Annotated in this window: 45 protein-coding genes and 1 pseudogene; 25 read left to right on the forward strand and 21 right to left on the reverse strand. The window is 68.0% G+C overall.

Features of this window, described 5'->3' with window-relative positions; all coding sequences use genetic code 11:
* Positions 1-106 precede the first annotated feature (106 nt).
* Positions 107-1,420 carry a glycosyltransferase gene (locus ACFQEY_RS10305; protein WP_379768176.1) on the reverse strand — a complete coding sequence of 438 codons (1,314 nt, stop codon included), beginning with the start codon at positions 1,418-1,420 and terminating at the stop codon, positions 107-109.
* Positions 1,421-1,639: 219 nt separating this feature from the next.
* On the opposite strand from ACFQEY_RS10305, the gene ACFQEY_RS10310 reads away from it, so the two are divergent.
* Positions 1,640-3,667, forward strand: coding sequence for a hypothetical protein (locus ACFQEY_RS10310; RefSeq protein WP_379768178.1), 2,028 nt, complete (start codon positions 1,640-1,642; stop codon positions 3,665-3,667).
* 72 nt (positions 3,668-3,739) lie between these two features.
* Entirely contained in the window at positions 3,740-4,258 is a 519-nt protein-coding gene (locus ACFQEY_RS10315; protein WP_379768180.1) for an acyltransferase, read from the forward strand.
* Between the two features lie 26 nt (positions 4,259-4,284).
* On the opposite strand, the gene ACFQEY_RS10320 is transcribed toward ACFQEY_RS10315, so the two are convergent.
* Positions 4,285-5,391, reverse strand: coding sequence for a Gfo/Idh/MocA family protein (locus ACFQEY_RS10320; protein ID WP_379768182.1), 1,107 nt, complete (start codon positions 5,389-5,391; stop codon positions 4,285-4,287).
* Positions 5,388-6,653 (reverse strand): DegT/DnrJ/EryC1/StrS family aminotransferase, encoded by a 1,266-nt coding sequence (locus ACFQEY_RS10325; RefSeq protein ID WP_379768184.1) that lies wholly within the window; start codon positions 6,651-6,653, stop codon positions 5,388-5,390. The genes ACFQEY_RS10320 and ACFQEY_RS10325 overlap by 4 nt, the downstream gene beginning before the upstream one ends.
* A 200-nt stretch (positions 6,654-6,853) precedes the next feature.
* On the opposite strand from ACFQEY_RS10325, the gene aglF reads away from it, so the two are divergent.
* From aglF to ACFQEY_RS10340, 3 genes are all read left to right on the forward strand, one after another.
* Positions 6,854-7,615: a UTP--glucose-1-phosphate uridylyltransferase AglF gene (aglF, locus tag ACFQEY_RS10330; protein WP_379768270.1), complete on the forward strand. Its 762-nt coding sequence runs from the start codon at positions 6,854-6,856 to the stop codon at positions 7,613-7,615.
* 127 nt (positions 7,616-7,742) lie between these two features.
* Positions 7,743-8,054 carry a HalOD1 output domain-containing protein gene (locus tag ACFQEY_RS10335; protein WP_379768186.1) on the forward strand — a complete coding sequence of 104 codons (312 nt, stop codon included), beginning with the start codon at positions 7,743-7,745 and terminating at the stop codon, positions 8,052-8,054.
* Between the two features lie 36 nt (positions 8,055-8,090).
* A complete protein-coding gene (locus ACFQEY_RS10340) occupies positions 8,091-8,312 on the forward strand; it encodes a hypothetical protein (protein WP_379768188.1) in 222 nt (73 codons plus the stop codon).
* 8 nt (positions 8,313-8,320) lie between these two features.
* Here the strand turns inward: ACFQEY_RS10340 and ACFQEY_RS10345 are convergent, their stop codons facing one another.
* Positions 8,321-8,614, reverse strand: coding sequence for an ArsR family transcriptional regulator (locus tag ACFQEY_RS10345; RefSeq protein WP_379768190.1), 294 nt, complete (start codon positions 8,612-8,614; stop codon positions 8,321-8,323).
* A gap of 5 nt (positions 8,615-8,619) precedes the next feature.
* Entirely contained in the window at positions 8,620-9,165 is a 546-nt protein-coding gene (locus ACFQEY_RS10350; RefSeq protein WP_379768192.1) for a DUF7344 domain-containing protein, read from the reverse strand.
* 155 nt (positions 9,166-9,320) lie between these two features.
* Here ACFQEY_RS10350 and ACFQEY_RS10355 point away from each other — a divergent pair, with 155 nt between their 5' ends.
* The 6 genes from ACFQEY_RS10355 to ACFQEY_RS10380 all read left to right on the forward strand — a co-directional run bounded on the left by ACFQEY_RS10355 (position 9,321) and on the right by ACFQEY_RS10380 (position 14,289).
* Positions 9,321-9,530, forward strand: a complete 210-nt coding sequence (locus tag ACFQEY_RS10355; RefSeq protein ID WP_379768194.1) for a hypothetical protein — start codon at positions 9,321-9,323, stop codon at positions 9,528-9,530.
* The gene (locus ACFQEY_RS10360; RefSeq protein ID WP_379768196.1) at positions 9,527-10,549 is read left to right on the forward strand and encodes a DUF1616 domain-containing protein; all 1,023 of its coding nucleotides are present in this window, start codon (positions 9,527-9,529) and stop codon (positions 10,547-10,549) included. Before ACFQEY_RS10355 ends, ACFQEY_RS10360 begins: the two co-directional genes overlap by 4 nt.
* A gap of 2 nt (positions 10,550-10,551) precedes the next feature.
* A complete protein-coding gene (locus ACFQEY_RS10365; protein WP_379768198.1) occupies positions 10,552-11,133 on the forward strand; it encodes a metal-dependent hydrolase in 582 nt (193 codons plus the stop codon).
* Between the two features lie 171 nt (positions 11,134-11,304).
* The gene (locus ACFQEY_RS10370) at positions 11,305-12,390 is read left to right on the forward strand and encodes a DegT/DnrJ/EryC1/StrS family aminotransferase (RefSeq protein ID WP_379768200.1); all 1,086 of its coding nucleotides are present in this window, start codon (positions 11,305-11,307) and stop codon (positions 12,388-12,390) included.
* Positions 12,387-13,370: a Gfo/Idh/MocA family oxidoreductase gene (locus tag ACFQEY_RS10375; protein ID WP_379768202.1), complete on the forward strand. Its 984-nt coding sequence runs from the start codon at positions 12,387-12,389 to the stop codon at positions 13,368-13,370. The genes ACFQEY_RS10370 and ACFQEY_RS10375 overlap by 4 nt, the downstream gene beginning before the upstream one ends.
* 55 nt (positions 13,371-13,425) lie before the next feature.
* Complete coding sequence (locus ACFQEY_RS10380) at positions 13,426-14,289, forward strand: class I SAM-dependent methyltransferase (protein ID WP_379768204.1); 864 nt, start codon at positions 13,426-13,428, stop codon at positions 14,287-14,289.
* 81 nt (positions 14,290-14,370) lie between these two features.
* Here ACFQEY_RS10380 and ACFQEY_RS10385 read toward each other — a convergent pair whose 3' ends face one another.
* The 5 genes from ACFQEY_RS10385 to ACFQEY_RS10405 form a co-directional block, all read right to left on the reverse strand.
* Positions 14,371-16,227 carry a hypothetical protein gene (locus ACFQEY_RS10385; RefSeq protein ID WP_379768206.1) on the reverse strand — a complete coding sequence of 619 codons (1,857 nt, stop codon included), beginning with the start codon at positions 16,225-16,227 and terminating at the stop codon, positions 14,371-14,373.
* Positions 16,224-17,339: a GNAT family N-acetyltransferase gene (locus tag ACFQEY_RS10390; RefSeq protein WP_379768208.1), complete on the reverse strand. Its 1,116-nt coding sequence runs from the start codon at positions 17,337-17,339 to the stop codon at positions 16,224-16,226. Before ACFQEY_RS10390 ends, ACFQEY_RS10385 begins: the two co-directional genes overlap by 4 nt.
* Positions 17,340-17,345: 6 nt before the next feature.
* Positions 17,346-18,341 carry a GNAT family N-acetyltransferase gene (locus ACFQEY_RS10395; protein WP_379768210.1) on the reverse strand — a complete coding sequence of 332 codons (996 nt, stop codon included), beginning with the start codon at positions 18,339-18,341 and terminating at the stop codon, positions 17,346-17,348.
* Positions 18,338-20,008, reverse strand: coding sequence for an alkaline phosphatase family protein (locus ACFQEY_RS10400; RefSeq protein ID WP_379768212.1), 1,671 nt, complete (start codon positions 20,006-20,008; stop codon positions 18,338-18,340). Before ACFQEY_RS10400 ends, ACFQEY_RS10395 begins: the two co-directional genes overlap by 4 nt.
* A 68-nt stretch (positions 20,009-20,076) precedes the next feature.
* Complete coding sequence (locus ACFQEY_RS10405; RefSeq protein ID WP_379768214.1) at positions 20,077-21,012, reverse strand: polysaccharide deacetylase family protein; 936 nt, start codon at positions 21,010-21,012, stop codon at positions 20,077-20,079.
* A 547-nt stretch (positions 21,013-21,559) separates the two neighbouring features.
* Here ACFQEY_RS10405 and ACFQEY_RS10410 point away from each other — a divergent pair.
* Genes ACFQEY_RS10410 through ACFQEY_RS10425 form a run of 4 tightly spaced genes read left to right on the forward strand, consistent with a single transcriptional unit; the run spans position 21,560 to position 25,731 of the window.
* The gene (locus tag ACFQEY_RS10410; RefSeq protein WP_379768272.1) at positions 21,560-22,111 is read left to right on the forward strand and encodes an acyltransferase; all 552 of its coding nucleotides are present in this window, start codon (positions 21,560-21,562) and stop codon (positions 22,109-22,111) included.
* 20 nt (positions 22,112-22,131) lie between these two features.
* Entirely contained in the window at positions 22,132-23,724 is a 1,593-nt protein-coding gene (locus tag ACFQEY_RS10415; protein WP_379768216.1) for a nucleotide sugar dehydrogenase, read from the forward strand.
* Complete coding sequence (locus ACFQEY_RS10420) at positions 23,721-24,761, forward strand: hypothetical protein (protein ID WP_379768218.1); 1,041 nt, start codon at positions 23,721-23,723, stop codon at positions 24,759-24,761. The genes ACFQEY_RS10415 and ACFQEY_RS10420 overlap by 4 nt, the downstream gene beginning before the upstream one ends.
* On the forward strand, positions 24,754-25,731 hold the full coding sequence (locus tag ACFQEY_RS10425; RefSeq protein ID WP_379768220.1) for a polysaccharide deacetylase family protein: 978 nt from the start codon (positions 24,754-24,756) through the stop codon (positions 25,729-25,731). Before ACFQEY_RS10420 ends, ACFQEY_RS10425 begins: the two co-directional genes overlap by 8 nt.
* Positions 25,732-25,737: 6 nt before the next feature.
* Here the strand turns inward: ACFQEY_RS10425 and ACFQEY_RS10430 are convergent, their stop codons facing one another.
* A complete protein-coding gene (locus ACFQEY_RS10430; RefSeq protein ID WP_379768222.1) occupies positions 25,738-26,655 on the reverse strand; it encodes a hypothetical protein in 918 nt (305 codons plus the stop codon).
* Between the two features lie 528 nt (positions 26,656-27,183).
* On the opposite strand from ACFQEY_RS10430, the gene ACFQEY_RS10435 reads away from it, so the two are divergent.
* Both ACFQEY_RS10435 and ACFQEY_RS10440 read left to right on the forward strand, forming a co-directional pair.
* On the forward strand, positions 27,184-29,214 hold the full coding sequence (locus ACFQEY_RS10435) for a right-handed parallel beta-helix repeat-containing protein (RefSeq protein WP_379768224.1): 2,031 nt from the start codon (positions 27,184-27,186) through the stop codon (positions 29,212-29,214).
* Between the two features lie 2 nt (positions 29,215-29,216).
* Entirely contained in the window at positions 29,217-29,435 is a 219-nt protein-coding gene (locus ACFQEY_RS10440) for a hypothetical protein (protein WP_379768226.1), read from the forward strand.
* 194 nt (positions 29,436-29,629) lie between these two features.
* Here the strand turns inward: ACFQEY_RS10440 and ACFQEY_RS10445 are convergent, their stop codons facing one another.
* On the reverse strand, positions 29,630-30,556 hold the full coding sequence (locus ACFQEY_RS10445; RefSeq protein WP_379768228.1) for a glycosyltransferase: 927 nt from the start codon (positions 30,554-30,556) through the stop codon (positions 29,630-29,632).
* Between the two features lie 130 nt (positions 30,557-30,686).
* Entirely contained in the window at positions 30,687-32,156 is a 1,470-nt protein-coding gene (locus tag ACFQEY_RS10450) for an oligosaccharide flippase family protein (protein WP_379768230.1), read from the reverse strand.
* Between the two features lie 180 nt (positions 32,157-32,336).
* Between ACFQEY_RS10450 and ACFQEY_RS10455 the strand changes: the two genes are divergently transcribed.
* From ACFQEY_RS10455 to ACFQEY_RS10465, 3 genes are all read left to right on the forward strand, one after another.
* Entirely contained in the window at positions 32,337-33,338 is a 1,002-nt protein-coding gene (locus ACFQEY_RS10455; protein ID WP_379768232.1) for a GNAT family N-acetyltransferase, read from the forward strand.
* A 219-nt stretch (positions 33,339-33,557) separates the two neighbouring features.
* The gene (locus ACFQEY_RS10460; RefSeq protein WP_379768234.1) at positions 33,558-34,604 is read left to right on the forward strand and encodes an NAD-dependent epimerase/dehydratase family protein; all 1,047 of its coding nucleotides are present in this window, start codon (positions 33,558-33,560) and stop codon (positions 34,602-34,604) included.
* Positions 34,597-35,727 carry a DegT/DnrJ/EryC1/StrS family aminotransferase gene (locus tag ACFQEY_RS10465; RefSeq protein WP_379768236.1) on the forward strand — a complete coding sequence of 377 codons (1,131 nt, stop codon included), beginning with the start codon at positions 34,597-34,599 and terminating at the stop codon, positions 35,725-35,727. The genes ACFQEY_RS10460 and ACFQEY_RS10465 overlap by 8 nt, the downstream gene beginning before the upstream one ends.
* A gap of 108 nt (positions 35,728-35,835) precedes the next feature.
* On the opposite strand, the gene ACFQEY_RS10470 is transcribed toward ACFQEY_RS10465, so the two are convergent.
* Positions 35,836-36,819 carry a ferritin-like domain-containing protein gene (locus tag ACFQEY_RS10470; RefSeq protein ID WP_379768238.1) on the reverse strand — a complete coding sequence of 328 codons (984 nt, stop codon included), beginning with the start codon at positions 36,817-36,819 and terminating at the stop codon, positions 35,836-35,838.
* 1,062 nt (positions 36,820-37,881) lie between these two features.
* On the opposite strand from ACFQEY_RS10470, the pseudogene ACFQEY_RS10475 reads away from it, so the two are divergent.
* Together ACFQEY_RS10475 and glmS are read left to right on the forward strand one after the other, a co-directional pair.
* Positions 37,882-38,268, forward strand: a pseudogene (locus ACFQEY_RS10475) (DUF7344 domain-containing protein); the annotation flags it as partial.
* An 891-nt stretch (positions 38,269-39,159) separates the two neighbouring features.
* Positions 39,160-41,106 (forward strand): glutamine--fructose-6-phosphate transaminase (isomerizing), encoded by a 1,947-nt coding sequence (gene glmS, locus ACFQEY_RS10480; RefSeq protein WP_379768242.1) that lies wholly within the window; start codon positions 39,160-39,162, stop codon positions 41,104-41,106.
* Positions 41,107-41,224: 118 nt separating this feature from the next.
* Here glmS and ACFQEY_RS10485 read toward each other — a convergent pair whose 3' ends face one another.
* The 3 genes from ACFQEY_RS10485 to ACFQEY_RS10495 all read right to left on the reverse strand — a co-directional run bounded on the left by ACFQEY_RS10485 (position 41,225) and on the right by ACFQEY_RS10495 (position 43,366).
* Positions 41,225-41,455 carry a DUF7563 family protein gene (locus ACFQEY_RS10485; protein ID WP_379768244.1) on the reverse strand — a complete coding sequence of 77 codons (231 nt, stop codon included), beginning with the start codon at positions 41,453-41,455 and terminating at the stop codon, positions 41,225-41,227.
* A gap of 262 nt (positions 41,456-41,717) precedes the next feature.
* Complete coding sequence (locus ACFQEY_RS10490) at positions 41,718-42,020, reverse strand: HalOD1 output domain-containing protein (RefSeq protein WP_379768246.1); 303 nt, start codon at positions 42,018-42,020, stop codon at positions 41,718-41,720.
* 158 nt (positions 42,021-42,178) lie between these two features.
* Positions 42,179-43,366, reverse strand: coding sequence for an alpha-D-ribose 1-methylphosphonate 5-triphosphate diphosphatase (locus ACFQEY_RS10495; RefSeq protein ID WP_379768248.1), 1,188 nt, complete (start codon positions 43,364-43,366; stop codon positions 42,179-42,181).
* Positions 43,367-43,759: 393 nt separating this feature from the next.
* Between ACFQEY_RS10495 and ACFQEY_RS10500 the strand changes: the two genes are divergently transcribed.
* Both ACFQEY_RS10500 and ACFQEY_RS10505 read left to right on the forward strand, forming a co-directional pair.
* Positions 43,760-44,125 (forward strand): DUF7344 domain-containing protein, encoded by a 366-nt coding sequence (locus tag ACFQEY_RS10500; RefSeq protein ID WP_379768250.1) that lies wholly within the window; start codon positions 43,760-43,762, stop codon positions 44,123-44,125.
* Positions 44,126-44,279: 154 nt separating this feature from the next.
* Positions 44,280-44,636 carry a DUF7344 domain-containing protein gene (locus tag ACFQEY_RS10505; RefSeq protein WP_379768252.1) on the forward strand — a complete coding sequence of 119 codons (357 nt, stop codon included), beginning with the start codon at positions 44,280-44,282 and terminating at the stop codon, positions 44,634-44,636.
* A gap of 43 nt (positions 44,637-44,679) precedes the next feature.
* Here the strand turns inward: ACFQEY_RS10505 and ACFQEY_RS10510 are convergent, their stop codons facing one another.
* Positions 44,680-45,471, reverse strand: coding sequence for a TrmB family transcriptional regulator (locus tag ACFQEY_RS10510; RefSeq protein ID WP_379768254.1), 792 nt, complete (start codon positions 45,469-45,471; stop codon positions 44,680-44,682).
* A 375-nt stretch (positions 45,472-45,846) separates the two neighbouring features.
* On the opposite strand from ACFQEY_RS10510, the gene ACFQEY_RS10515 reads away from it, so the two are divergent.
* Complete coding sequence (locus ACFQEY_RS10515; RefSeq protein ID WP_379768256.1) at positions 45,847-46,650, forward strand: TrmB family transcriptional regulator; 804 nt, start codon at positions 45,847-45,849, stop codon at positions 46,648-46,650.
* Positions 46,651-46,880: 230 nt separating this feature from the next.
* Here the strand turns inward: ACFQEY_RS10515 and ACFQEY_RS10520 are convergent, their stop codons facing one another.
* The 3 genes from ACFQEY_RS10520 to ACFQEY_RS10530 all read right to left on the reverse strand — a co-directional run.
* On the reverse strand, positions 46,881-48,272 hold the full coding sequence (locus tag ACFQEY_RS10520; RefSeq protein ID WP_379768258.1) for a glycerate kinase type-2 family protein: 1,392 nt from the start codon (positions 48,270-48,272) through the stop codon (positions 46,881-46,883).
* Positions 48,273-48,424: 152 nt separating this feature from the next.
* Complete coding sequence (locus ACFQEY_RS10525; protein ID WP_379768260.1) at positions 48,425-48,826, reverse strand: Hsp20/alpha crystallin family protein; 402 nt, start codon at positions 48,824-48,826, stop codon at positions 48,425-48,427.
* Positions 48,827-48,950: 124 nt separating this feature from the next.
* The coding region (locus tag ACFQEY_RS10530; RefSeq protein ID WP_379768262.1) for a hypothetical protein at positions 48,951-49,219 on the reverse strand (269 nt) is incomplete at its 5' end.

Raw genomic sequence — 49,219 nt, forward strand, 5'->3', positions numbered from 1 at the left:
TACTGCAGAAGTGACACGGTGACGTGGGGATCGATTCCGTCAATTATCTCTCACTCGTTTCGGTTGGCCGCCACCCCGACCGTCTCCCACCCGATCCGGCTGACCCCTACTCGATTCGATCGTTCAGATCCCGGTGGAGCATCGCGTCCGCGATCATCCCGCCGATCAGGAGCAGAGCGCCGACGGCGGCCGATCTCCTCCCTCGGCCGACCCGTTCTGTGCGACCGCCATCTGCGAGCGTCAGAACGCTGTCCGCCTCCGAACCTGCCGCGCCGCCCGTGACATCTGGATCGTCTGCGCCGCTCGCGCCGCCCGCGACATCTGTGCCGCTCGCGCCGCTCGCTGAATCCGCATCGGCCGACGGCACCGCCTCAGCATCCGATCGGAGGGGGTCGAGCGCGCCAACGGCCGCGCTGACCGCACCCCAGATCACGCCGACAGCGCCGGCGACGTACAGCCCCGAGCGAGCGGTCTGTGCAGGCGTCGTCCGCCGGACGGACAGTCGCCAGAGGAACGTCCGGAGGAGCATGAGCGAGACGAGCGGGACGTAGGTCCGGTAGTCGATGTGACTCTTCTCGTCGCGGTATCGCGCCGAGATGGGCACGTCGAGCACGCGGAACTCGTTGGCGCTGAGCCGCACGAGCAGGTCGTTGCAGTAGCCGTAGAACTCGTACATGTCCTCGATTTCAGCGCCATCGAGCGCGGCCGCGGAGATGGCGGTGTACCCGTTCTGCGGGTCGCCAATACGCCAGTACCCGCTGGCGATCCGCGTGAGCAGCGAGAGGACGACGTTGCCGACGTACCGGAGCCGCGGCATCTCCTCGCGGTCCGCCGACGTGAGCAGCCGATTGCCCTTGACGTAGTCGGCCCGTCCCTCGGCGACGGGCTCGATCACGGCCTCCAGCTTGTCCGGGTCCATCTGCCCGTCCCCGGCCATGACCGCGGTGACTCCGATGCCGTCGCGGCGGGCCCGAAGGTACCCGGTCTTGATCGCGCCGCCCACGCCGCGGTTCCGCTCGTGGCGGATCGGTACGACCCGCGGAACGAACGGCTCGCCGTCGGGACCACGGCCGCCGTCTCCGTGGAGGATCCCCTCGACCGGGTCGCGCTCGTCGCCAGGTCTGCCGCTGCCGTCGCCGTCGTCGCTAGGTCTGCCGCTGCCGTCGCCGCCGTGATCGCCGTCGTGATCATCGCCGCCGATATCGGTGCCCTCCCTCCGAACGAGGTCGTGGAGTTCCCGCGATCTGGCGTTGACGCGGTCGGCGACCCGTCGAATCTCGGCCCACGTCTCGTCGGTCGATCGGTCGTCGACGACGTAGACCCTGTCGACGTACGCCGGAAGGGTCTCGATCACCTCGCCGACGAGCCCCTCCTCGTTGTATGCCGGTACGACGACGCCGACCGTTGTCTCCTCGTACATGGGTATGTGCCCGTTCCGTCCCGGGCGTTCGTCCGTATCCGGGAAGCGTTCGCGCATTGTTATGGTCCGGTTGGTCGCCGTCCGTTCCGCTCCACCGGCGAACGGCCGAAACGTCATCGGTCCCCAGAATGGCCGCACTCAACCGCCGTCCCCGTCGTGCGACGGCGTCTCGAAGTAGCATCCGCATAACAACCACGATCGGAACGGTCGGCAGTCGACATGAGCCGCGTGAACGACCCGGACGCCGCGGGCCCGGCCCGCGGACGGTTCAGCGACCCGCCGGACGCCGTCAGGAACGGCGTTCCGAGCTGGACGACCGTCGACGATCCGCCGAGCGAAATCGACGACGACACGTTGTCCGCGCTGACGGAGGCGACCGCCGGCGGAACCCTCAGGGAGGCCCTCGCGAGGACGTTTCCCGGAGCGCAAAACGGCGGCCCGGCCGGCGTTGACGAGTGCGCCGCTCGCGACGCGCTGTTCGTCGATCCGGCCGATGTCTGGCGGATCCCCGTCGCCGACGCCATCGGCGGGCGCTGTCTCGACGTCAACGCCGGTGTCGGGACGCGGTCGCTGCTTCTGGCGGAGCTCGCGGACTCTGTCGATGCCGCCGACACGGAGCTCGAATCGCTGTCGTTCCTCGCCGCGCGCGACGACTACGCCGGCGGAGACCGCGTGATACCGATCCACGCCGAACCGACCGCGCTTCCGAAACCGTCGGACCCGTACGACACGGTCGTCGCCGACCTCGCGGGACCGAATCGACCGGTCTCGCTGTCGAAGACGGTGGAGGATCTGACCGAGCACCTCGCGCCGGACGGCGCGCTCCTGCTGCTGCTCGACGGATGGCCGCGCCTCGCCGGCCTCACCGACGCGGTCGGATTCGGTGCGCCGAATCGGCCGGGAGGCGGCCGGACGCTCTCGCGGGCGTACGGGGCGTTCGGGCCGGGGGGAACGGGCGTCCGCGGCTACGAGCGGCGTCTCTCGTCGCTCGGGTTCGAGGACGTGGATCTGTACGGGTTGGTTCCGGATTCCACCGATCCGTCGTACGTGATCCCTATCGACGACGCCGGTGCCGTCCGCCGACTGTTCGCCGCCGGAAACGCCGGAAACGCCGTCGATCGGCTGGCCGTCCGAGGGGCGGGATTCGCCCGGAGAACCGGCGTCCTCGACGGGTGCTGGCCGGCGTACCTCGCGGTCTGTCGTGGCGGTTCCGGGACGGACTCAAAGTCCGGTGGAGACGACGGAGAGCCGCTCGACGTACGGGAAGGCAACGGCCTGCCGACGCCCGAGATGCGCGGGCTGGTGACTCGCGGCGGCGGTCGATCGACGGTCCTGGTCGACGGAGACGACGGCTCGCTGGCCGGCGTCACGAAGGTGCCGCACAGACGGGCGCACGCGGAATTCGTGCTCGACGAGTGTCGGACGATGCGAGCGCTTCGAGAGCGGGACGGGGCCGGGCCCGATCGGCCGGGAATTCTCGGCGGCGACGAGTCGACGCCGGTCCCCGAAACGATCCCGTCAGGGACGGTGACGATGACGCGGTTCGGTCCCACGTACAGCGAGGAACCGGCACGCGGCGTGCCGCTCTCGGGATCCCTCTCGCGGGATCCGGAGCGGTTTCGACGGGTCCTCGAGCGAGGGCTCGACTGGTTGGCTCGAATGCAACTGCGCTACGGAGGCGACCCGTTCGAGCAGTCTCCTGTAGCCGTCGCAGCGGATCTCCGGTTCGAGGAATTCGGACTGGAGCCGCCGCCGGTCGACGAGCCGATCCGGCTGTTCGAGGCCCCGTGTCACGGCGACTTTCATCCGAAGAACGTCTTCGTCGAGCGGGGAGACGGTCACGGAAACGCTTCAGCGACGGGGGGAGACCCCGGATCGGTCACGGCCGTTATCGACTGGGAGCTCGGCGACGTCGCCGACAACCCGATCGTCGATCCGGCCTTCTTCGTACTTCAGACGGCACGGCTGGCGTTCGGCGGGTTGGAGGAGGGAATCGACGGCGCACTCGCGTCGCCCGGCCCGCACGCGGACGCGGTTCGAGACGCGGTCGGCGACTACTGCGACGCCGTGGGGCTCTCCCGCCGCGCGTTCACGACGTATCTCCCCATGGTGTGGATCCGGCGGCTCCGGCGTTGTTCGGCGCGCGGAGCCACCGCCAGTTACAGCGGTCGCGCGCTCCGTCGAGCGAGCGACGTGCGGACCGTCTGGGACCGCCGGTCGGAGATTTGGGCCATCCTCGACGAGTGATAGGAGCCGAGTGAATGCGGAAAGGCGTGGTATCCGGCCCATACCTTTGGCCGTCGTTCGAGTGTTCCCCGTATGGCCACCGCCAGCGACCCAACCGAACTTCCGCGCGTCGTCGACGACTGCGAGATCGGCGAGGGGACCGAGATCGCCCCCTTCGCCGTGCTCTCCGACTGCGAGTTCGGCCGCGACTGCCGCGTGTGGCGGTTCGTCAACTGCTACGGGGCGGCGTTCGGCGACGGGGTGATGATCGGTTCGTTCGCCGAGATCCAGTCCGACGTCGTCGTGGGCGACCGCACTCGGATCCAGTCGCACGCGTTCGTTCCCTCCCTCACGCGAATCGGTGACGACGTCTTCGTCAGCCACGGCGCGAAGTTCGTCAACGACCTGTACCCGCCGAGCGGCGACCCCGACGCCTGGGAGCCGACGGTCATCGGGAACGGTGCGTCGATCGGGACGAACGCGACGCTGCTCCCGGTAGAGATCGGCGAGAACGCGACCGTCGGTGCGGGTGCCGTCGTCGTCGACGACGTGCCGCCGAACGCGACCGTCGCCGGGAATCCCGCGCGGATCGTCGGCGACGGCGGAGAATAGACCGATCCCGATAACACGCGAGTTTGCTACGGGAGGTCGCCGGAAAGGCCCCCGTCCGTCTCCGACACGCCGTCGACCTTCGAGGTTCCGTCCGCATCCGACGCCCCACCTGCCTCCGAGACCGTCGGGGGCCCGGATCGCTCCGAGCGGTCGATTTCGACCGCGTTCCGCGTCTCGGCCGAGCGCGTCGCGTCCTCCAGCAACTCCACCGCGCGAGCGCCGACACGGCCCGGAGACCTGAGTGTCGCTTCTCCCCGGCTCGCGGCGACGAACTCTTCGATCTCGGCGCGGAGCGGCTCTCGATTCGGCGCTTCGTGGACCTGCTTTCCCTCGTCGCGGACGGTCAGCGACCCGTTATCCTCGACGACGCGACTGTCGTACAGTTCGACCACGTTGTCCTCGAGGTAGTCGACGTACGCCGCCTTCTCCGAACCGACGACGACGAGATCGCGCCGCTTTCCGAACACGGGGACCTGCCAGGACTCGTTGATGACGCTTGTCGCGCCGTCGTACTCCAACACGAGCGTGGCGGTCTCGTCGATGCCCTCGCGGACCGCGTCGTCGAGCGAGCAGTACACCCGCTCGGGGTCCTCGCCGAGCAGGTATCCGGAGACGTCGACGTCGTGGACGCCGAGCGAGTAGAGAGCACCGGCCGTCTCGCGCGGCGCGCGGAACGAGAATCGGGAGGTGGAGAGGTACTTGATCCGCCCGAGTTCCCCGCGATCGATCCGTCGCTTGAGGTCGATCAGCGCGGGGTGGTGGCGAAAGATGTGCCCGACCGCGAGCGTTCGATCGTGCTCCCGAGCGACGTCGACGATATCCCAGGCGTCGGCCGAGTCGATCGCCAGCGGCTTCTCGACGAGCACGTCGACGCCGGCCGCCAAGAGGTCGGTCGCGATCGCGTGGTGCGACGGTGACGGCGTCGACACCGTCACCGCTTCGACGCCGATCTCCGGCAGCCGCTCGTAGTCGGTCACGCCCCTGACGCCGTAGCTCTCCGTGAGATCGGCGAGGCGCTCCTCGTCGAGATCGCACAGCACCACGTCGTCGATGACGCCCTCCTCGGCTAGCTCGGCGGCGACCCGGACGTGGTTGCTCCCCCAGTAGCCGGTGCCGACGACGCCGTATATCATCGGTAGAACTCCGCGATCGTCCGGGCAACGTACTCTACGTCGGACTCCGAGATGGCGGGGTGCATCGGTAGCGACACGATCCGGTCGACGAGCCGCTCGCTCCGCGGAAGGTCGACGTCGCCGACGCGTTCTGCGATCGCTGGGTGTTCGTGAAGCGCCGTGTCGTAGTGGATCCCGGTCTCGATTCCACGTTCGGCGAGGTGCTCCCGGAGCGCGTCGCGTTCAGGGACCTCGATCACGTAGAGGTGATAGACGTGGTGGCCGTTCTCGGGCTCTGTCGGCGTCCGCACCTCGGAAATCCCGGCGAGTCGTTCGGTGTAGCGGCCGGCCGCGAGGTTGCGGTTCTCGTTCCACCGATCCACCTTCGCGAGTTGGCCGAGGCCGACGGCGGCGCTCGTCTCGTCGAGCCGGTAGTTGAGTCCGAGCGAGGCGTGGACGCCGTCGTCGCCGCGACCGTGGTTTCGGAACTCGCGCATCCGCTCCGCGAGGTCGGCGTCGTCGGTCGTCACCATCCCGCCGTCGCCGGCGACGGTCATGTTCTTCGACGGGTAGAAGCTGAACGCGCCGACGTCGCCGGCAGCGCCCGCCGTCTCGCCGTCTCGGCTGGCGAAGTGGGCCTGACACGCGTCCTCCAGCACGAACAGGTCGTGTTCGTCGGCGATGCCGCGGATCGCCCCCATGTCGGCCATTCCGCCGTAGATGTGGACCGGGATCACCGCAGCCGGGTTCGCGGCCCCGTCGACCGCCTCGGCGAGCGCGTCCGGGTCCATCGTGTACGTGTCGGGGTCGACGTCGACGAACCGAGGCTCGGCCCCGAGCGCGAGGACGGGGCTAGCGGTCGCGAAGAACGTGTGTCCCGGGACGAACACGTCGTCGCCGGCCTCCACCCCGCCGGCCCGGAGTGCGAGGAGAAGCGCCGCCGTGCCGCTGGAGACGCCGACCGCGTGGTCGACGCCCGCGCGCTCGGCGAACCGGTCCTCGAACCGTTCGAGCACGGGGCCTTTCACGTACCGTCCCCCTTCGAGGACGGACACGACGTCCGCGACGGTGTCGCCGTCGACACCGATCCGGGTGAAGTCGACGGTGGTTTCCTTTGGCGCGGCGGTCGAATCGGACGAGTCCGCGGCCGTCTCAGATACGTCCGCGGCCGTCTCGGATACGTCCGCGGCCATCTCGGTCGTGCCCGCGGTCGTTCCGGGTGAGTCCGCGGCGGACTCCGTCGCCTCGGCTATCGGTTCGGTCGGATCGGAGCTGTCTGTCATCGCTCGATACTGCCGGCCGGGGTGGTTTGTTATACGTCGGGTACCCGTCGAATTCCGCCGTGAAGACCGTCGAGCGCCGCGCTCGGCCGGCGGGTAGGAGCCGGGTACTCCGCGCTCGGCCAGGGCTCTGACGCGGGGAGCGGCAGCCGTCACCAGGTACGATCTTCATAACAAACACCCCGTACGGACAGGACCCGATGATGCAAGCAGTTGTACTCGCGGCCGGCAGGGGGACGCGCCTTCGACCGCTCACGGAGGAGACGCCGAAGGGGCTCGTCGAGGTCGACGGCCGACCCATTCTCACGCACTGTTTCGATCGGCTCGAGGCGCTCGACGCCGAGGAACTGATCGTCGTCATCGGCTACCGAGGGGACGACATCGTCGACCACTACGGCGACGAGTTCCGCGGGATACCGATCACGTACGCCACCCAGGCGGAACAGCTCGGACTGGCGGACGCGCTCAACACCGTCGAGGCGCACGTCGACGGGGAGTTCATGCTCATGCTCGGCGACAACGTGTTCGAGGCGAACCTCGAAGACGTGGTCCGGCGGCAGCGCGAGAGCCGGGTCGACGCCGCCTTCCTCGTCGAGGAGGTACCCTACGAGGAGGCGAGTCGCTACGGCGTCTGCGACACGAACGAGTACGGCGAGATCACGGACGTGGTGGAAAAGCCCGACGACCCGCCGTCGAATCTCGTCATGACCGGGTTCTACACGTTCTCGCCCGCGATCTTCCACGCGACGCGGCTCGTCGAACCCTCCGACCGCGGCGAGTACGAGCTCTCGGACGCCATCGACCTCCTCATCCGCTCGGGGCGGACCATCGACGCCATCGGACTGGACGGATGGCGGATCGACGTGGGGTACCCCGAGGATCGCGACGAGGCGGAACGGCTCCTTCGAGCGGCCGACGACCGCCGGACCGCCGCCGAACCGATCGAAGGGGCAACGGACGACTGATGACCGACACGAAGTTCCGCGACGACGGCGCGCGGCGCACCCCATTCAAGTCAAGCGAACCACACGAATTGGGAGGAGATGAAACAGCTATATACTCGGAGTCTTCACGTCTACGCAGTCGAGTAGCATGTATAGCGTATCCGAGCCGATCGGTGGTACACGAGGAGAGCCGCGCGAACGAACGACAGTCTTCGAGCACCCTGGAGACGATCCGATCGAGGTCGTGGTCACCGAGGCCGTCTCGACGGTCGCCGACGTGGACCCGGTACAGTTTGAGACGCGCCTGTACGACGCCGTCGATCCCGACTCGCTCCGGCGAGTCATTCGAAGCGGCGGCGCGGACGTCGAGGTCTCGTTCCGCTTCGGCGACTACCGCGTCACGCTCCTCGGTGACGAGCGAATCGCCATCACCGAGTCGTCGGAAACCGTCGACCGGTAAGCATCGATCGACCGACTCGGTCGACCGGAGGCGATCGTGAGCGAGTGGTTCTCCGACGAGGAGATGGATCGCATCGCTCGCTTCGCCGAGTCTCCCGGATACTCCCGGGATCCGACGATGCTGCTTCCCGAGGAGGATTCAGGCTCTGAGGAATCAGACTCAGAGGAGGAATCCGTCGAGGACGAAGCCGCAGCGGACGCCACGGACGGCGCTGGGTCGTCCAGCGCGCCGTCCGGGGGACCGCCGGCCGAGGAGTGACGAGCGTCTCAGGCGTCGTGTGAATCGTCTAACAGCCCCTGTGTCGTTATCTCGGTCCAGAGCTCCTCGCCGGATTCGGTGATCCCGTACACGCGGCCCTTCCGCCTGTCCTCCGAGACGAGCAGTTCGACGAGACCGCGTTCCCGGAGTCCGGACAGCGCGTGCGAGACGGCCGCGATCTCGACGTCCTCGTCCTCCGCGATCCCGGACGGCGTGGCCGGACTCTCGGCGAGGCGTTCGAGCACCGCCACGCGGTACTGCGAGCTTATGACGAATCCGATCCGGTCCCACTTGTCGGTCATCTCGCTCACTCACCCTCTTCGAAGGGGACGAGTCCGTCGGTCCCCCGTCCTCGGGTGACGTACTGGTAGTGAACGAGGCTCAACGCGGAAAACGCGACAAAAAAGAGCAGTCCGATCTGGATCGGATCGACGAAGTCGGGGTTCAAGAGCGCGACCAAGAGGTAAACGGCGATCCCGAACAGGGACAGCCCGCCGTACGCCACCGCCCACAGCGGCATTCGTGGCGGCGTGTGAAAGTACGAGGCCAGTTCGTCGACGCGCTCGGTGGCGGAGACCGTCCCCGCGTCGCGGTCGTACTCGATGACGCCGGCCTCGACCATCTTCGGGATGTGCGTCTGGTACAGCGAGACGTACGTCCGCTTCCGCTGTTGGGCAGTCAGCTCGTCGACGGGGACGCCGGTTTCCGCCGCCGCGAGATCGCCGGCGAGATCGCCGAGCTCGATGGGCTCGGACGCCTCCTGTAACCGGCGGAGAACGAAACGCCTTCGGGCGTTGCTCAGCAGGTCGAAGGCGATGTCTTGTGAGAGCGTGCGTGTGTCTATGTCAGGCATTCGAGGGTCCGTCTTCGGGCGGTCGTGATGGTTTCGGATCCCGGCAGTTACGCTTTGTTATCGAGACGCTACGTTCGGTATGCTCGTCGTGTCGCCGCGAGATGGACGGGTAAGTCCGTCATTACAATCCGACCGCTCCTCGGGGAGAGTGTCATATGCGCACGCGTTTCGTCTCCGACGGCGAGGGGAGATCCGTCAGCCGACTCGAACCCGCGACCGCAGGCTGTGCCGCCCCGTGGGACGAAGGGCACGGATTGGACGAACGGCACGGATTGGACGAACGGCACGGGTTGGACGCGGGCGGCGGATTGGACGCGAGGCGCGAATTGGACGCGGAACGCGAATGGCACACGAGGCGCGAATGAGACGCGAGTCGCGATTCCCGGCCGATCGACGCGAATCCGGACGCAACGGAATCGAGCGGGAAATTCCGCTCGATCTGGTCGGCGTCGGGGCGGTTCTCGCGGCGACGTTTCTGTCGCTGTCACTCGGTGCGGGCTCGTTTGTCCGGGTCGTTGCGAGCGTCGTCACCCTCTGTGTGCTTCCGGGATACGTCACGGTCGCGCTGTTGTTTCCGCACGTCGGCGGGGAGGGGACGAGCCGGGGGAGCGGGTCGAAGACGCGGATCTCGCTCCGCGAGCGCGGAGCGCTATCGTTCGGACTGAGTGTCGCGCTCGTTCCGCTCGTCGCCCTCCTCGGAAGCGCCGCCGGGTGGCTGTCACAGGGATTCACCGCGCGCGGTACTTTCGCGCTGATCGGCGCGTACGTCGCGGTCGTCGGGCTCCTCGCGGCGTATCGACGGCTTCGGCTCCCGGTCGCCGAGCGGTTCTTCCTCCCGATCGGCGCGTGGACGTCCGAGCTGCTCGACGGCGTCTCGACCGGATCGCGGGCCGAACGAGCGCTCACGATCGGGCTCGTCTGCAGCATCCTGCTTGCGATCGGCGCGTTCGGGTTTGCCGCGGCCACGCCCGTGCAGGGCGAGACGTACACCGACTTCCACCTGCTCACGACCGACGAGAGCGGCGAGTACGTCTCGTCGGGGTACCCGGACTCGCTCACGCGAGGGGAATCCACCGAGCTGTCGTGGGGGATACGGAGCTACGAGGCGGAGCCGGTCGACTACACCGTGGTGGCGACGCTCGAACGCGTCGTCGAGACGGACGGGTCTCTCACTCGAACCGAAACGGCGGAGCTGTACCGGGCGAACGCGACGCTCGCACCCGGGGACCACGAGATCGTCGACCACGAGATCGCGCCGCCGCTGGTCGGTGAGGACCTTCGGATCGCCTACTACCTCTACCGGGGCGACGCCCCCGAGACGCCGAGCGAAGAGACCGCGTACCGTCACCTCCGCGTCTGGGTCGACGTCGGGGTGAACGCGTAACCGTGTGGCCGTGGGAACACGCCGCGGTCGGATACCTGACGTACTCGGTCGCCGTCCACCTGCTCCGGCGACGGTCGCCGACCGGTCCGGAGGCGATCGCCGTCGTCAGCGCCTCCGTGCTCCCCGACGCGATCGACAAGCCGCTGGCGTGGGAGTTCGGCGTCTTCCCGTCCGGGTACGGGCTCGCCCACTCCGTGTTCTTCGCGGGGCCGCTCGCGGCGGTCGTCGTCGGAGTGGCCGCCGCGGCCGGCCGCTCGCGTGTCGGCGTCGCCTTCGCGACGGGGTACCTGCTCCACCTCGCGGGAGACGTGATGTCGCACCTCCTTCGCGACGGGACGCTTCCGGTCTCTCGCGTGCTCTGGCCGGTCGCGACGACCGAGTCCGCGTACCCGGACGGATTCGTCGGGACCCTCCGAGAATACGCCGGTGACGCCCTCTCCGACGTTCTCTCCGGACCGCCGTCACCCTACGTTCTCGTGGTCGTAGGGACTGTCGCCGGCTGCGTGCTTCTCTGGGTGTACGACGGCATGCCCGGCGTCAGCGGTCCAGCGCGGTATCTCCGCGAGCGCCTCGAAAAAAGATAGCCCGTTGCTACCGGCGACAACGGACTGCGTAACAATGGCCGATCCGCGGCGTTTCTCGGATACGATCCGAGTGCCATTCATGTTACCCAGATCCACCATCGGCGGCCGCGAACGAACCGCCACTGACGACTGCGAACGAACCGTCACCGACGACCGCGAACGGGGCGACAGATGACCGTTCAGATGGCTGACCCGCGGATCGGCGTGGCCGAGGTGGACCGCCTCGTCGACGTCGCCGTCGGCGGTCGGATCGCCGACGGACCGGAGGTCCGCGCGTTCGAATCGGCCTTCGCCGAGCGCTGCGGCGTCGGCCGCGGCGTCGCGACGTCCAACGGAACGACCGCGCTCCACGCGGCGCTCACGGGGCTGGGGATCGGTCCCGGCGACCGCGTCGTCACCACGCCGTTCTCGTTCGTCGCGACCGCGAACGCGGTTCGGCTCGTCGGAGGCACACCCGTGTTCGCCGACGTGGACGCCGAGACGCTGAACCTCGATCCTGCGGCCGTGCGGGACACGGTGGACGCGCTCGACGGCAACGTCGACGCGATCCTCGCGGTTCACCTGTACGGGCTGCCCGCGCCGATGACAGAACTGCGGACGATAGCCGACGAGCTTGGCGTCCCGCTCATCGAAGACGCCGCGCAGGCACACGGCGCGACCCTCGACGGCCGACCCGTCGGGTCGCTGGGGGACGCCGCCTGCTTCTCGTTTTACCCGACGAAGAACATGACGACGGGCGAGGGCGGGATGGTGCTCACGGACGACGACGCGCTCGCCGACCGTGTCGAGCGGTTCATCAACCACGGGCGGACGGCCGCGTACGAGCATGCCGACGTCGGACACAACTTCCGACTCACGAGCCTCGGCGCTGGAATCGGACGGGCGCAACTCGATCGGCTTCACGAGTTCGTCGAGACGCGGCGGCGGAACGCGGGGCGATACGACGACGCGCTCGCGGACCAGCCGGCGGTGACCGCGCCGCCGGATCCGTCGAACGGCCGGCACGCGTACCACCAGTACACGGTTCGGACCGAGCACCGCGACGCGCTTCGCTCGCACCTCGCGGATTCGGGGATCGACGCGGGGGTGTACTACCCGGTTCCGATCCACCGTCAGCCCGCCTACGACGGGGTCGACGCGCAGGCACCGGTTGCCGAGCGCGCCGCGGAAATCGTGCTGTCCGTTCCGGTCCACCCGGCCCTGCGACGGGACGAGGTGGAGTCGGTCGCGGACGCGCTCGCGGGGTTCGATCCATGACGATCCCCGTCGGCGTGCTCGGCGTCGGGAGCATGGGTCGTCACCACGCCCGGGTGTACCGGGAATCACCGAACGCGGAGCTGGTCGGCGTGAGCGACGTCGACGACGAGCGGGCCGCGTCGGTCGCGGCGGAGTACGGGACCAGGGCGCTCTCCACCGAGTCGCTGCTCGAGGCCGCGGACGCGGTCTCGGTCGCCGTCCCGAGCCGGTACCACCGTGCGGTCGGGGTGGCGGCGCTCGAGGCCGGCGTGCACGCGCTCGTCGAGAAGCCGATCGCGTCGACGATGGCGGACGCCGAGGCGCTGGTCTCGACCGCGACCGAGGCGGGCGTGACGCTGCAGGTCGGTCACGTCGAGCGGTTCAACCCCGCGATACGGACGGTGAGCGAGTTCGTCGACGACCTCGATCTCATCGCCGTCGACGCCCGGCGGCTCGGCCCGCCGGTCGACGACGGTCGCGACGTGGGCGACGGGGTCGTCCTCGACCTGATGATCCACGACCTCGACATCGTCCGATCCCTGGTCGGAGCGGACGTGGTCGACGTGACCGCGTCCGGGAGCCCGGACGGCCAGTACGTCGCGGCGACGCTCGGGTTCGAGAACGACGTCGTCGGGTCGCTGACCGCGAGCCGAGTCACCCAGCGGAAGGTCAGGGAGCTGACGCTGACGGCCGCCGACTGCCAGATAACCGTCGATTACATCGACCGATCGGTGCGGATCCACCGGCGGACGACCCCGGAGTTCCTCGTCGACGACGGGGATCTCAGGTACCGAAGCGAGCGGACCGTGGAGCGGCCGACCGTCGACAACGGTGAGCCGCTCAAAGCGGAGATCGACGCCTTCCTCGACGCGGTTCGCGACGGGACGGAGCCGGTCGTGACCGGCCGGGACGGTGCCGAGGCGCTCTCGCTCGCGCACCGCATCCGTGCGGCGCTGGCCCCGGTCGATCCGCCGCGTACGGAGATAGACGCCTTGCAGTGAGCCGGCGGGGCGGTAACGGTGATCTAACAATGTCCCGTCGCCACGGGAACCGGCCATGCGACCGAGTTCGCTGATCCCGTTCATCGACCGCGACGGCGAGAAACCGACCCGAGACGAAGAGCGAACGGTGTCCGAGGGGGAACGTGAACTCGACGCCGGGCGCGGAGAGCGAAGCGGACCCGACGGCCGCGGAGGGCAAAGCGGACCCGACGACGTGACCGCGAGGAACATTTCGGGGTTCGACAGCGATGTCGAGGTGGATCGGTACGACCGAAAGGTCCGAGACGGGCTCCTCGCGGCCGAGCGAGAAGTTGTCGATCGGTACTACGAGCCCGGAGACGCCGTTCTCGACGTCGGATGCGGGGTGGGGAGAACGACCGTCCAACTCGACGAGCGAGGGATGAACGTCGTCGGCGTCGACGTCAGTCGCGGGCAGATCGCGCGAGCGAGAGAACGGTTTCCGGAGCTCACCCTCGGCGTCGGCGACGCGGTCGATCTCGTGTTCCCGGACGACGCGTTCGATCACGTGTTGTTTTCGAATAACGGACTCGACTGTATCCACCCCGAATCGGCCCGACTCGACGCGCTCCGCGAACTCCGGCGCGTCCTCGACCCGAACGGGACCCTCGCGTTCTCCTCGCGGAACATGTGGTACCGGTTCCCCGCCCTGCTGTTCGACCGAGGATTCGTCTCCCGGTACTATCTGACGCCGACGAACCGGCGACGGCTGTTCGATCCGTACAAGCGGATTGAAGACGAGGGGGGCACGTTCGAACTCTACTCCACGACGCCGAGACGCCAGTTCACGCAGCTCCGCGAATGCGGGTTTCGACCGCTCGCCATCGTCGGGAAGCGGAGGGGGATCGCGCGGTTTTTCGAGAACCGGCCCTACTACGTCGCGACACCCGCGAGCGAGTGACCGACCGCGCCGCCGGCCCGGATCGCGTGAGCGACCGGTCCCCGGACCCGGAGGCGTGACCGACCGCGTCACCGGTCCCGATCACGACGTGGGCGGCGAGATTCGGTACAGTTCGAGTTCACCGTTGTCTTGAATCCGATCGACGGCCGGCGACGTTTCGACGGTCCGGTATCCCTCCCGCGTGTACCGGACCTCCTGGTACAGATCCACTTCGATGCGCTCGTACCCCTCCAACAGTACCAGGTAGCGGTCGGAGTCGTAGTGCGTCGTCAGCGATTCGGAGAACACCTCACCGGGAATCGCGTCGCGATAGCCGGAGAAGTCGGGGTCGTTTTGTGCGGTGTGGCTCCCGTAATGGGCGTCGGCGTATCGACCCGATCCCGAGCGGAATCCGAGCAGCGGCGTCTCCTCGTCGTGGAACACGAAGACCGTCTCGAAGCCGTCCAGCTCCCCGCCCGTCACCTGCTGGCTCGATTTGTACACGTACGGCGACTGGTGGACCGCGACGGCCTGCAGCGCGAGAAATCCGACGAGCACGACGACCAGCGCGACCCGGAGGTGCGTCCGAGTCACTCCGAGTCCGGACCGACGTGCGCGAGCCTCCAACCGGTCGACGACGCCGACGAGCGCGAGGGTACCGACGAGCGTCACCGGGACCATGATCGTTCCGAGAAACCGGAAGTAGTGATCGCCCTGATCGGCCGCGAAGATGACGAGCGCGCCGAGCGTCGGGGGGGCGAGTCCGACCGCGAGAGCGCTCACGACGGCGTCCCGATCGTCCGACGTCGAGCGAGCGACGCGGATCGAACTCGCCAGAAACAGGCCGGCCGCGAGCAGACAGAACGCCAGCGTGACGGCGAACAGCTTCGCGAACAACTCCTCGAAGCTCCCGCCGAGCAGCCCGAGCGTGCTCCCGCGCGCAGCCGTCTCGCTCAGGGGCTCGTGAGTCTGAAGCAGGAGGCTCTCGATGACGTACGCGACCCGGTCCCGCGCGCGGTCGTACCGCGCAACCCAGATCGCGAGAACGACGCCGAGGAGGATCGTGTGCACGGACAGCGAGCGCCCCGACGCGAGCTCTCCGGTCGGGCGGTATCGACGAGCGATCGTCCCGACGACCGCCATCGCCGCCAGCATCGAGAGCAGCGTCATCGCCTCCTGCGGATGAATGACGATCAGCCCGAGGCAGCCGAGCGCGAACGCCGACCCGAACGGATCGAACAACGGGAACGCGGTGCCGTCGGTCCGCTGGTACCGAATCAAGAGGAACAGAAGGACCGGAAGGAAGAGGATGGCCTGACTCGACGGGTGGGCCAAGGCGTGGACGCTCACCTTGTTGATCGGAACGAAACAGAGCGCGGCCATGGTGCCGATCCCGCGGGCGGACGCCGAGTTGGAGAGGGCGCTCACGAAACGCGTGGACCCCAGAACGAAGACGAGTGGGAAAAAGAAAAGCGGGAAAAGCAACAGCGCGTGCGTGAGTTCGATTCCGGATACCGCCGACAGCGAGGCGGACGCGGTGTGAATCCCCGGATACAACACCGCGTCCGGGTCGATGACGCCTGCTCGCATCTCCCGCGCCCACCCGAGGTGCGTCAGCGAGTCGCCGCCGCCGTAGTAGCGATACGACCGGAGCAGCGGGAGTGCGACTATCGACAGAACCGATAGCGTCCCGAGCAGCGAGGCGGCGTCGAGTTCCCGACGCGATCCGCGTCCGAACGCGGCGATCGCGACGGCGATCGTTCCGCCGACGGCGACGCCCACCCAGTAGCCGATCGGCGTCGACCGGTAGACGTCGATTTCGTACCCGTGGCCCGGCTGCCCGTGCGCGAACGCGACGCCGACCCCGAGCGCGAGGAACCCGGCGGTGAGTGCGGCCCTCCGCGCGGTGCCTGGGGGCGTCCGATCGCCCCCGCACGTCGTCTCCGATCGGTCCCTCACCGATCCCACCGCCGGAGCCGCCGTTCCGCTCGGGCACCGATTTCCTGTCCCAAGCGGTATCCCCGTTTCAGCAGATCGACGGCGGGACCGCTCCGTTCGAGCGAGTAATAGGACGCGAGAGCCGGGTTGAATTTGGCCTTGTACCCGCACAGCCGCGGGTCGTTCGCGCCGACGAGATCGTACCGTTCGATCCCCCGTTCTCGTGCGTCCTTGATGGCGGCCCAGTCGAGGAGGTCGTTGACCGGGAGGTCGTGCTCGTGATCGCCGACCCCCTGCCAAGCTACCATCGTCGTGTCGTTCTCCAGCGTTATCTGTCCGCCGAGGAACTCGCCGTCGGCCCGGCACACGGAGACGCGCACGTCGCCGTCCGGCAGCGCCTCGTACAGGTCCTCGGCGAACGCCGCGGGGAGCGGATACGACACGTCCTGAGCGTCGTGGCGAGCGCGAAGGCGTTCGACGATGCGCTCGATGTCACCGAAGTACCCCGCCGTCAGTTCGTAGTCCTCGTCGTCCGCCCCGCGGACGTTCTCCCGGAGATCGCCGCTGAACGAGGCGAACAGGTCATCGACCGATCGGGTCAGATCGACCACGTACGTGTACCGCGGGACCGGTCGGTAGCCGTTCCACACGAGCGGGCGCGGGTCGTCGTCGCTCGGAGCGGTCCGAACGTGGACGTACCGGGGGGAGACGCGATCGGCCAAGCGGTCGGTCACCGCGTCGAGAAACGCCGCGCGGAGCCGTTCCGACGGGGTATTCGACGCGGGTTCGTCGGGAAGATACGCCGGTCCGAGGTAGCTCACCTTCAGGTCGGGGGGCGGCGAGAACGCCACCGTCACCGGGCCGTAACGCCGAGAGAACACCGGGAACAGACCGATCGGACCGTACCGGGACCGGCCGACGAGGGGGTGCAGTTCGGCCGACGAGTGAGTCGCCATGGCTCTGAGCGCTTCGAATCTGTGGAACGGCGTCGCCGTCGAGGACGCGTCGACCAGCTCGTTCCAGCGGTCCGAGTCGGTGACGGCCTCGATCTCGATTCGGTCGGACGAGTCGGTGGGAGCGGTGTGGGTCACGGAAGGTGAGATGTCGGTCGAGAAAGGCGGGGTGTCGGTCATGGACCGTCACCGCACCCGCAGGTACAGGTTCGCAACGGCGTCCATCAGACGGCCGCTCCGTTGCAGTCGGTAGTGCGTCGCCACGTCCGGCGCGAACTTCGATTTGTATCCGCAGAGCCGCCGGTTGTTGGCACCGACGAGGTCGTAGGTCTCCAGCCCGCGGTCGATCGCGTCGCGGATGACGTGCCAATCGAGGAGGTCCCCCGCGGGGACCGGCGCGTCGAAGTCGGCCACGCTCTGCCACCGATAGGCGGTGTCGTCGTCGGAGAGAACGATGGTGCCGCCGGCGAACACGCCGTCGACCCTGCAGATCTTCGCGGTCACGGCCTCCGGGATCGCGCGCGAGAGGTCCCTGGCGAAAGCCGGTGTCACGCCGTACGAAATTCCCTGTTCCTCGTGTCTCCGGCGGGCGTTCACCACGACCTGCTCCATGCCGGGGCGGCCGCCGTCGACGATCTCGAACGCATCGTCGTCGGTTTTTCGGAGGTTCGAACGCAGGTCGCTGCTCGTTTCAGCGAGCAGCGAATCCTGCCCCGGCGTGAGGTCGACGTGGTAGGTGAACCGCGGGGTCGGCTCGAATCCGTTCCAGACGAACGGTCGGGGATCGTCGTATCCGACGCCGGCGCGAACGGTGACGAACGACGGGGCGATCTCGTCGTCGACGACCGACAGCGCGGACTCCACGAAGCGTCGGTGTCGCCGCTCGCGTTTCCGTCGCTTCATCGCCGGATCGGCGAACGTCGCCGGACCGAGGGACGGAACCTTCAGGTTCGGCGGCGGAGAGAAGGCGACGCTCACCGGTCCGACGCTCCGCTCGAAGACGGGGAACAGCCCGGCAGGCTCCTCGCCGACGTACCCCACGAGCGGGTGGAGATCGGTGTCGCTGTGGGCCGCGATGACGTCGAGCGCGGCGCGACGGTGGAACGGGGTCGTCTCGTCCGCGCGAGCGACGAGCGCGTCCCACGCGCCCGCGTCGTCGAGCCGCTCTACCTCGACGCTCATTCCAAGTACCCGAGGTTCGAGAGGCGGTCGGTTACCTCGGCTCCGACGCGGTCCGCGTCGTCGCCTCCCCCCGCGTACGGCGGGTACGCGGTCGGGTCGGTCTCCTCGATCACCGGAAGCGCCGACCCGTCCATGCGATCGCTGACCGGCGCGCCGAGCAGCGACAGCACGGACGGTGCCACGTCGAGCGCGTGAGCACCGTGTGTCTCGCTCGCCGGTATGCCCGGCCCCGACACAGCGACGAGGCCGTGGAGCTTGTGGGTCCACGGCTCGCGGGGCTCGCCGAACGCGTCGTCGAGCACCGACGCCGAGAGGAAGACGTCGAACTCCTTGGGAACCGTGATGATGTCGGGCGCGTCGTCGACGTAGGGGCCGGAGAATGCGTCCTCCCGGGGGATGACGGCGTCGAAGACGGGGTCACCGTCCGGCGCTCGGAGGTCCGTCAACGCCGCGATCAACTCCGACCGAACGCGGTCGTACGCCTCGGGCTCGACGACGCCGGCGGGCTCGCGGCCTGAGAGGTTGATCCGAACGCCGAGCTCGATCCGGTCGCGCACGTAGGCCTGCGACCGACCGAAGTCGACGTGCTCGGACCCGGCTCTGACGAGGTCGCCCGGGACGAGCCGTAACACCGCGTCGTCGAGCCCGACGACCGCGAGAGCGGCACCGATCCGCTGGCTCGTGAGGCCGACGCGAGCGGCCGCGGAGAGGGCGCGAGCCGCCACCGACGACGACTCCGCGCGGGCGTCGCTCTCGTCGCCCATGCCGTCGGACGGGGCTCGGCGGGGACGCTCGCCGTTTCGAAGTGTCTCCGTGGCGAGCCGCGACCAGGACGGCTTCTCGGCGTCCGCCGCCGTCTCGGCGTACCCGCGATCGCGGAGGAACGCGTTCGCGCGGAATTCGGTGCGCTCGCAGGGGCCGATCCCGTGATCGCTCACGAGCACGACGTTCGTCGGGTCGTGGTCTTCGAGGATGCGAGCGATCTCGTCGTCGATCGCGGCGTAGACCCGCGACGTCGCGTCGTCGTCCGCCGGGAACTCGTGGAACACGGTGTCGCTCTGCTGAAACTGGAGGAACCCGAAATCGGGGTCCTCCCGCGAGAGCAGGTATCGGAAGGCGTCGCCGCGCATGTGGATCAGCTCCTCGTACCCGTCGACCCGCTCGTCGCGTGTCGCACCCTCCGTCAGCTGGGTGTTATACAACCGATACTCACCGATCGACTCGCGAACCTCGTCGAGGAGACCGTCCGGGTGGCACGTGGGGCTCTCCGCCGCGGTGAACCCGGGAATGAGCGCCCCGTCGAACGCGGCCGGCGGCTCCGTCACGGGGACGTTCACGACGACGCTTCGGTAGCCCTCGCGGGAGAGGAGTTCCCAGATCGCGTGTTCGCGAACGTCGGTGGCGTCGACGATCTTCCAGTCGTATCCCTCGAACCGGAGGAACCCGTATACGCCGTGTTTTCCGGGGTTGACGCCGGTGTAGATGGACGGCCACGCGCTCGGCGTCCACGGCGGGAGTTGCGCCTCCAAGTCCCCGCTCGTTCCGCCGGCGACGAGGGCGTCGACGGTCGGCGTGGTTCCGTCCGGGAGTCGAGAGAGCACATCGCGGCTCATGGCGTCGATCCCGACGACGAGCGTGTCGAGACCGGACGTCGAGGTGGCAGTCATACGCCGGGTATTTCCCGATTCCGGCTTTGTTATGGTCGGCCTGTCCGACGTCGATCCGGTCACGCAGGTCACGTTCGGGCACTCGGCTCGACGCGGGATTCGACGCGCCGGCTCACCTCGCGCATCGTTCGGACCTCAAGTCCGGCCAAGTCCCGGCAGTGGGCCACGTGAGCCAGCACCGTCCGGAGCCGCTCGACGTCCTCGTCGGCGATCAGGTCGTTCGGACGGAGCCAGACGTGGAACACCCCGTCCTCCTCGGTGACGGCGTCGATGCCGCGACGGACCGCGGCGACGGCCGGATCGCCGACCACGCGCTCGCAGATCCGCCGTGCGGGACCGTCGAGCTCGAACAGGTGGAGAGACGCCGGGACGTTCACGAGACCGAACTCGTCGATCGTCGGCTCGACGATCGGCGGGGGGCCGACGGTCGCGTCGCCGAGCCGACGCAACAGCGACGGCGCGAATCGCTCGCGATCCGGCGCGGGGCCGCGGTAGCAGGTGAACCCCCACTCCGCGAGCACGTCTCGGTGTCCGACGCTGTCGTTCGGGAACGCGACCGACGTCATCGCGGCCGAAACGGGAGACGAAGCCGCCGCCTCCAGCGCCGCGACGAGTTCGGCTCGGGCGATCTCGGTCGTCGTCGAATCGTCCCCGAAATCGACGTGCGTGAACGAGTGGCAGCCGATCTCGTGATCGGCGTTCGCGTCGTCGATCGCGCGGATGAGGTCGGGGGCGAACCGGAGGTCCGGTCGGTCGGCCCACTCGTCTCGTTCCCGCGCGAACCACTCGTCGCCCGCGGGGTGGGTCGCGTGGACGCGGTCGCACGCGGGTAAAAAGAGGTGGCCGACGACGGCCCACGTCGCCGGCACGTTGTACGTGTCGAGCAGATCGAGCAGCGTCGCCCAGCCGGCCCGTCCGGATTCCAGCCGGTCTGACGGCGGCGATGCGTCGTCGTAACGGCCCCAGCCGAGCTCCGCGTCGATCGACAGGACGAACGTTCCCACGCTCAGATCCCCTCGGGACGGTGGTCTGCCGGGCAGTTGGTCCGCGGGAGCACGCGCATGTACACCGTGCCGATGTTTCGGTGCTTTGTTATGAGGAGCCACGCCACCGGGTATGCCGAGGCACGTCGTCAGGCTCGCCGCGAACGGCGGGCGCGTCCGCCGATCCGATGCGAGGGGCCCGATCCGTCGAGCCGAGGTCCTGAGACTCGGAGCCGACCTATCGCCCGATTCCGACGAACGGGGCGAGCCGGAAAGCGTCGCATAACAAAGCCGTCACCGCGGATCCTCCCGGACACGACTCGCCGCTCGGCGAGCGATACCCAATGTACGGAACGATCCCCGACACCGACACAGAGGAACCGCAGACGGTCCGGATCCGTCGCGAGCGCATCCCGTCGCGTCCGGGTGATCGCCCGTGAGCGACTCGCACGTTGACACAGAGATCGGAGCGGACGCGCCCCCCGACGCCGAGGGCAGAGCGGACGCGCCCCCCGACGCGGGTGCCGGAGTCGTCTCGAAATCCGAACTAGTACTCGGCGAGCGCTGTCTGATCGACGACGGCGTCAGGCTCCGCGCCGGCGAGCCGAGCGCGGAACCGACCCGAATCGGTAACCGGGCTCGAATCCGGTCCGGAACCGTCGTGTACGCCGGCGTCGAGGTCGGGGACGACCTGACGACCGGTCACGACGCCGTGATTCGCGAGGGGTCCGTCATCGGCGACGACGTCGTCATCGGGACGAAGACGGTGATCGACGGCGATACCGTCGTCGGAGACCGGACGAGCCTCCAGACGGGCGTGTACGTCCCCACCGGGACGACGATACGGAACGACGCGTTCGTCGGTCCGAACGCGGTGTTGACGAACGACCCCTACCCGGTTCGAACCGACGCGCCGCTCGACGGGCCAACGATCGAATCCCACGCCTCGATCGGTGCGAACGCGACGCTCCTCCCCGGCGTCACGGTCGGAAAGGGGGCGTTCGTCGCCGCCGGCGCGATCGTCACCGACGACGTTCCGCCGGCGACGCTCGCCGTCGGAGCGCCCGCGGTCATTCGCCCGCTGTCCGAGCCGCTGAGCGGCCCGAACGATCTGCCGTGACGCACCCGCGAGACACTTCCATGGAACGAACACCCGACTCATCGACGACCGACTCGACCGGCAGCCCGGCTTCCGAGACCGCCCCGACCACTCCGTCCGAAGGGCGCGACGAGGCAGGCGTCGACCGCCTGTACGACGCGTCCGCCGATACGGCGGATCAGCGGCGGGCCCTCGTGGGCGGCGACGTACCGGTCGCCGTCTACGGGCTCGGGAAGATGGGGCTCCCCGTCGCGTCCGTGCTCGCGTCGGTCACCGGAAACGTCGTCGGGGCGGACGTGGACCCCGATGTTGTCGAGTCCGTGAACGCGGGGGAGTCGCACGTGCGCGGCGAGCCCGGGCTCGACGGGCTGGTCGCCGACCGCGTCGACGACGGATCCCTCCGCGCGGTGAGCGACCCCGAGGTCGCGGCCGACGAGGCGTCGATCCACGTCGTCATCGTCCCGACGCTACTCACCGAGGAGAACGAGGGAGACCTGTCGATCGTCGACGCCGTCGTCGACGCGATCGCGACCGGTATCGACCCGGGCGACGCCGTGTTCGTCGAGTCGACGGTCCCGCCTGGCACGTGCGCCGACCGCATCGCCCCGCGGCTCGCCGAGCGGAGCGGCCTCGATCGAGCGGCGTTCGGGGTCGCGTTCTGTCCCGAGCGGACCGCCAGCGGACGGGCGCTGCGCGACATCACGGAGTCGTACCCGAAGATCGTCGGCGGCGTCGACGCGGAGAGCACTCGCGTCGCCGATCTCGTGTACGGCGAGGTGACGGACAACGACGTGATACCCGTGCGCGACGCGACGACCGCCGAGGCGACGAAGGTGTTCGGCGGCGTCTACCGCGACGTCAACATCGCGCTCGCGAACGAGTTCGCCCGGTACGCCGACTCGATGGGGATCGACGTCCGGGAGGCGATAGCCGCCTCGAACACCCAACCGTACAGCCACGTCCTCTCGCCCGGGCCCGGCGTCGGCGGGCACTGCATTCCCGTCTACCCGCACTTCCTGCTCTCGGAGTTCGCGGTGGAGAGCCCGCTCGTTCGGATCTCCCGCCTGGTCAACGACGGGATGCCGACTCACGCCGTCGATCGACTCCGCTCGATCCTTCGGACGGAGGCGGACGTCTCGACCGTGAACGGCCCAGCGGCGGACGCCTCGGCGGCGGGCGAGGGGACGACGGATCGCGATCCGGCCGGGACCGGATCGAGTGAGTCGAGCGCGAGCGGACTCGACGGCGTTCGGGTGCTGGTGCTCGGCGTCACGTATCGCCCGGGCGTGAACGAACTGCGAAACAGCCCGTCGTACGAGCTGATCGAGGAGCTGTCCCGCGGCGGGGCGACGGTCGATGTCTGCGACCCGCTCGTCGGCGACCTGACCGGGTTCGCCGCGACTCCGGTGTCGATGGCGGAAGCCGCGGGATCCGCGTACGACGCCGTCGTCGCCGTGACGCCTCACGAGGAGTTCTCCGCGTTCGACTGGGACGCGCTGGAGCCGACGGTCGTGCTGGACTGTCACGACGCCGTCGACCTCGACGGGACCGATCACCGCGAGTACACCCTCGGAAGGGCGATCGCGCTCGACGGAGAGGGCCCGCCCGCGGGGTCGCCCGACATGGACCGATGAGTCGGATCCACTTCGACGTGACGCACCCGGCGCACGTCCACCTGTTCCGGCACGCGATCCGCGAGCTCGCGGACGACGGCCACCGCGTCGTCGTGAGTTCCAGGGACAAGGAGCTCACGACGGACCTCCTCGACGCGTTCGACGTCCCGCACACCGTCCTGTCGGCGATGGGCGACCGCAAGGCCGCGCTGGTCTCTGAGTGGGCTCTCCGGGGCGTCAGGACGCTCCGGTACGACCGGCGGTTCGACCCGGACGTCGTCGTGAGCCGGCTGAGTCCGACGGCGGTCGCGAGCGCGACCCTCACCGGTGCCGGGAGCGTCGCGTTCCACGACCACGAGGGGACGAACCGGCTGGCCGGAGCGCTCGCGCCGTTCCTTGACCGGCTGTGCACGCCCGCGTCGTTCGAGGCAGACTTCGGCGCTCCCCACCGACGCCACCCGGGCGTTCAGGAACTCGCGTACCTCCATCCCGATCGGTTCGAGCCCGATCGCGATCGGCTCCGAGAACACGGCGTCGACCCCGATTCCCCCTACTTCGTGTTGCGGTTCGTCTCGATGGGCGCGCATCACGACGTGGGGCTGACGGGGATCGGTCCCGCGGCGCGGCGGCGGCTCGTCGAGACCCTCGCCGGGCGGGGACCGGTGTACGTCTCCGACGAGGCCGCCGGCGAGGCGGACCCTCCCGCCGAGGCGGTTCCGGTCCCGCCCGCGCTGATGCACGACCTGCTCTCCGAGGCGGCGCTCTTCGTCACCGACTCGAACACGATGGCGACGGAGGCCGGGCTCCTCGGTACTCCTGTCGTCCGCTCGGGCGCGTACGCGGCCACCGACGAGTTCAGCAACTTCGCGGTGCTCGGGGCGGCCGGGCTCGTCGAGTCGGTCGCGGACGAGTCGGCCGCCGTCGATCGCGCCGCGGAGCTGGCCGCCGACCCGGATTCCGGAGAGCGGTGGCGACGCCGGCGAGACGCATACGTTCGCGGCGCAGTAGACGTCACGGACCACATCGTCGAGACCGTACTCGAGGTCGCGGATGAGTAACTTCGGCGAACCGCAGACGGTCGACGAGCGAGAGGTCGCCGTCCGGCGGCGAGAGGTGATCCCCGACGACGCATCGTTCGCACTGTGTCTCACGCACGACGTTGACCGCCCCTTTAAGACGTATCAGGCACCGTACTACGCCCTTCGGGACCGCGACCTCTCGCAGATCGGGGACCTCCTCCCCGGTCGGAACCCGTACTGGTCGTTCGATCTGATTCGGTCGATAGAATCCGATCTCGGCGTCCGATCGGCGTTCTACTTCCTCGACGAGGAGTCGCTGTTCACGGATCGGCCCCGATACGAGCTGCTCAATCCGACGGCCTGGTCGCGGTATGCCGGGCGGTACGACGTCACCGACCCGCGGATCGCCGAAGTGATCCGCGACCTCGACGACGGGGGATGGGAGATCGGGCTCCACGGATCGTACAACTCCTACCGCGACGAAGCCGCGCTCAGAGCGCAGAAGCGACAGTTGGAGTCGGTTCTCGGCCGGCCGGTGTGCGGCGTTCGACAGCACCACCTCAACCTCTCCATCCCGGAGACGTGGGAGCATCACGCCGCGGTTGGGTTGGCGTACGACGCGTCTCTCGGCTCCTCGACCGCGTACGGGTTCCAGCACGGCTACGGCCTCCGCCGCCCGTTCGACGACGCGTTCGTCGTCTTCCCGCTGACCGCGATGGAGCTCTCCCTCCCGATCGACACGGAGCCCGAGCGGGCGTGGGACGCGTGCGAGGAACTCCTCGCGGAAGCGCACGAGAACGCCGCCGTGATGACCGTCCTGTGGCATCCTCGTTTCTTCTGTGCCGACACGCCGGAGCACGCGCCGATATATCGGCGGCTGATCGAACGCGCCCAAGAGATGGGCGCGTGGGTCGGGCCGCCGAGAGACCTGTACGAGCGGCTGGACCATCCGACGGGCGAATGCGCGGATCGATGTCGATGTTCGAACGGCGCGATCTCGCCGGAGTGACTCTCCTCAAAGCAGCCCGGCTCGACGCCGCGGCCGACGGCGATCCCACGCACCGGAGCGCACGCCGGCGAGGTCGGGGTGCGTCCGGAGTCGTTCCGGAAGGAGCGCGATCCGCGACGGATCGGCCGCGACGCTGTCGCGGACGCGCTGCCAGCCCTCGTGGCGGACCATTATCCAGACCGGAACGGCGTCCAGGTCGAGGAGCTTGGCGATAGCCAGGCGGTTTCGGCCGTCCATGAACAACAGTTCTCCGCCCCGCCCCACACAGACGGCGATCTCGTCCGTGACGGTTCGCACGGCGTTCCCGTCCGAGTCCGGCGAGTCGGTCGCCGACAGCTCCGCCTGCGATCGGTAGCCGTTCGTCGCGATCGCGTCGTACAGGGACTCCACGAACGCGCACCGGCGCTCGAACTCCGCTTCGGTGGTGCAGCCCCAGAGCGGGGTCCCGCCCTCGATGTACTCCACGGACGTCCGATAGAACGCCGTCTCCCGCCACGGAACACGCCGCTCGAATCGGGCCTCGAACCCCCGGTACAGTTCGGTGTCCTCGAACCGGTGGTCGAGCGCGTCCCAGTCGCCGCCGTCGACGCCGCCCGCGTGTTTGAACTTCGGCGGCGGAAAGACGCTTTCGCGTCGGATCTGGTTGGGGTACCCGTCCGACTCGACGAGGAACCGAATCCGGTCGGGGTCGACTTCGACGACGGTGAACGGATCGACCGCGGCCCGGTGGTTCCCGCGGACGGTCGTCGCCAGCGCGCGACACGCGCCGTACGCCAGCATGTACCGGGTCCAAGCCAGAAGCACCGGCGTTCGGAGCGCTGGGTACCGCTCGACCGTCGCCGCACCGAGGCGTCTGACCGCGATCTCGGCCCGCGAAAGCCCCGCTCGAAGCGCCGAGAGGGGATCCGCCGCGTGTCCATCCATGATGTGCGTTCCGACCGCCACGACGGTATTTAGTATGCAGCAGGTATCGACGGGGCGGCATCGACCGACCACGGCCCGACGCCCCATCAGACGGTGGAAACCGATTCTCCTCCCCGAGGCGGGAGCACCGACCGACCCTCCGCCCCGGGTCCGTAGTACCGAGACGAGACCGCCGGCGACGAAGTGATGAGTAAAGGGAGGGGATCGGGTGGGGAAATCGGAGGGGTTGGCGTGTCCTCAGCAGGGAGCACCGCTCCGGTAGGACGGTTTTAACGAGGGGTAGAAGGCTTCTAACAGTAGTTATTAGTGTTCTACCCTGTAGAAGGAACTGACTACGGTTCGGTATGGTGGTACTACTCCGCGCGACGAACGACGGTCAGTTTTCGGCGAGCGAAGAGATGTGATATACGCAAACGACAACGAAACGAATGCGGAGCCAGCAAAATGGTTTTAATCCACGCGTAAATCGGGATCGACTCGAAGCAACCCGTCGATAGCTACAGCATGGTAACGTCATCCTACTCGTGTATGGCAGACCGCCATACTGACGACGAGCCGAGTACCGAACTACGAACCGACGGTGGCGAGCGGAAAGGTGAGCCTACCGACGATCTCGCGGGGGTCGGCCGCCGATCCTTCATGAAGCTCGCCGGAGCCGGAGCCGCCGTCGCCGCGACGGGCGCGGTCGGTGCGGCGAGTGCGCTCGAGAGCGTCGACGCAGACACCGTCGTCGACCTCGGCGAGGAGGGGTTGTCCGACGGCGACCGCATCGATCCCTACCTCGACGAGCACTTCAACGACGGTGTCGAGGTTCACGTGCCGGCCGGCGAGTACGGCTGGGGCGGCGGCGGCTTCAGCGGGGACGTCCAGAATGCCGCGGTCATCGGACAGGGCGAGGTCATCCTCAACACCGTTGAGGGACAGTACCGGAACGTGATCGTCGCGACGGGAGGTACCGTGGCGGTCAAGAACTTCACCGTCCGGGGGAAAGTCGAGGCGTCCCGGGTCCGGATCGAGGCCGAGGAGGGCGCTCGCGTCGTTGTCGACAACTGGAACTTCCCGGACGGGGCCGAGGCGGGAACGAGCGGACGGGCATTCTACTGCCCGGGCGACCACGCCGGCGAGGCCGTCATCCGGAACTGCTACATCAGGGGGTTCGACGACAACGGCATCTACGCCAGCTCGCCCGGCAGGGACGCCGGCGGGCGCGTCGTCGTCGAGAACTGCTTCGTACACAACAACAACATCGCGGGAATCCGCATCGGCGGGCGCGAGAGCGTCGTCCGCAACTGCGTCGTGCTCAACGACGGCCCCGCTCCGGTCGCCGAGTCCGGTCACCGGAACCAGCGCGGGATCCGCATCGCGAACTACGAGCACTCCGTGGATATGCTCATCGAGAACGTCGACGTCATCCACTCGAGCGAGGAGCTCGGCGGCGGCGGCCCGATCCGGTGGTCGAACGATTCCCCGCTGAGCACCGGCCACATGCAGGGCGTGCGAGTCCACAACGCGAACTCGAACGTCGCCGCCATCGGCGAGAAGCGAGAGCGCGCAGAGGGGTGGACCGGCGACGACATCACCGTCAGCGGCGACGGCGACCTCGACGTTCCCGACTGGTTCACAAACGTCAGCACCGGCGACGAGATCACCCCGTCGGACCCGACCGAGGACGGCGATAGCACCCCGAGCGACGGGAGCGACGGCAGCGACGACGGCGACACCGACGCCGGCGATGGCGATGGTTCCGACGGCGACGACGCCGACGGCGACGACGCCGACGACGGCGGATCGACGGACGACGGCGGATCGACGGATGACGGCGAATCGAGCGGATCCGGTGACGCGAGCGACGGCAGCGAGACCGAGCTCGTGCTGGTGTCCACCGACTCCGGTGGCCTCGAGTACACGTTCACCGCGACGGGGCCCATCACTCCGCTGTACGACCGCGACTCGTACCGCGCGAACCGCTCCGCGCCCGGCGACGAGGCCGAGGAGAACGACGACGGCACGTGGACCGCAACCGGAGCCACCGCCGGCGGGAGCGCCGAGAGCGGCGACTCCTTCCTGTTCGAAGGCGGTCTCACGGAGTTCTCCGCCACGGGGGACGTCGACGCGCTCACCGTGTACGCCGACGGCGACGAGATCGGCGTCGACGAGTTGACCGAGGAGTACGGCGTCAGCGACGAGGACAACGACGCCGACGGAGACGACGACACCGCTGACGAGGGGTCCACGGACGAGGACGGCGAGGACGGCGGAGACGGGGACGACGGCAGCGACGAGGGTGACCGCGCCCTCTCGAACCACGTCATCGTCGACGGGACCCGGGTCGAATCCATCGCGAGCTACACGATCGAAGTGTCCGGCGACATCGAGCCCGACGAATCGATCAGCTCGGAGGGCAACTCCCGGTGGGACGAAGCGGACGACATCATCGAGGACGGGACCGTAACCGGCGTCGTCGCCAAGGGGGTGGACGGCTTCCGGTACTCCGGAGAGATAACATCGTTCAGCGTCGACGGCGTCGTCGACGTCGCCGTCGACAGCGCCGAGTTGTGAACATGAGCCCGATGTCGATGGACGACTGGGAACGGGTCACGCCGGATCCGGATCCGATCGCCGACCTCGGCTACGCGGTCGGCGAGTGGACCGTCTCCGAGACGGACCGGTTCGGCCACCGTCACCGCGTGTTCGTCTCGAATCACGACGACGACCACGACCGCGAGGCGTTCATCATCGCGGACGAGACGGGCGTCATCGATCCCGTCTCCAACCGGTGAGCGGCCGTCGAGACTGATTCGGATCGGTTTCGACGGACCGCACGACGCACGACGCGCCGCTCGACGAGGCCAACGCGACGAACAATTCGGTGCGACGAACGATGCGACGAACAAGCAAGTGCGACGAACGCCTCGGCGCGACGAATGATGCGACGAACGCATCAGGTCGAGCGGTCGCCGGCGCGTTCACTCGGCTATTTATCGGCGACGTCGCGATACACGTCGAGCAGCTGATCGGTCATCCGAGTCGTACTGACCTCGTACGCTCGCTCCCGTCCGTCCGATCGACGGCGGGTTTCGAGCGCCTCGACGAGCCCCGCGGCGAGCGTCGCGTCGTCGTCGCTCGCGACCGAGAGCGAGACGCCGTCGAGGCGCTCCGAGACGTCCCCGACCGCCGTCGAGACGACGGGGAGATTACACGCCATCGCCTCCTTCACGGAGTTCGGCGATCCCTCGCGCACGGAGGTCAAAAGCAAGACGTCGGCGGCGTTCATGTACGTCGGCATCGACGAGTGAGGGACGCCGGTGACCGTGTGGATCTCGACGGGGGCGTCGACCTGGCGGCTGGCCGCTTCGACGATCCGCTCGGCGCGGGGGTAGTCCTTGACCGTCCGCTCTTTCGGGTACGGAAACAGCACGTGCCGACGGTCGGGCGACCACCCGAGCAGGTCGAGCGCCGCCTCCCGGTCGGCGGGCGTGAACCGCTCGAGGTCGACGCCGTGCGGGATGACGTGGCAGTCAGTACCGTACCGGACCGCCATCTCCTCGGACATCACGATCACCGCGTCACACCGGCGCGAGAACCGCTCGGTGATAGGACCGTAACGGCCCATCAGATCGGTTCCCCACAGCGAGACGACCGTCGGCAGCCCCTGCTGGAGGACGGCGGCCGGAGCGGTGAGTCCGCTGTTGGCGTGCAACAGGTCGTAGTCGCCCATCGAGTGACGGAGAGTCGGCGGCAATAATCGGAGGTAGTCGACGACGGACCGCCGTCCGTCCCCCTCCTCGAACGGCGTCGGAAGTGCGACCGTCGTCTGTTCGACCCCGCGCTTCTCCAGCACCTCGACCTGTTGGTTGAAGAACCGGGAGTCCGCGTTGGTGACGAGGTTGAGAACGCGCATCAGTCCGCTCCGTCGCCCGGCCGGCGACTGACCGGCCGCTTCCGCGTGTCGGCGTTCCTGAGCATCGGTACCCTGTCTGACCGCTCACCCACCGTTTGTTATGCCCCCCATACGCTTTGACAGCGCCGTCTCACGCGAAGTAGCCCCGTATTTCGTCCGGGTTAACCAGCCCGGACGCCACCGACAGCGCCGCCCAGATCGCGACCCCGAGGGCGACGACCGCGACGAGTGACGGAATACCCGACACGAGCGGCAGCGACGCCGCCACACCGGCCCCCATGAGCGCCGAGAGGACCGTGACGTGAGCGGCGGACCGGGCGACGCGGTCGAACGAGACCGGGAGTTCTCGGGAGATGATGACCACGTTCGCCCCGACGTACACGGCGTGGGTTATCACCGTCGCGATCGCGGCACCGACGACGCCGAACGCCGGGATGAAGAGGAGATTCAAGCCGAGGTTCGTGACCGCCATCGCCGTCTTGACGATCGCTCGCTCGCGTGCGCGACCGAGGAAGTCGAGCGCGTCGCTCGTGATCCGCGAGATCGCGTTGAGGAGCACGTACAGCGAGAAGGCCTGCACGACCGGGACGGCACCACCGTAGTCGACGCCGAACACCTGTCGGACGAGCGGTCCGGCGACCAGGAAGAGGCCGACGGCCGCAGGGACGTACAGGATCACGATCGCTTCGAAGGAGCGCTCGTAAATACGCGCGGCGCGCGATCGCTGGTTCCCCGCGCTCTGCTCGCCGACGGTCGGCGAGATGGTGGCCCCGAGCGACGTCGCCGGCGTGACCGCGACCTGCGACACCTGTTTTCCGACGGTGTAGTACGCGACGGCGAGCGGACCGATCAGCATGCCGACGAGGATCGTGTCCACGCGCTTGTTGAGGACCGACGCTCCGCGCGTCGCGGTCAAGGGAACGCTGTACTCCAGCAGGCGGCGAACGAGGCCGTCTGCGCGGGGGACCGTCGGGTCGTAGGTCCGGTAGAACCGCCGGTATAACATCGTGCCACCGACCGCGGTGGCCACCGCGAAGCCGAGCACGTAGCCGAGGAACGCGCCGACCGCGCCGAGGCCGAGCCCCACGAGCGCGACCACGAGCACGAAGCGGGCCACCGCCGAGACCGCGGCGACGAGTGCGCTCAGATCGACGCGGTTGAGCCCCTGGAACACGCTGCCGACGAGCGTTCGGAGCGACTCGAAGATGACGTACCCGGCTCCGAGCGCGAGGATCGGCGCGAGCCCGGGCTCGTTGAGCGCCGCCGCGATGCGCCCGCTGCCGGCCGAGAGGCCGATACCGACGATCGCGGAGAGCACGAGGAGGTACGACAGCGCAGACCGGATCACGTGCCGCACCTGATCGCGGTCAACCTCCCCGTACTCGGTCACGTACCGGCCCGCAGACGAGGGAATTCCGAGCGCACCGAAGACGGCGATGCCGCCGACGACCGACAGCGCGTAAAACAACAGCCCGTACTCCGCCGGGGTCAACAGGAACCTCGCGAGCACGACGATGAGCAGCGAGTTTGCGAGCGTGTCGAGCAGATTTGCGCCGAGCGACGCGCTGACGCCGCGCGAGATGCGGTCGGCTATCGACATGAGAAGACGACAGTTCGGCGAAGTGGGCTGGCGGGGATCACGTCCGATTCGGTTCCATCTGTCCGGGAGAGCGGCTTTGTAAAGCGGCACCTTCGGGCGGAATCGGTCGATTCGCGGACGCGGAGCGGCGCGGTAGGGCCGGAGTAACAAACGGGTGCGGATCCGGAGCCACGGGTACGAATGAAGCTTCGTCAGCTCTCCCTCGACGAGTGGTCGGACGCGCTCCCGGAGACGGGTATCGAGGGGTTCCACGAACCCGAGGTGCTGTCCGTCCTCGACGAGCACTCCGCGAGCGATCTCCGCCTCGTCGGCGGCTTCAAGGGAGACAGAGCCGTCGGGCTCGTGCCGCTTTTCGTCCGGTCGATCCCGATCGGGACCCTCGTCACGTCGCCGCCGCCCGGGATGGGCGTGCCGCGGCTGGGACCGGTCGTGATGCCCGCGAGCCCCAAGCGTCGCAAGCGCGAGAAGGTGGCTCGAACGTTCGCGGACCTCGTCGTCGAGGAGTTCGGACTCGACGACTACGATACGCTCTGTACGATGAACTGCGGGACGGAGTTCGCCGACCCCCGTCCGTACGTCTGGCGGAATCTCTCGCTCGACACCCGGTTCACGTACCGGCTCGATTTGGAATCCGCCAGCCCCGACGAGCTGTTGGCGGGGGCCAGCAAGAGCCTCCGGCGGGAGATCCGCGACGCCGGAGAGCTCGACGTGACCGTGACGCGCGAAGGGGTCGACGCCGCGCGGCGCGTGTTCGAACAGACCCGCGGACGATACGAAGAGCAGGATCGCTCGTTCCCCCTCGAGTGGCCGTACGTTCGGGACCTCTACGAGGCGTTCGGCGAGATGGCCCGCGTGTACGTGGCTCGGACCGGTTCGGGCGAGTACCTCACCGGAGTAACGGTGTTCTACTCGCCGGACGCGGCGTACTTCTGGCAGGGAGGCGGGCGAACGGTCCACGACGGCGTCGCCGTCAACAGCCTGATCCATTGGCAGATCGTCGAGGACATCGCCGACGATCCCCCCCGCGACACCGTCACTGCGTACGACCTCTACGGCGCGAACACCGAACGGCTCTGCCGGTACAAGAGCAAGTTCGGTGCCGACCTCGTCCCCTACTACACTCTTGGGACAGGCGGCTATCGAATGCTGTTCGCGGAGCGGCTCTATGCGCTGATAACGTGAGGACCGCGTCGACGACGCGTAAATGGGCGCACAAAGTGGATGCGACCGCGTCGACGGCGACAAAAACGGATGTGATCGCGTAGCCGGCGCGTAACAATGTCCCGTCGGGGCGGCCACCAACCGTATGTACGAACGGATTCAGCCGGCGCTGGCGAAGAACGGCGATCGGCACTGGACAGGCGCACAACTCGTCGAATCCCATCGGATAGGCGACCAGTCGTGACCCCGACAGACGAACGGTCCGACGCGATCCGGGCGGGAGAGTCACTCGGAGGCGACGTCGAACTCCGGGGACGGACGGTGCTCGTGACCGGGGGAGCCGGGTTCATCGGAAGTCACCTCTCCGCCCGATTGGCCGTGGACAATGACGTGCGCGTCCTCGACGACTTCTCGACCGGCGATCGAGACGCGGTCCCCGAGACGGCGACTGTCATCGAGGGCGACGTCTCGGACCCGGCGGTCGTGGAGCGCGCGATGACTGGCGTCGATACGGTCTTTCACCTCGCCGCGGTCGTCAGCGTTGAAGAATCCGTCTCGGAGCCGACTCGATCCCATCGAGTGAACGTGGACGGGACGCTCGCCGTGCTGGAGGCCGCCCGCGACGCCGCCGCTCGCGTCGTCCTCGCGTCCAGTGCCGCGGTGTACGGGAACCCGAGTTCGCTTCCCGTGACGGTCGACGAGCCGATGACGCCGCGATCGCCGTACGGGGCCGACAAGGTCGCCGCCGACACGTACGCCCGGGCCTACGAGGCGTCCTACGGGGTTCCGATCGTGGCCCTTCGGTACTTCAACGCGTACGGTCCCGGTCAGCGCGGTCCGTACAGTGGGGTCGTCGAGGCGTTCCTGGAACGCGCGGAGGCGGGACAGCCGCTCGTCATCCACGGCGACGGCGAGCAGACACGCGATTTCGTTCACGTCAGCGACGTCGTGCGCGCGAACCTCGCGGCCGCGACGACCGAGCACACTGGGACGTCGTACAACGTCGGCACCGGCGAGAGCGCGAGCGTGAGCGAGCTGGCCGACATCGTGGCCGACGCGTTCGGAAGCGATGCCGGGATCAGACACGAGCCCGCCCGCCCGGGGGACGTGCGCCACAGCCGAGCCGCGACCGAGCGGGCGCGGACGGAACTGGGGTTCGAGGCGCGAGTCTCGCTTCGTCAGGGGATCACCGACCTGATCGGCCGGCGGGAAAGCGAGGGCCGCGGGGGGACGGTGGCGGAGTCCGCCGTCGCGGGCGGGGGATCGACGAACGGAGAGGATGCGTGACCCGCACGCGATCGACCGTCCGCGGTTCCGGCTTCGGTGGCTGATCGACCGTTCCACGGACGCCGGGGGGCTGCCGGAGTGGTTCACCGATCCGAGGTGGATTCCACCCGGCCAGGGGCGGCTGTACGCCCGCGCGAAGCAGGGACTGTACGCGGCGCTGTGTGCGGAGGACGAAACCGGAACGGTGCTGCTCCCGGCGTACGTCCCGGGCGGCGTCGCGTGGGCGGTGCTCGCGGCCGGCTTCGACGTCCGATACTATCCGGTGAGTTCTGACCTCTCGCTACCGCTCGGCGCGGTCCGCGATCGGATCGAGGACGTCGATCCCGCCGCGGTCGTGTTCGTCCACTACCTCGGGTTCGTCGACGAGGCGTTCGAGGAGCTGGCGTCTGCCGCCCGCTCGCGGAACGCGATCGTGATAGAGGACTGCGCGCGCGCCGCGTTCAGCCGCGACCGGGCGGGCCGGCCGCTCGGATCGATCGGCGACCTCGCGCTGTTCTGCCTGCACAAGACGCTCCCGGTGCCGAACGGCGGACTGATCGTTTCGCGTCGCGCTCACCTGCCGCCGCCCGGGAGGCGGCAGGCGGAGTGGAAAACGCTCCCGGACGCCGCGGCCGTCCGAGCCGCGCGATTTGCGAGGATATCGTTGAGTCCGGAGCCGGAAATAGAGCATCCAGAGCGCGTCACGCTCTCTACTGTCGCCCCCGAGTCACCGAACGCCTCCCCAGGGAGGCTCACCGAGCGAGGGCTGGCGCGGTGCCGTCCCGGCGACGTGCAGTCGACTCGGCTCCGCCGGTACCGCTCGCTGCGCTCCTCGCTCGGTGACGATCCCGTCCTCGACGTGGTCACCCCCGCGGCACACGACATGGCGTCGCCGTACGGCGTGGCAGCGCTGCTACCGGACGCCGCGACCAAGCTCCGCTACCTCCGAGCGCTCCGCCGGCGCGGGCTCCCCTGCGAGGCGTTCACCTGGCCGCCGGTACACCGAGTCGCAGAACAGCGGTCGTTCGAGGGAGCAGAGGCTCTCCGGGAGCGGTTGCTCGTCTTTCCGACGCACCAGCGGCTCACCGAAGCGGACGTCGAACGGATCGCCTCCGCGATCGCGGCCGAATCCGCCGATCGTTGAGTGCCCCCGTCCCGAAAGTCGGATGGGTTCCTCGTTTCGCTACCGAAAAATCCGTGCAGACGGAGAGATCCGTTCTCGTCCGGACGGGCGGATCGAGCGGTGGCTCGGTTAGTCTTCGCTCGGGGGTGTCTCGTTGCCGCCCGGAGGTGTCTCGGTTTCGTTGCCGCCCGGAGGCGTCTCGGTTTCGTTACCGCCCGGAGGCGTCTCGGTTTCGTCCGGAGGCGTCTCGGTCTCGTTACCATCCGGAGGCGTCTCTTCTTCCTCTTCTTCGTCCTCCGGGATTTCCTCTTCTTCCTCTTGGTCTTCCTCCTCTTCCTCCTCTTCGTCCTCCTCCTCTTCTTCTTCGTCGAGCGGACCGACGATGAAGTCGTCGACGGCGTCGGCCACTTCCCCTTGCGACATCGCAGGGTCGAACGCCTCCGGGAACGGCGATTCGCCGGTGAGGCGGTTGAACACCGCGGCGTGGCGTGCCTCGACGCTGTGGATGGAGACGGCAGCACTCACGAGATCCGGACTCTCGATGTACGGTGCCGCGCCCGCGTAGGCGGCGACGCCGGCGTTCTCGAACACGGCCGCGAGTTCGAGCACGTCCGCCACGGACTCGATACCGAAGTCGTACTCCATCGCCGGAGACGGCTCGCCGCCGAGGAGTTCGACGACTTGCGTGAGGACGTCCACGTGGTCCGACTCGTGTTCGCTCACGGTCGCCACGTACTCGTACGCCTCGACCCGGATCTCCTCCTCGAACTCCTCGAGCGCGTCCGATTCAACGAAGTCGTCCTCGTCGAACTCATCGAGCGCTTCGCTATAGAACGCGTCTTCCAAGTTCTCCAGCGTGAGCGCGTAGTTCAGCACGTCCACGTCGGTTCCCGGTTCGTCCGCGAACGCGGCCGTCGACGAGTCCTCCCCGTCCATCGGTTCGTCTTCGTCCTGTGCGACCGCCGTGCCGCCGCCGAGCGCGAGCAGCGCGCCGCCCGCCGCCGCCGAGCGCATCAAGAAGCTCCGCCGCGACCCCTCGGCCTCGGAGAGCTGCGTTCGTACCGATTCGGCTATCCGCTCCGCGCGTCCGTACGTCGTGTCCGTGTCTGTCATGGTTGTGATCGCCGGGTCAGTCGTGCGGTGAGCGCCGTTCGCCGACCGCCGGGTCCCCGACCGGAAGGACCCTCGCGAGCCCGTCGTATTGTTATTGATTATCACTCAATTTCGGAGAAACTATCCGCTCGGCTTACCCTCGACGCCGATACGGTCAGATCGAATTACCGGGAACGCCCCGAACGGTTCATCGCCGTAACTTCGCCTTTCGTCGCCGTAACACCGCCTTTCGTCGCCGTAACACCGCCTTTCGTCGCACCACTCGTCGAAAATATGCTCGATATGATTCCATTGTCGTCGACAAACGAAGCGGAAATTCTCCTCCTGGCAGCAACGTACCTCGATGATCACGATATCACTCCGTTTGACGCACTCCACGCTGCGCACGCACACAACATGGAGGCGAGATCATCGGCACCGATCTTGCGTATGGCGGGCTTTCCGATGTCGAACGCCGTCCTCCCGATCCCAACTGAGTCACTCCCACCTCCGGACCGAGCGCGACAATTTCGATCTTTCGGCTGTTCACACGTTCCATACCGTTGTTAACACTATCCTACCGACTAAATTGGAGCGAAAAGCGTGTGAGGGATTTAATACGTTCCTGTTGTTTGGGAGAAGTGTTACGATGACGATCACAGTTGGATCGGCCGCACGGGACAACTCGTTCGGCGAGCCGGGGTCCCCGTGCGACGCGGTCGAGGTGGTCGTTAAAAGCGAGCTGCGAGGACAGGCAGCCGCTCCTTCACGATCAGTGGTTCGGGCGGGATCCGCGACCGCGAATGGCCGGCGAGAGTTGGTCGGGGTAGTGCAGGCACAGAATCGCCTCTCGAAGGAATCAGAAACGAATATTGTCCGTAGTTACCATGAGTGCTATCAAACAGAGCCAAGAAGTCACACAGACGAACAACGTCGAAACACAATCGGGTACCGAGGGAGCCGCGGACGACAGCCGAACGACGCCTGAGCTCTCGCTCGACGTCGTGTTCAACGTCCTCCGGAACCGGCGACGGCGTCTCGTGATGGAGGCGATCGAGGACCGGGGGGGGTTCCACCACGCTCAGCGACCTGTCCGAACACATCGGCGGTATCGAGAACGACAAGCCGCCGACCGCACTCAACTCTCAGGAGCGAAAGCGCGTGTACGTCGGCCTCTACCAGTGTCATCTTCCCAAGATGCACGACGCCGGAGCCGTGGAGTTCGACAAGAACCGTGGCACCGTCGAGCGCGGACCGATGGCCGACACCTACCACACGTATCTCGAACGGCCGGCGGACGACGGCCGGTCGTGGCCGCAATACTACGGCGGGCTCGCCGGGATGTCCGGCGTCTCGATCGTCCTCACAGCGACGCTGTTCAGCGGCCCCGTCCCGATCGTCGCGCTGGTGAGCCTCGTTGCGCTCGCCGGGCTCGCGGCGTACCACTGGTCGACGGCGGTCGAGCGGTAGGTCACGGTCGGCGGGCGGACGCGGTCAGCAGCCCCGACCGGCGACGTTCTACAGGCGGAGCAGGCCGAGCGCTTCGGGATCAAGCCCCGAGGCGGTTCACGCAAGTCGCGACCACGAGCGGTGTGAATCGTCATCGGCGATCCGGCGGCCGCACACTCCAGCGAGCCGGCTCCGTTGAAACTCTCTTCTGATACAACCGGGCGTTGAACGGGATTCCTCGGTCGATTTCGGGAGTATGGATCTCATTGTGTTGGGTTGTTCATTTATAAGTGGAAGAGTAGTGTTGTTGTCGGCTGTTTATATATCGCTGCTGGCGCGGTGAACACTTACAAAGCCCCAGCCGCGACGAGCTCGCGCGGCTTGCTGCGCTCCTCGCTCAGTCGTTAACACTCCTTCGCTGCGGTGTCGCCGGCGCTGCGCGCCGGCTTCAAGAAGGACCTTTGGTCCCTCCCTGCTTACTGCGCCGGGCTTCGTCCTCGCGGCGTCCCTCGCGGGCTCTTTGCGCTCGCTTTTAAGCGAGCGCTCAGAGGCGCGCCACCACCTCGGTTATTTATAAGCAGTCGTCGCTGCCGCGCGTATTCATTTAAATACCATGTCGCCGACGGCGGTCTGCGATCCCTACTCCCGGAATCGCTCACCGCGATTTCTGTATTAGCGAAACCGGGGCCCGATATGGCTCTCGGTGAGGATTTCGACGGAGCCCGGCGAGTCTCATTCCGTCCGCGTCAAGCGGTTGTGTCCGTATAACAAAGCACCGGACCTTCGGATCTCGCTCCGTCGTTCCGGCGTTTCGGAACGGAGAAACCCAACTCATGATTCGACAGACGAACCCAGACGACACGCGAACGGCCGGCGGCGACGGGACAGCAAACCGAGATCGGAGGCCCTGACATGTGCGGAATCATCGCCCGCGTCGGGGAGGACGACGCGCTCGGGGAGATCCTCGCGGGGCTTCGCACCCTCGAGTACCGCGGCTACGACTCCGCCGGCGTCGCGGTGCGGAGCGACGACGGGCTCGGCGTGTGCAAGCGCGAGGGAGAGACCGACGCGCTCGACGCCGCGCTCGTCGGACGAGACCTGTCCGGGTCGGTCGGGATCGGGCACACCCGGTGGAGCACCCACGGCCCCCCGTCGGACGCTAACGCGCACCCGCACACGGACGCCGACGAGCGCGTCGCCGTCGTCCACAACGGGATCATCCGCAACTACGAATCGCTCCGGCGCGAACTGCGCGAGGAGGGCTACCGATTCACCAGCGAGACCGACACGGAGGTGGTGCCGCACCTCGTCGCCCGCGAACTCGACGCGGGCACCGACGCGGAGACGGCGTTCCGGTCGGCCGTCGATCAACTGGAGGGGAGCTACGCGCTCGCGATGGTCGTCGCCGACGAGGACGCCGTCTACGCGACTCGTCACGGCTCGCCGCTCGTTCTCGGGATCGGCGACGACGCCCGCTACCTCGCCAGCGACGTCCCCGCGTTCGTGGAGTTCACGGACAGGGTCGTCTACCTCGAAGACGACGACGTGGTTATCCTCGACGACGACGGCCACCGGATCGCGACGATCGACGGCGGGCCGGTCGAGCGCGAGACCGAAACGGTCGGCTGGACGGCGGGGGACGCACGGAAGGGCGTGTACAGTCACTTCATGCGCAAGGAGATAGACGAGCAACCGACCTCACTCCGACAGACGATCGAGGGTCGCATCGGTGACGAGGCCGCGCTCGACGCGTTCCCGCCGGGGGCCCTCGCGGACGTGGAGACCGTCGTCTTCGTCGCGTGCGGGACGTCGTATCACGCCGCGATGTACGGGAGCGTGTTGCTCCGGCGGCGGGGGATATTCGCGACGGCGATGCGCGCGAACGAATTCGCGCACGACCCGACGCCCCTCTCCGATCGGACCCTGGTGGTGGCGGTCACGCAGAGCGGCGAGACGGCCGACACGCTGGCGTCTCTTCGCGTCGCGAACGCGTCGCCGGCGCGCACGCTCGCCGTCACGAACGTGATCGGGTCGTCGGCCGCGAGAGAGGCCGACGACGCGGTGTTCATCCGGGCCGGCCCGGAGATCGGCGTCGCCGCGACCAAGACATTCTCCTCGCAGGTGGCGACGCTGTCGTTGTTCGCGAATCGGTTGGAGTGCGACGGGGCGGGGATCGGAACCGCTCTCGGCCGCGAGGAGATCGGTGACCGCGACACGGCCGTCGGGCTCGACGCGTCCGCCGACCGCGACACGGCCGCCAACTCCGACAGATCCGCCGACAGCGACGCCGCAGAGGGGACGATCGCGGCACGGCGAGCCACCGACGGCGGGACGGTTTCGGACGCAATGCGTGCGCTGCCGGATGACGTCGCAACCGTCGTCGCTGACGACGGTGCCGCACGGCTCGCCGAGCGGTACACAGACGCCGACTCCTACTTCTTCATCGGTCGAGGCGTCGGCTACCCGGTCGCGCTCGAAGGGGCGTTGAAGTTCAAGGAGATCACGTACGAACACGCGGAGGGGTTCGCAGCCGGCGAGTTGAAGCACGGTCCGCTGGCGCTCGTGACGCCGTCGACGGTCGTCGTCGCGGTGTTCACGGGACGCGACGACGAGCGGACGCTCCACAACGTCCGCGAGGCGCAGAGCCGCGGCGCGCCGATCGTCGGCGTCGGCCCGGAGTCCGCGACGGAGGTCCGCGACGCGGTCGACCAGTACCTGTCGTTCCCGGACACGGACCCGGAGCTCGCCGGGATCCTCGCGAACGTCCACCTACAACTCCTCGCGTACCACGCCGCGGAGATCCGCGACCGCGCGATCGACAAGCCGCGAAACCTCGCGAAGAGCGTTACCGTGGAGTAGCGGTCTTCGATCGAACGGCCGAGCGTCGACGATTTTGCCCGAGTTTGCGTTCATTCAGGCGGTGCCCCGGCCTACGAGGCGGAGATATTCCGGCCCGTCGATCCGGCGGTATTCCGGCCTACCGATCCGGTGGTTGTTCGTCCGGTACCCAGCGAGCGTGGACACCGGCCGCGTCCTCGTCCGGCCGAATCGCGGCTTCCCCGACCGAGAGCTCCTGACGCGTGAGACAGTCGAGACAGCCGTACACCCCGTCTTTCGTGCCGAAGACGCGAACGAACCGCGGAGTGACGGCCGACCCGCAGCGCTCACACCGTCGATTCGGCCCCGCCGAGTACCCTTGCTCCGACATGGTGCGCCGATGAACGGACTGTCGCTTGGTTAGTCGGGTGGTATCTCGAAGTAAGGCCGGCGATCCGCGTCGATCGACGGCGATTTCCGTTCGATTCACGTCGGAGCGGACGATAGGCTGTTGATAACGAAGGGGATCGCCGGCTTCAGAACTAACGCCCGACCAACCGACGGTCAAATTCCCCCCTCAGGTTACCCCTGTCCAAGCCGTCGGGTGACGGGCGCTTTTGTCGAGAATCGGCGGAACGAATCGCCCGCTAGAGCTATTCGCCCGCCGACAGGTTCGCCGACGGCGCGTGCTCGTCGGACGGTCCGACGATGACGGTGCCGTCGCCGAGCACGGTGACGTCGTGCCCCGCGTGGACGAACGACAGCGTGAGTTCGATCGCCTGCGCTCCGTTCGCACAGATCGCGTCGAGAGCGTCGGTGTCGAGAGCGTCGTTCAGCGTCGGGACGTCGATCGCGTCGACGCCCATGGCGACGCTCAGCGTCTCGACGACCGCCACGGACGGGGAAACGTCGGCCCAGTCGTATCGGCGGATCGTCGAAGCCGACTCGCCGTTCATGCGAGACGGTGTGTCGAACCGTTCAGCTCAATGACTGTATCGTCGGCGCTCGGTACGCGAGAACCAGGTAACGTCATCAGGTGGTATACGTACGGCGAGCCCGCACTTTTAGCTTCTGATTCGCGGAGGAGAGCCGCTGGAACGAAGTCGCAGAGGCATCACGATCCCGGTCCGCGTCTGGGGAGCGGTCGGGGCGATCGACGCGTCGCGCCGCTCGCGGCGAGCGCCTCGGTACCGCCGACGAACGCCCGCTCGACGGTCGGCGTCCCGCTCGCGTCGACGAGGAGGACGTCGGCTCGCGCGCCGACCTCGATGCGCCCCCTGTCGTGAAGTCCGACCGCCTCCGCGGGGTTCCGCGTGACGCGATTGACCCGGACCGGAAGCGACTCGCCGGTATCGACGAACGGGGCCGCGAGCAGGGACGGCGGGTGGTAGTCCGAACAGAGCACGTCGACGATCCCGTCGTCTATCGCCTCGCGGGCAGAGAGGTTGTCCCACAGGCTCCCGCCTCGGACGAGGTTCGGTGCTCCCATCGCGGTGGTCAATCCGCGATCCGCGGCGCGGCGGGCCGCCTCGCGGGTGATCGGGTACTCGCTGATCGACGCCCCGTGGCGGATCATCCTATCGACATCGCGGGCACGCTGATCGTCGTGGGAGGCAAGCGGGACGCCGATCGCCGCCGCCACGGAGGCGACCCGCGCGGACAGCGACGCACGGGCCGACTCGGACAACGCCTCCCGCGCCGCGGCCGTCCGCGCGACGCTCTCGGACGGCCAGTTCCGGTCCTCGATGTAGTGCCGCTCGAACTCCTCGCGGTCGAACTGGCCGTCGTCCGGCGCGTGGTGCATGATCGAAACAAGGTCGACGTCCGCGTCGCCCACCAGACACTCGACGGCGTCGACGCTCTCCGCGACCAGCTCGCAGCGAGCGTGCAGCCTGTTGTCGCCGAGGGTGCCCTCGGCGGTCGTCACCGCGCGGGCCAGCTCGGCGGCGTCCGCGTGCGAGCGGTCGTCCGCCGGCGCGTCCTCGAACGCGATCGCGTGGAACTTCGTCGTCACTCCGCTCATCACGTTCGCCCGGTCCGCCATCGAGACAGCCATCTCCACGTCGACGCGAGCGCCCGACCGCGGGTAGAGGTGCTGTTCCACGTCGTCGCCGTGCAGGTCGACGAGCCCGGGGATCACCGTCGCACCGTTCGCGTCAATCGTTTTCGATCGAGACAGCGGCGCTGTCGTCGTCTCGCCCACCTCGGCGATGCGGCCGCCGGTGATAACCACCCGACCGTCCGCGATCACCTCGTTCGGCGTGACGACGCGACCGTTACGGATCTCGGTGATCCCGGTCATCGGTCGGCGGCTCCGTCGATCGTGAGCGTGATCGTGCGGGCGAGGGCGACGGCGAGCTGTCTGGGAATCATAGACCCGTTCGTACCGACGACTGACGCTTTGTTAATAGCACCCAGACCCCGGTCGGCGGGCGCGTGCCGAAACGGTATGCGGTGCCTACTAAAACGCTCCAGCGCGGAATGCTGCGTTCATGCCCGACGCGTTCCCTGCCAACGATAGCCGGGGTCTCTCCGGGACGACCGGAGCTGCTCGCGGAACGCCGGCCGCTCCGGACGCGCCGAGCGCTCCGGACGCGCCGAGCGCTCCGGCCGCCTCGGCCGCACCGTTCAGATCGAGCGGCGACCCGACCGACCCGCTTCCCCGCGGGGCTCGTGTCGGGGACGGGGGAGTTCGATGATCGACCGGCCCGACGAATCGGCGAGAGATTTCACCCGGATCGAGACGAACGAGGCGCTGGCGCTCCTCGCGAACGATCGACGGCGGCGACTGCTCCTCGAACTCGCCGAGCGCGAGTCCGACGACGATTTCCAAGTGGAGCTCGACGACGCGGAGACCGACGCCGCCGTCGAACTGTATCACAACCACCTGCCTCGACTCGCGGATGCCGGCGTCATCGCGTGGGATCCCGACGAAGGCGTCGTCAAGCGAGGCGGCGCGTTCGCAGATATCCGCCCGTTCGTGGAACGGCTCGACGAGTACAGCGACGAACTCCCCGGCGACTGGCGAGCAGCGCACCACCAGACCGACGACCGACCATGACATCCTCCCCGGCGTGAACGCCGGGGTAGCTCCCGGACCGAACGAGCGAGCGGTTCGCGGGACGACCGATCGCCGGCGGGCGACGTCGGAATCTCGGTGTCACCCAATTACTCAAAACAACAATTACGGTTTAAAATGTCATAAAGATAAGTAGATGGCGATCGTTCAATCGATCATGACTACCGACGATCTCGACGCGTGTCTCCGGCTGCTCGGGAATCAGCAGCGACGACAGATTCTTCGGTACTTGCGTCGCGATCCGGCGGGCATCGCGACGATCGAGGAACTCATCGACGTCGCGGCCGAAGCGCAAGGCGGTTCCGGATCCGTGCGGTCGGGAGAGCGCGATCGGCTCGGAGTGCAGTTGTCGCACGCGCACCTGCCGATGCTCGCGGACCGTGACGTCGTGACGTACGACCGAGAAGACGGGACCGTCCAATATCGACCGGACGAGCGGATCGAATCGGTGTTGGACGCGCTGGCTGAAAACACGCCGCAAGCGACATTTTAAGTGGCGGGCTGGAGCGGTCGGATCTCCGGGGAGGCGACGGGGGTCAGTCGTCGTCTCGGTCGAGATTTCTCGTGAAGATCGCGCTGATGACCGTGACCACGCCGTTCGCGTCGCCGTTCCCCCAGACCGCGGTCTCCGATCGCCGATGGGTCGAGTCCGCTGCGTCGTCCACGAGGGCGCTCACGAGGGTCGTTCCCCCGTCGATCATCGCGAAGCGGCCGACCGACGTCGCCGATCGGGGCCACGGCGGCTCAAACGACTGCACGCCGTCGGTCGTCCCGCGAGCGCGAGCGAGGTCGTCGTCCGAGACGCCCGCGAGTCTGACCGAGACGCCTCGCTCCACAGCCGCCCGGAGCGCGTCAAGCACGTCGTCGGTGACCAACTCGTCGACGGTCGCGTAGACGATCTCCGACTCCGCGTCGGCGAAGAACGTGCAGACGCGCTCGTCGACCGCGGCCCGGCCCTCAACCGTCCAGACGCCCCGCTGTTCCCGGTGGTGGTCGACGGGTTCGAGTTCGGCGAGCGCCGTTCGAAGCCGATTCGCGCGGTTCCGGTACTCGTGGTCGAACGTTCGGATCGCGGTGTCCGGGGAGACGGACCAGAACTGTTTCGGGGAGGACTCCCGGACGCCGACGAGTCCGCGCTCGCGCAGTTCGTCGGCGGCGTCGTACACTCGTGTTCGGGGAACCTCGGTCACCTCGCTCACGTCTCGCGCCGATCCGATCTCGAGGTGGACGAGCGCCACGTACGTCCGCGCGGCGTAGGTACTCAGCCCGAACCGTTCGAGCAGGTCGATCGCAGCGGACGAGGGGGATTCAGTCGGGTCAGGGCTCATCGCGTTCGGATCGGGTGTCGCGGGTCACGCCGCGTGGTGAGTCACAACAGCACGCAACAGGAAGTGCTGGGACACGGTAGTCGCCCGCGTCTGAATGTTCAGTTGTTCCGGGGTGGGATATAGTTGTTGTGATTAACCGAGTAACAGTAGGAGAGCCGCTGAATGCCCCGAATTCGAGGCGGAACATGTCCGACGAGAATCGTCACGAGTGGAATAACAAGCCTAGTCAGTGAGCAAGCGGGCGGGAGATAGTTAGGCGATTTACCGCACTAAATAGCGAATAGTCCCAAGCACGTGTTACGAAATGAGTAACAATACCTATCCGTCCCCCGGGAGAATGACCAGAGGACCCCGAGGACGGGGTGGTTGGGACACATGAATACGACTGAAAACGCGGAGGAAGCGATCGAACTCCTCCAGCAGCTCGGGCTCAAAGAGTACGAGGCCCGGTGTTTCGTCGGGTTGAACCGGCTGTCCAGCGCGACGGCGAAGCGGCTCAGCGAGCTGACCGAGGTTCCCCGGACGCGCGTCTACGACGCGATACGGGTGCTCGAGGCGCAAGGGCTCGTCGAAATTCAACACGCAAGTCCGCAGCGGTTTCGGTCGGTGTCGCTCGAGGAGGCGACGGAGACGCTCCGCGAAGAGTACGAAGGGCGCGTCGATCGACTGTGCGACGCCCTCGAAGCGGTCGACGGCGTCGACGATAGCGGTGGCCACGAAATCCAGCAGGTGTGGGCGATGTCCGGACAGGACGCGATCGAGAACCGGACGGGACGACTCATCGAACGCGCGACCGAGGAGGTTGTCCTCGTGGTCGCCGACGAGGAGTTGGTCACCGCTGAGCTCGTGGAGAACCTGAACGTAGTCGACGAGGACGTCGACCTCCTCGTCGGGACGCCGGCCGAGTCGCTTCAGCGAGAGATCCAGGCCGCGGTCCCCCACGCGAAGACCTTCGTGTCGGGGCTGGAGTGGCTACACGGGGACGACGGGACGGACGCCGAAACCGCGATCGGTCGCCTGCTCCTCGTCGATCGATCTGCGATACTGGTGAGCACGATCGTCCCGGTGTCGAGATCCGAGCAAGCGATCTTCGGCGAGGGGTTCGGAAACGGGCTCGTCGTGATCGCTCGCCGGCTCATGGCGCAGGGACTGTTGACCGTGCGAGATCCCGAAGCCTGACCCAGATCCTCCGCCCTTCCCGACCACACCCAGTCGTCCATTCTATCCGTCGGTCATCCTGCCCCCAGCCCGTCGGTCATCCTGCCCCCAGCCCGTCGGTCATCCTGCCCCCAGCCCGTCGGTCATCCTGCCCCCAGCCCGTCGGTCATCCTGCCCCCAGCCCGTCGGTCATCCTGCCCCCAGCCCGTCGTCCGGAACAACTCTCGGTCGGACGAATCGAACGAGCCCCGCTACTCGGTCACAACGAGCACTCTGAGGTCGTTGACGTTGGTCCCGGTCGGCCCGGAGACCAGGAGCGCGCCCCGCTCGTCGAGGTACGGGTACGCGTCGTTGTCGGCGAGGGCGGCGGCCGCGGCGCGCGCGTCGTCCTCGCCGGCGATCGTCTCGCTCGTGACGAGCGCCCCGGCGGCGTCGGTCGCCCCGTCGATGCCGTCGGTGTCGACCGCGCCGAGGACGACGCCCTCCGGGATATCGGTCGCGGCGCTCAGCGCGAATTCCTGGTTCGGCCCCCCCGTCCCGTCCCCCACCACCGTCACCGTCGTCTCCCCGCCCGAGAGGACGACCGCCGGCGGCGAGACGGGGTTCCCGGTTCGTTGGGCCTCCTCCGCGAGGGCGACGTGCGTCTTCGCGGCCTCGCGCGCCTCGCCGCGGACCGATCGCGAGAGGATCAGCGAGTCGTAGCCGGCGTCCTCGCAGGCGTCCGCGGCCGCCGCGAGTGCCGTGAAGCCGTCGGCGAGGACGTGAACCGAGACGTGATCGAGACCGGGACCCGCCGCCGATCCGCTCGACTCGGCCGCCGCGCGCTCGAGGTGCTCGACGACCGCGCTCGGCGCGTCGACATCGTAGTCGCTCAGGACGTCCAGCGCGTCGGCCGCGTCGGTCGGATTCGGAGAGAGCGGTCCGCTGGCGACGACCGCCGGATCGTCGGAGGTGACGTCGCTGAACACCAGTCCGATCGTCGTCGCCGGCGCGAGTTCGGCGGCCAGCCCGCCCCCCTTCACGTCGGAGATCGCGCGTCTGACCGTGTTGATCGCCTCGATTGGAGCGCCGCTTTTGAGCAGCGACTCGGTGAGGTCGACGAGTTCGTCGAGCTCGATGTCGCCGCTCGGTGCGGTGAGGAGCGCGCTCCCGCCGCCGGTGACGGCGACGAGTGCGAGCGTCCCCTCGTCGCACTCGCGGGCGCGGTCGAGGAGCCGCCGCGTGCCGGTCACGTTCGATTCGCTCGGGAGCGGGTGGGTCCCCTCGACCGTCTCGACGGCCCTCGCGGACGCCGGGTCGTCCGTGACGACGACGCCACCGTCGACGCGGTCGCCGATCTGCTCGTCGAGCGCGGCCGCGACCCGGCCGGCGGCGTTACCGCCGCCGAGCACAACGATTTCGTCGTACTCGGAGAGGTCGACGGTCCGATCGGCGACCCGGAGCTCGTCGCCGTCGATCGTCACGCGAGCCGCGATGACGGACCGCGGATGGGCGGCGTCGATCCCGGCTTCGAGCGCGTCGAGAGCGGCCCGGTTCGGGGGTGCAAGCTCTGCGCTCCTGACACCGTGGTGAGAAGAATGATCGTCGGCAGCAAGGCCGTCGGCAGCACCGTCATCAACGCCGAGATCGTCGCGGTCGAACATATGGAGTCGTGCGCAAGACACCCTGATAAACGTTGACCCGAGGCGGTCGGCGGATCGGAAATCCATCGGCGACCCGGACCGCCTCGCCGAGGCTGCCGAGTGGGAACTGAGCGGACCGGGGCTGGGTCTCCCTCGACGGGAGGGCCGAGCACTCAGTGGAACCCGATTCGGTGTGCCCTGCTCTCTTCGATCTTCGGGATCTCGATACGGCAGATCCCCTTCTCGAAGGACGCGTCGGCGTCTTCGATGTCGACCGCGGCCGGGAGGAACACCGTCCGCTCGACGCGAAGCAGTCGCTCCCTGACGTGGGGTTGGCCTTCTTCCAGGTCGTCTTCCTCGCGCTCGGCGAAGATACGAACCTGCTGATCGAGCGCTTCGAGGACGATATCGTCCTTTTCGTATCCGGGAAGCTCGGCGAGGATCACGATGTCGTCCGGCGTCTCGATCAGGTCGATTCGGGGTGTCGCCGGGTCCGCGACCGTGGACGGTTGCTCCAGCGGCTGACCCGCTGATACCGCCGGCTGAACCCCGGAACCGGTCGCCGCACTGCTCACCGCCGGGGCTCCCGACGGCGAAGCCGCGGGTACGAGACCCGTCGACGCCCGCGTCCCGACCGGAATCGATTGTGGCCCCGGGGGATACTCAGACGAGCGTGGGTGATTGGACGTCATCGGAATCTCAGTGGGACCACCGCGTGTCCGGTCCGCTCCCCCCGAGTTGGGACTGCTGAGGAGTGCGAAACTGTTGTTCAGCCCCCGCCTGCTGGTCGGCCGTGCCGCCCGAGACCATCGGTTCCGTCTGCGTCGGTGACGCCGTCGCTTGGCCTTGCACCGGCATCGGTTCCGAGACGGGTTGCTGTGCGGACAGCGTCGGTGTCGGCTGTGACTGTGCGGTGGCCTGTTGCGGCTGTGACTGTGCGGTGGCCTGTTGCGGCTGTGACTGTGCGG

The sequence above is a fragment of the Halorubrum trueperi genome, assembly GCF_042662525.1.
Taxonomy (GTDB): domain Archaea; phylum Halobacteriota; class Halobacteria; order Halobacteriales; family Haloferacaceae; genus Halorubrum; species Halorubrum trueperi.

Coding starts and splice junctions, on each gene's coding strand:
- ACFQEY_RS10320 (WP_379768182.1), bottom strand. CDS start 5,391: ATGATATACGGCGTCGTCGGCACCGGCTACTGGGGGAGCAACCACGTC.
- ACFQEY_RS10430 (WP_379768222.1), bottom strand. CDS start 26,655: ATGGATGGACACGCGGCGGATCCCCTCTCGGCGCTTCGAGCGGGGCTT.
- ACFQEY_RS10415 (WP_379768216.1), top strand. CDS start 22,132: ATGGAACGAACACCCGACTCATCGACGACCGACTCGACCGGCAGCCCG.
- ACFQEY_RS10350 (WP_379768192.1), bottom strand. CDS start 9,165: ATGCCTGACATAGACACACGCACGCTCTCACAAGACATCGCCTTCGAC.
- aglF (WP_379768270.1), top strand. CDS start 6,854: ATGCAAGCAGTTGTACTCGCGGCCGGCAGGGGGACGCGCCTTCGACCG.
- ACFQEY_RS10420 (WP_379768218.1), top strand. CDS start 23,721: ATGAGTCGGATCCACTTCGACGTGACGCACCCGGCGCACGTCCACCTG.
- ACFQEY_RS10515 (WP_379768256.1), top strand. CDS start 45,847: ATGAATACGACTGAAAACGCGGAGGAAGCGATCGAACTCCTCCAGCAG.
- ACFQEY_RS10445 (WP_379768228.1), bottom strand. CDS start 30,556: ATGCGCGTTCTCAACCTCGTCACCAACGCGGACTCCCGGTTCTTCAAC.
- ACFQEY_RS10485 (WP_379768244.1), bottom strand. CDS start 41,455: ATGTCGGAGCAAGGGTACTCGGCGGGGCCGAATCGACGGTGTGAGCGC.
- glmS (WP_379768242.1), top strand. CDS start 39,160: ATGTGCGGAATCATCGCCCGCGTCGGGGAGGACGACGCGCTCGGGGAG.
- ACFQEY_RS10465 (WP_379768236.1), top strand. CDS start 34,597: ATGCGTGACCCGCACGCGATCGACCGTCCGCGGTTCCGGCTTCGGTGG.
- ACFQEY_RS10490 (WP_379768246.1), bottom strand. CDS start 42,020: ATGAACGGCGAGTCGGCTTCGACGATCCGCCGATACGACTGGGCCGAC.
- ACFQEY_RS10435 (WP_379768224.1), top strand. CDS start 27,184: ATGGCAGACCGCCATACTGACGACGAGCCGAGTACCGAACTACGAACC.
- ACFQEY_RS10440 (WP_379768226.1), top strand. CDS start 29,217: ATGAGCCCGATGTCGATGGACGACTGGGAACGGGTCACGCCGGATCCG.
- ACFQEY_RS10500 (WP_379768250.1), top strand. CDS start 43,760: ATGATCGACCGGCCCGACGAATCGGCGAGAGATTTCACCCGGATCGAG.
- ACFQEY_RS10495 (WP_379768248.1), bottom strand. CDS start 43,366: ATGACCGGGATCACCGAGATCCGTAACGGTCGCGTCGTCACGCCGAAC.
- ACFQEY_RS10375 (WP_379768202.1), top strand. CDS start 12,387: ATGACGATCCCCGTCGGCGTGCTCGGCGTCGGGAGCATGGGTCGTCAC.
- ACFQEY_RS10470 (WP_379768238.1), bottom strand. CDS start 36,819: ATGACAGACACGGACACGACGTACGGACGCGCGGAGCGGATAGCCGAA.
- ACFQEY_RS10355 (WP_379768194.1), top strand. CDS start 9,321: ATGCGCACGCGTTTCGTCTCCGACGGCGAGGGGAGATCCGTCAGCCGA.
- ACFQEY_RS10395 (WP_379768210.1), bottom strand. CDS start 18,341: ATGAGCGTCGAGGTAGAGCGGCTCGACGACGCGGGCGCGTGGGACGCG.
- ACFQEY_RS10505 (WP_379768252.1), top strand. CDS start 44,280: ATGGCGATCGTTCAATCGATCATGACTACCGACGATCTCGACGCGTGT.
- ACFQEY_RS10390 (WP_379768208.1), bottom strand. CDS start 17,339: ATGACCGACACCCCGCCTTTCTCGACCGACATCTCACCTTCCGTGACC.
- ACFQEY_RS10425 (WP_379768220.1), top strand. CDS start 24,754: ATGAGTAACTTCGGCGAACCGCAGACGGTCGACGAGCGAGAGGTCGCC.
- ACFQEY_RS10450 (WP_379768230.1), bottom strand. CDS start 32,156: ATGTCGATAGCCGACCGCATCTCGCGCGGCGTCAGCGCGTCGCTCGGC.
- ACFQEY_RS10335 (WP_379768186.1), top strand. CDS start 7,743: ATGTATAGCGTATCCGAGCCGATCGGTGGTACACGAGGAGAGCCGCGC.
- ACFQEY_RS10305 (WP_379768176.1), bottom strand. CDS start 1,420: ATGTACGAGGAGACAACGGTCGGCGTCGTCGTACCGGCATACAACGAG.
- ACFQEY_RS10510 (WP_379768254.1), bottom strand. CDS start 45,471: ATGAGCCCTGACCCGACTGAATCCCCCTCGTCCGCTGCGATCGACCTG.
- ACFQEY_RS10520 (WP_379768258.1), bottom strand. CDS start 48,272: ATGTTCGACCGCGACGATCTCGGCGTTGATGACGGTGCTGCCGACGGC.
- ACFQEY_RS10315 (WP_379768180.1), top strand. CDS start 3,740: ATGGCCACCGCCAGCGACCCAACCGAACTTCCGCGCGTCGTCGACGAC.
- ACFQEY_RS10325 (WP_379768184.1), bottom strand. CDS start 6,653: ATGACAGACAGCTCCGATCCGACCGAACCGATAGCCGAGGCGACGGAG.
- ACFQEY_RS10360 (WP_379768196.1), top strand. CDS start 9,527: ATGAGACGCGAGTCGCGATTCCCGGCCGATCGACGCGAATCCGGACGC.
- ACFQEY_RS10400 (WP_379768212.1), bottom strand. CDS start 20,008: ATGACTGCCACCTCGACGTCCGGTCTCGACACGCTCGTCGTCGGGATC.
- ACFQEY_RS10370 (WP_379768200.1), top strand. CDS start 11,305: ATGACCGTTCAGATGGCTGACCCGCGGATCGGCGTGGCCGAGGTGGAC.
- ACFQEY_RS10310 (WP_379768178.1), top strand. CDS start 1,640: ATGAGCCGCGTGAACGACCCGGACGCCGCGGGCCCGGCCCGCGGACGG.
- ACFQEY_RS10380 (WP_379768204.1), top strand. CDS start 13,426: ATGCGACCGAGTTCGCTGATCCCGTTCATCGACCGCGACGGCGAGAAA.
- ACFQEY_RS10455 (WP_379768232.1), top strand. CDS start 32,337: ATGAAGCTTCGTCAGCTCTCCCTCGACGAGTGGTCGGACGCGCTCCCG.
- ACFQEY_RS10345 (WP_379768190.1), bottom strand. CDS start 8,614: ATGACCGACAAGTGGGACCGGATCGGATTCGTCATAAGCTCGCAGTAC.